Origin of the sequence: Yeosuana marina (genome assembly GCF_011762485.1) — a bacterium.
Taxonomy (GTDB): Bacteria; Bacteroidota; Bacteroidia; order Flavobacteriales; family Flavobacteriaceae; genus Yeosuana; species Yeosuana marina.
Genome location: NZ_JAAKGI010000001.1, coordinates 57,672 through 115,342, shown reverse-complemented (window position 1 = coordinate 115,342; position 57,671 = coordinate 57,672). Strand labels below are relative to the sequence as shown.

The window sequence follows — 57,671 nt, the reverse complement described above, 5'->3', positions numbered from 1 at the left end:
TATTTTTTGCGGAATCTGTGATTGCTCTTAATTGCTCGATTGTAATATAAATGAGATTATTATCATTAACAGTTTCAATAATTGTTGATGAATAATCATTTCCATCCGCATAAAATAAGGGTCTAACAAACTGATGTGATATCAGGTTAATAACATCTTTGTAATAAAACGACTTGTTCGAGGTTTTATGAATATGAAATAAGTGTTCAAATAAAGACGCTAGTGGAATGGACTTTAATGGAAACCCCATAGTTATATTTAAGGTCTCTATGTTTGATGGTAACGAATTTAAAATGGGAATCAGTAAATTTTCATCTCCTAAAACAACGGCAGTATTACTTAAAGAATTTTGTTTTGTTTTTAACTGGTTTAGAAGAACTCCAATATATTTTGCTTGACCAACATTTTTCGGGATTCCGTATACTGAGATGCTTTTGTCTTTCGTATAGTTTTCAGTCACCCAATTGAACGAATTAGTTTTAAAATAAGGCCAGTTTTTTTTGTGCAATCTTGTAAATAAGCCAGCATCGTGAACAGGATTATTTATAAACGTATTATCAATATCCCAATAAATATCTGCCAAACCACTTTCAAGTAATTCTTGAATAATGGTTTCTTCGCAGGTGTTTAGCGCATTAAAACCCAAAAATATATGCTGCTTGCTTTTATTGTGTTGAATATAATCCCTTATATTTTTAACAGCTTCTCGGTAAATTAGTCCTTGATAGCCTAATTTTTTAGAGAGTAATTGTTCTGTAAAATGGTTGTAGTAGTCAAAAAGTTTCTTCCAAAAGGATAAATAGTTTTTTACAAACTCGGTTTTATTAGGTTCTAAGGACCAATGTTTTAAATCTTGAATATCACTTAAATATTCAAAAATGTTTTTTTGAGGAATTAAATATCTATCTATTTCATTAAAATCCTGAAGAAGAATTTGAGCCCATTTTGAAAACACATCAAAAGACTCAATATCTCCTTTTTTTGTCAAATGGATATAACTGTTATAAAACTCAAATAAAAGATCTGTATTGGTTATTGTTTTGAGTTTTGAAATCTCCTCAACAAATTCTTCAATACTTAAAATATTAGGAGAAAAAATGGTCTCTTTAACAATTTGAGACAGTTGGTTTTTTAAGAAAACTCCAGCTCTCTTGCTTGGTAAAATAAAGGTAATAGAAGAAAGGTTTGCATGCTTGTTTTCCAAATCTTTTAAAACATCAAAAATAAAGGTAGCCATAGCATAAAAATAAAAAACGCTTCGGGATATCCGAAGCGTTTTAAACTTATTATTTATTAGCTTATAAAATTAATTATTTTGCTAAGTTAATTTCAACACGTCTGTTGTTAGCTCTACCTTTTCTAGTAGCATTTGTATCGATAGGTTTAGATTCACCATATCCAATTGCAGACAATCTAAATTCGTCAATACCGTTTTCAACTAGGTATTCTTTAACTGCATTAGCTCTAGCATCAGATAATCTTTGGTTTAATTTATCACTACCTACACTATCAGTATGTCCTTCAACAGTAAATTTAGATGTTGGATATTCTTTAAGAATTTTAATAATATCACCTAAAACAGCTGCAGATTGAGATTGAATACTAGATTTACCAGTATCAAATAAGATAGTTTTAGCGTATTCATTTAAAGTTTTTTGAACTTCTTCTGAAACTTCAGGACATCCTGAATTTGCTACAGTACCTTTAACAGATGGACATTTGTCATCTTTGTCTAATACACCGTCACCGTCAGTATCTGGCCATGGGCATCCTTGATTTGCAGCAGGACCAGCAACATCAACACATTTATCATCTGCATCAGTTACACCGTCACCATCAGCATCTGGACATCCACCTAAAGCTTTTAAACCAGCAACTGTAGGACAGTTATCATCTTTATCAGCAACACCGTCACCGTCAGAATCTGGACAACCATTCAATTCAGCTAAACCAGCTTCGTTTGGACAAGAATCTTTACTATCTTCAATACCATCTCCGTCTGTATCAGGACAACCATTGAAAGCTGCTAAACCTGCAACATCTGGACAAGCATCATCTTTGTCATAAATACCATCACCATCAGTATCAGTACCACCAAATTTAATTGAAATACCTGCAGTATGTTGGAAATGTGTATTTAAGTAATCTTCAAATGAATGTTTGTAAGCTGATTGAATTGTTAAACCAACATTGTCACTAAACCAAAAGTTAAAACCTAAGGTTCCGTTTAATGTACCAGCACCAACTTCATCAACCCAAGTGTAACCACCACCAATACCTAAGTAAGGCTCGATTACGTTAGATTTTAATATGTCTCCAAGACTATATTTAATAGTACCATCTACACCATAATAAGATAAATCATCAACAGAAGCATCTCCCCATTTGGTAATTTTATTTAAAGATCCAGCAACTCCAAAAGAGAAACCATCTCCCATGTATTTAGATACTGAGATTGTTGATAATGATGGTAAAATATTCCAGTGATCGCCTACATTAAAGTATTCACTGAAGATTGTCTCACTAAAAGGAGCACCATCTCCTGAAGGGAAAGCATCTACGGCATTTGCTCCAATAGTAATTTGCCAAGGATTGTTTTTGTCTTGTGCATTAGCGTTGCTATAACCAAGTACAAGCAACATAGCTAACAATAATCTGCTAAGATTTTTCATATTCAAAAGTTTTTAATTTTAAGTGTTAATTGTTCACAAAAGTAAGTTGTTAAATTTTATTAACAAAGACAAATATATAAAAAAATTGATTGATTCCTTTTAATCATCGATAGTTATGCACCTTTTTAGATAATATTTAATGTCTTTCCAATTTTGGAAAATGCAAGAATAGCCTTATCTAAATGAGCTTTTGTGTGTGCCGAAGATAATTGTACTCTTATTCTTGCTTTTTCTTTTGGAACTACAGGAAAAAAGAATCCAATAACATAAATTCCTTCTTTTAGGAGCATATTTGCCATATTTTGTGACAGTTTTGCATCGTATAGCATGACAGGAACGATAGCAGAATCACCATCAATAATATCAAAACCTGCTTCTTTCATTCTTTTTTTAAAATAATTGGTGTTCCATTCCAAGGTATCTCTCAGGCTAGTATCGTTACTTAGCATATCAAACACCTTAATTGAAGCTCCAACAATTGCAGGAGCCAGTGAGTTTGAGAATAAATAAGGTCTTGAACGTTGACGAAGAATATCAATAATTTCTTTTTTGCCTGTTGTATAACCACCCATAGCACCACCTAGAGCTTTCCCTAGAGTTCCTGTGATAATATCTACTCTATTTAAAACATCTTTTTCTTCAAGGGTTCCACGACCTGTTTTTCCTATAAAACCAGCTGCATGACATTCATCAACCATTACCATTGCGTCGTATTTATCGGCTAAGTCACATATGTTATCAAGTGGAGCCACAACTCCATCCATTGAAAAGACACCATCTGTGACAATAATTTTAAATCTCGCTCCGTTTTCATTGGCCGTAATAAGTTGTTGTTCTAAATCAACCATGTTGCTATTTTCATATCTGTATCTTGAGGCTTTACATAAACGAACACCATCAATAATAGAAGCATGATTTAGTGAGTCTGAAATAATCGCATCTTCAGCGCCAAGCAAAGGTTCAAAAACACCGCCATTAGCATCAAAAGCAGCCGCGTATAAGATTGTGTCTTCGGTTTGATAGAAATTCGCTATTTTTTGCTCTAATTCTTTATGAATATCTTGTGTTCCACAAATAAACCTCACTGAAGACATTCCGAAACCATGAGTGTCCATGGTATCTTTAGCAGCTTGAATAACGTCTGGATGCGATGATAACCCCAAATAATTATTGGCACAAAAATTTAAAACAGTTTCTCCTGTGCTTAAAGTAATTTCGGCACCTTGAGCCGATGTAATAATACGTTCTGTTTTATAAAGACCATTGTCTTTAATATCTTGAAGTTCTTGCTGTAAATGTTGTTGAATTTTATTGTACATAATGCTAAATATTTTTCACAAAGTTATAGTTCTTTTATTTGAATCGTGTTATTTATATACACTAGAATTTTTTTTGTAACACTTAAGTTCATGTCTTCTAACACATCTTGATACGATATGAGTTGTTGCCAATGGCTCTTGTCTTCTTGTCCTGTTTTATAGTCAATTATAATAGCTTCATTGTTAGAATTTAAAACAATCCGATCTGGTCTTAAAATGTGCCCTTGCTTGGTTATAATATCACGTTCGTTATATATGATATGTTTAGCATTAAAACAATCTTTAAGTTTAGGATGTTCCACAACGGCATAGAGTATATTTTTGAGTTTCGAAGATTGTTCTTTAGTAATGGTAGCAGATTGAATAAATTCGTTTAACACCAAATCGATATCATCTTTTGTTTCAATCTTAGAAAGAATGTTATGAATAAGATTTCCTTTTTCTATTGCTTCCTCTTGATTAGAATCCCATAAGTAACCTGAACTTGTTACAATTTTTATATGGTGATTTTCTTTTGCTGTTGAAATAAATTCTTGCTCTTGTGAGATGGTTTTTTTCTGCGAACTACTTTTTGATGTTTTTTCCGGTTTTCCAAAATGGTATGTTGCATCAGAATCATTCCAAAGTCCTAAATGGGTAAGATAACTAATAAATAATCCCGAAAATCGTTTGGTATTTACCTCGCCTTTTGAAGAGATATCTTTTTTTGAAATGATATATAATTGCTCAATAGCGCGGGTTAAGGTAACGTATAACAAATTAATGTTGTCTAGTTCTTGTTCAGATTGATGCGTGTTGTAAATACGTAAACCTTCTTCGCCATAGTGCTCAAAATCTTTAGTATAGTTTAAAAGTGTATGCGAAAAACCATTGAAGGTTTTCTTTTCTAAAGACACCCATTCTTTAGGTTCTATTTCTTGATAGATATCTAAATCAGCATAAGGAAAAATAACAACTGGAAATTCCAACCCTTTTGATTTATGAATGGTCATGATTTGAACTGCATTTTGACCCACAGGCGATACAATGCTTAAGCTGTCTTTTTTCTTATCAAAATAGCTTAAGAATCCCGAAATATCCGAACCCTTTTTCTGAGTAAAATCTAAAACAATATCTAAATAAAACTGAACATAAGCGTTTGAATTTTTAACCAGATTAAAGCTTCTTACAATGGTTTCTGCTAAGTCGTAAAGCGAAAGTTCTAACAACGAGTTGCTGTTAATAGTAACATCAAAAGCCTCGAAACTTTTAAATAATTGGTCTATTGATAAATTAATATGTTTGCTAAAAAAATTATGTGTATCGCCAATATTAAATAATGAGGTTAAGTAATTGAGAACACGTATTTTTATTTCGTTGTTTTTTGGTTGAATTAAAAGCGTAAGCACATCATTAATAAAGGCAACCTCTAGCGCATTGTAAATCAATAAGGTTTCAGATGAAATGATAGGAATCCCTTGTTGGCTTAAATAATTTGCAATAGCCACACCTTCTTTTTTCTTTCTAACCAACACGCAAATATCTTGGAGTTCAAAATGATGCTCAAGACAGCTATGTATAGTTTTTAAAACATGTTCGCAAAATAATTCGCCTCTATCGTCATCTTTTTCTATGTCTAAAAACGACATATGTACATACCCGTTATGTTCTATATGGCTGTTTTGATGAGATTTTTCATATAGTGATTCATAGTCTTTATGAGCAAACACGAAAGTGGATAAGTAATTGAAAAAGCTATTGTTAAAGTTTACAATTTCTTTAAAACTTCGGTAGTTTGTAGGGAGGTTTTCAATAGTTTGTTCAATTTGAAAAGGAGTTGTTGTCTTATTAAACAAATTAATAAACTGTTCTGCCTTTCCGCCACGCCAGCGGTAAATAGCCTGTTTCGCGTCACCAACTAACAGAGCGCTTCCATGTTCAGCTGCGAGGGAATTGTCTAACAACGGAACTAAGTTTTCCCATTGTAAAACAGATGTATCTTGAAATTCATCAATAAAATAATGATTGAATTTTTCGCCAATACGTTCATAAATAAAGGGTGTTGGTTGGTTTTTTATTTCGTTGCTTATAATTGTGTTAAATTCTGAAATAAGCATTTTATTTTGATCGTCTTTAAGTATTTGAAGCTCTTTATTTATGGCATTTAAAACTGATAATGGCGTGATATTTTTATAAAATGCTTTTAAAAATTTAAGATGATAAACAGCTTGTTTGGTTTCGTTAAAAGCTGAAATTAATTGAGGTTGAATCTCATCTATAACAGACGCTATATGTTCTGTAACGCGTTTGGGATACAATTGGTTACCTTCAACTAAGTCTATTTGCCATTTGGTTTCAAAATTTAAATCAAATTTATTATCAGTCAAATTTTTAAAATGCTTTGGCAAATAACTACTTGAAAAGTCTTTAAATTCCAAACTACAAGCTTCAATAAGGGTTAAAACACCTTTGGCTACATCAACTATGTTGTTTTCGGTTTGTTTTAGTTGTGTTTTTATCTGCGATTTAAGAACGTTAAAATCGTCAATGGTTTTGTCCTTCAGAGTCTCAATAAATGGAATATCATTTTCGTTGGTAAGAAGTTTGGCAATCTTATTAAAATCAAAAGACACATCCCAACTTTTATCGTCATCGGCTTTTTCAATGGCAAAATCAACTAAGACTTTGGTCAAGTTTGTATCAATTCCAGCTTTTGAAATAAGACTATCTACTGCTTCGTTTAAAATGGAGTCTTGATCTAATTCAACTTCAAAATTTAAAGATAGTTTTAAATCGTGAGCAAACGTTCGTATTAATTTATGTGTAAATCCATCAATGGTCGAAATATCAAACGCCGCATAATTATGAATAATAGTTTCTAAAAGGATTTTAGATTTTAAATGAAGCGTTATCGCATCCATTGGCAATTCTTCACATAAAGTAACAAACATGCTGCTCGGCTCATTTAAAATGGCTTCGTTTGAAAACTCTTTTAAGGTACTTATTATACGTTCTTTCATTTCGGCAACCGCTTTGTTGGTAAAGGTTATTGCCAAAATGTGCTTAAAAGGCATTCTTTTTTCAGATTTGAATAAAATTTTAAGGTATTCTTTTACAAGGGTATACGTTTTCCCGCTACCAGCAGAGGCATTGTATATTGTAAAAGACGGACTGTTAAGCATATATGTTTAATTTGCATACAAGATAAAAACTATCAATGAGTTGATAACAATTAATTATTTTTTAATTGACATCGTTAATGTGTAAATGCTTAAATTTGAATTAAATGAATTATTAATAAATTAAAACAAAATAATTATGGCTTTTGAATTACCGAAATTAGGATATGCATACGACGCTCTAGAACCTCATATTGATGCTCGTACCATGGAGATACATCACACTAAACATCATCAAGGATATACAAATAATTTAAATGCAGCAATAGCTGGAACAGATTTAGAGAATAAATCTATTGAAGATATTCTTGCTAATTTAGATATGACAAATGGTGCAGTAAGAAATAATGGAGGAGGTTTTTATAACCACTCTTTATTTTGGAGTGTGATGAATCCAGAAGGAAAAGGATATTTGTCTGGAGAATTAAAAGATGCTATTGAAGCAGCTTATGGTTCTAAAGACGCATTTATCGAAGCTTTTAGTAAAGCAGCTGCCACTAGATTTGGTTCTGGTTGGGCATGGTTATGTGTTCATAAAGGAGGAAAAGTAGAAATTTGCTCTACACCAAATCAAGACAACCCATTAATGCCAGGCGTAAGTTGCGGTGGAACACCAATTTTAGGATTAGATGTTTGGGAACACGCGTATTACTTAAACTATCAAAACCGTCGTCCAGATTATATTAATGCATTTTTTAATGTGATTAACTGGAATGAGGTTGAAAGACGTTATGCCGAAGCAAAATAACTGTTAAAAACAGTTTTTATATAATTAAGAAGCAAACTCTTAACGGGTTTGCTTTTTTTATGGCGTTACCCAAGGGTCGGGCTATATATTACAAGTCCACGCTCCTGCGTCGCTGTGGGCTTTTCATTACTATCCCTAACGCAAATTATAAGCGTAAAAGATGCTATTGTATAAAAGAAAATATTAAAAAGAGATTCCCATTTTCATGAGAATTTATAAAATGAAAAAGGTGAACGTTAGTTCACCTTTTTGCCCCAAATCTACCATGAACTTAACCTACTTATGTTATGGTGATTCAAATGTATGGAGGCATAAACAACTGAAAAAATATTTTAGTTCAACTACTAATATATTGGCTTAAACGAAATGGAGAGGAATCGAGCTACACGAATCTAATTTTATAACGAACGAAAAAGGGCATAAAAAAAGGCGAACAGTTGTTCACCTTTTTTTGCCCCAAATCTACCATGAACTTAACCTACTTATGTTATGGTGATACCAATTTATATGTATTTTAGATAAAACGTTTATTTTTTAGATTAAATGCACTTTTTTTAGATTAAATGTGTTTTTTTCAGATAAAAAGGATTTAATTTAAATATAAGCAATTAATAAGCGCGTTTTTTGTTGCCTTCGTAAAAGTTTATAAACGCACGATTTACAACCCTATTTCCACCCACTGTTGGATAATTTCCCGTAAAATACCAATCGCCCAAATGATTAGGACAAGCTTTATGTAAATTCTCAACGGGTTGAAAAATTATTTTAACTTCTGCCTTTACGTTCTCACCTGTGAGTAATTCTGAAATTTTATCTGAAATCTGCTCATCTGTAAATGGATCGTAAATTTCTTTGACAAAATTTTGAACTTCTTTGTCTTCTAATTCAGTTTGAATAACACATTTATCATATACCTCTTTTACAATATGATATTGATTTGTTTCTTTTAACAACTCTAAAGCTGCTCTAAAAGCAATTAAACTTTCAAGATTTGCCATATCGATACCATAACAATCAGGAAAACGTATTTGAGGAGCCGAAGAGACAATCACTATTTTTTTAGGGTGTAATCTGTCTAGCATCTTTATGATACTCATTTTTAAGGTAGTACCACGTACAATACTGTCATCGATTATAACCAGATTATCGGTTGGTTTTATAACGCCATAAGTCACATCATACACGTGGGCAACCAAATCGTCACGACTACTGTCTTCGGTAATAAAGGTTCTTAATTTAACATCTTTAATGGCTATTTTTTCAATACGAGGCATTTCAGACAAAATTTGAGTCACCTTTTCGGCAGAGATATTTCTGCTACCGTTTAAAATAGCATCGGTTTTTTTCTTATTTAAAAAGTCTTCAACCGTTTCTATCATTCCAAAGAAGGATGTTTCTGCTGTGTTCGGGATATATGAAAACACTGTGTTTTTTATATCGCTATCAATAGCATCTAAAACTTTAGGCATTAATAATCGACCTAACATTTTTCGCTCTTGATAAATATCGGCATCACTTCCTCTCGAAAAATAAATACGTTCAAAGGAACAGGCTTTTCTTTCTAACGGTTCTAATATTTTTTTAATGGCGGTTTTTCCAGATTTTTTAGTAATAATAGCGTGTCCTGGTTCTAACTCTTTAATGTCTTCAAAATTAACGTTAAATACAGTTTGTATGACGGGGCGCTCAGAAGCAACGACAACCACTTCATCATCTTGATAATAAAACGCCGGACGAATACCAGCGGGATCTCGTAGCACAAAAGAATCTCCATGACCAATTAGTCCTGCCATAGCATACCCACCATCCCAATTTTTTGCTGCATGTTTTAAAATTTTCGCCACCTTTAATCGCTCGGCGATTAGTGGAGACGCTTCTTTTTTATTGTATCCTTCTTTTTTAAGGTCTTTATAAATTTTACTCACAGCATCATCTAAAAAATGACCAATCTTTTCCATGATGGTAATAGTATCGGTGTATTCTTTTGGATGCTGACCCAAATCAATAAGGTTTTGAAATAATTCTTTAACATTGGTCATGTTAAAGTTACCGGCAAGAATGAGGTTTCTGTGTTGCCAGTTATTTTGTCTTAAAAATGGATGAACACTTTCTACACTGTTTTTACCAAACGTACCGTACCTAACATGGCCTAAAAGAAGTTCTCCTATGTATGGAATGTTCCTTTTTTGTAAAGCAACATTATCTACATATTCAGGATTTTCAGTTAACTCTTTATTGATGCGTTGATTAATTTGAGCAAAAATATCTTGAATAGGCTGTTGCGCTACAGAACGCACTCGACTAATATAGCGTTCACCTGGAGTTGTATCTAGTTTAATACTTGCAAAACCAGCACCATCTTGACCTCTATTGTGCTGTTTCTCCATCATGAGATACATTTTATTTACTCCATAAAAAGCACTGCCATATTTCTCTTTGTAGAACTCTAGTGGTTTTAAAAGTCTTATAACGGCTATCCCACATTCGTGTTTTAAAGCATCACTCATTTTACTAGTATGTTTTAGTTTTAATACAAATTAAAAACGCGCTCTGTTTAGAGCGCGTTAGTTTATAACAATTCTACTTTATAAATTTTTGACAATTGCTTTTTAAAGGTCATATTTAAGCTATTTATCTTCATAAGGTAAAACTACAAATTATCGTTTAAGACAATTTCAAATTGTGTTAGTTTTTTAAATTGTAATAGGCGTTTATGTACATCAGCACTTGTTAAGCCTTTCATACGCTCTGTTCCAAATTTCTCAACACAAAAAGAAGCTAATGTCGACCCATAAATAACAGCATTTTTCATGTTTTCAAAGGATGTGTCTCCTGTTTTTGCTATATAACCAGCAAACCCTCCTGCAAACGTATCGCCAGCACCTGTTGGGTCAAACACTTCTTCTAACGGTAAAGCTGGTGCATAAAACACATTGTCGTTATGAAATAATAAAGCACCATGCTCTCCTTTTTTAATAACCACAAATTTTGGTCCCATGGTATGAATTTTTCTTGCAGCTACCACAAGAGAATATTCTCCAGTTAATTGTCTTGCTTCTTCATCGTTAATAGTGATAACATCTACACGCTTAATAACTTGAAGTAAATCTTCTAGGGCACTATCCATCCAAAAGTTCATGGTGTCTAAAATAACTAATTTAGGTTTTGTAGTCATTTGGTCTAAGACACTTGATTGTACTAACGGATGCAAATTTCCTAGCATAACAACCTCTGCATCGCAATAATTTTCAGGAACTACAGGGTTAAAATCGGCTAATACATTAAGTTCTGTGGCTAAAGTATCACGGGTATTCATATCGTTATGATACTTTCCGCTCCAGAAAAAGGTGTTGCCATCTTTTACAATTTCAATACCTGAAATATCAATATTTTTACTCGATAATAGATCTAAATATTCTTGCGGAAAATCGCCGCCAACTATTGAAACTATTGATGAATCAATGTCAAATTGCGATGCCGATAAACCAATAAATGTAGCAGCACCACCAAGAATTTTATCGGTTTTTCCGAAAGGAGTTTCAATAGCATCAAACGCTACGGTACCTACAATAACTAATTTACTCATAAAGAGGGTTGATATTTTTTTGCAAATATAAGCCTTTTAACGGCTAATGCATAAACAAAATTTATTTTGAACCTATGCAATGTTTTTCTAGTTATAATTGGACAAAAGGCTATTATTTATTTCGTAATAAATCAGAAGGTACAATTAAAAAGAATGAAATAGTTATTGGTTTTTTTGAAGTTTTATAAAAATATTTTAAAAAATATTATTTTTTAAAGGGAATAGTTATCTTCGAAATCGAAAAATTATTTTTTAAAATTATGATGAAGCTTCCTAACTATGTTACTTTTTTCTTTTGTTTTATCTTGTATAATGCAAGCGCTCAGTATGATCCTTCAAAAATTTTTGTTACAGATTTTTATACGCATAGCGCAACAACGATTAGAAGTGCTAGTGGTAAACCAAGCTCTGGTTATTGGCAAAATAAAGCAGATTATAAAGTAAAAGCTTCGTTTGATGTGGAAACACGTCTTTTAAAAGGAGAAGTTGCTATAGATTATACCAACAATAGTCCAGATATATTACAAGCGTTATGGCTACAGTTAGATCAAAATATAGCAAACACAGATTCAAGATCAAACAAACTGCAAAATCCTGACAATGCTCCTGATAATTCAAAAGGTTACACCATTAGCAGATTACGTATTTTAAAAAATGAAAGATGGCAAGAGATTCCGTTTATTGTTGATGGAACACGGATGCAAATACGATTGAATGATTTTATAAACCCTAATGAAACCGTTAAGCTTTCTATAGATTATTCGTATAGACTACAAACAAAAAGTAGCGGCGGAAGATCTGGTTATATGAATATAGATGATGGTGCAATTTTCGAATTTTCTTATTGGTATCCAAGAATGTGTGTTTATGATGATTATAATGGTTGGAACACCTTGCCTTTTATTGGTGGTGGCGAAATGTACCTAGATTATGGAACTATAGATTATGAAGTAACAGTACCATCAAATCAAGTGGTTGTAGGTGCAGGAACCTTAATAAATGGAGACGATATTTTAAATAATAAAACGTTAAAGCGATTAAATGAAGCAAGTCAATCTGATAAAACTGTGTTTATAAGAAATGCAAACGAATTGAATACGCCTGTAACAAAGAAGACGACAGGAACAACAACGTGGCATTTTAAAATGGAAAACACGCGCGATGTTGCTTGGGCAATGTCTACAGCATATATCTGGGATGCCGCTAAAATTAATTTGCCAAAAGGCGGAGCTGCGTTAGCACAATCAGTTTACCCTGTAGCTTCTACAAAAGATAACAAGGCGTGGGCTAGATGTACAGAAATGTTAAAAGCTTCAGTGGAAGAGTTTTCAAGCAAATGGTTTGTATATCCTTATGATGTAGCTACATGTGTTGCTGGACCTGTTGGAGGGATGGAATATCCAGGATTAGCTTTTAACAGTTGGAAAGCCGAACCTTATGATATGTTTTTATTAGCATCACATGAAATAGGTCACACCTGGTTTCCCATGATTGTAGGATCTGATGAAAGACGTCACCCATTTATGGATGAAGGGTTTAATACCTTTATTGATATTTACGCGCATGATGATTTTAATAATGGGGAGTTTGCACCGAAAAGAGATGGTGAATATGCAGAAGGTGGTGGTAATCCAGCGGATGAAATTATAAAAGTGATTGAAGATTGTAAAGATGGTCCAACTTTAATGACACCTGCAGACGATATGGATTATAAACATGTACATCCGTTAGCATATTTTAAATCGGCTTTTGGTTTGGTACTTTTACGAGACGTTATTCTTGGTCCAGATAAATTTGATTATGCCTTTAGACAATACGTTCATAATTGGGCATTTAAACACCCAAAGCCAGAAGATTTTTTTAGAAGTATAGACAATGGTTCTGGAGAAGACTTAACTTGGTTTTGGCAAGGGTGGTACCATCACAATTGGCAATTAGATCAAGCTATAAGTAATGTTGTGTATGTTAAAGAAGATGAATCAAACGGAGCCAATATTACTGTAACCAATAACCAACAAATGGTGATGCCTATTTTGGTTAAGGTTGAAGAAAGTAATGGCAAAACACATGAATTTAAAGTACCTGTTGAAATATGGAAGTTTGGTAAAGAGGCTCAATTTCATGTTAATTCAACCTCTAAAATTAAAAGTATAATTATAGATGAAAAGCATCAATTACCAGATATTGATAGAAGTAATAATGAGTGGTATGCTAAAAAATAACTGGGCTTAAGCTTTATTTTCTACCAAAATCAGCAGGAATTTCTCCCCACGCTTTGGTTTCCCATTTAACAATAGTGGTTTTGTAAGAGTTAGTTTTAAGCCAGTTGATAGCACGGTCTACTAATTCAAACAGTTTTTCGTTTTTAGCGGTACGTTCTAGTTTAGTATTGCAAGTTCTCTTTTTTACCCAACTTATGGCTGTTCTAGAATCGGTATAAATAATTAAATTGCTGTTGTTTTTTTTAAGAAGCGCTAGTCCGTGTACAATGGCCAAAAATTCGCCAATATTATTAGTACCTTCTTCAAAAGGACCTTGGATAAATAGTTGTTTTTTGGTTTTGGTATCGACTCCACGGTATTCCATTTTACCAGGATTTCCGCTTGAGGCAGCATCAACAGAAATAGAATTATAATTGGGTTGTCCAATTTTTTTAAGTTGTTCTGCGGATAATTCACTTTTAAAAGTTTTGGTCTTCCCTATATAATCTTTGTAGTTTCCTTTTAGGGCTTCTTTGGCAGCATCAAAACTTTCAAAAGACTTGTATTGAGCTCCTTCAAAATTAGTTATTTGTGCTTTACAATCATTCCAAGAGTCAAAAACACCAGTATGATGCCCTTTCCAAACAGTATAATATTTCTTTTTCTTTTTACTCATTAGGAAATAAAAGAGATTCAACCACCTTAGGAAAATGTTCCATTTCTAATTCATGAATTTTAGCAGCTACATCTTCATCCGAATCTGAACTTAAAATCTCACATGTTGCTTGAAAAATAATAGCACCTTCATCATAATGTTCATTTACATAATGAATGGTAATCCCGGTTTCAGTTTCCTTGTTATCTATTACAGCCTGATGCACGTGCATGCCATACATACCTTTTCCTCCAAATTTAGGTAATAAAGCAGGGTGTACATTAATCACTTTATTAGGAAACTCTTTTAAAATAGATTCGGGAAATTTCCATAAGAATCCAGCAAGGACTATTAAGTCTGGATTATTGCTTTTTAACAGATCTAAAACGTGGCTTGTACTATAAAAAGCGGTTCGGTTAAATGATAGGCAACTTGTTTTAAGCGTGTTGCATCGGTTTATTACTTTGGCATGAGGATTGTTAGTGAGTACCTGAATAACAGATACATTATCTCTGTTTTGAAAAAAAGTTATTAAATTTTCAGCATTAGTGCCGCTTCCGGACGCAAAAATTACAATACGTTTCATCTGTTGGTTTATATTTTTAAATTGATATCAGATGTAATTCGCATATTAGAATTCAAAAAATGTTCAGCAAAATTAATCAAGCTCATTTCTTCAAAAGATTATAATGTTGGAATTATTCGAACAAAAAAAAGAATAATTATTAACAATTGGATGGTAAATTACGAATACTTAAAAGTATTTTGCTAAATTAGAAACACATTTTTAGATTAAAGTCGTGTTTTAAAAATAAAGTTTTTTATTTTTGCCAACTAATTAAAACCTTAAATTAAAAGATTATGTCAGACATTGCATCAAGAGTAAAAGCGATTATCGTAGACAAATTGGGAGTTGATGAGAACGAAGTTGTAACTGAAGCTAGCTTCACTAACGATTTAGGAGCAGACTCATTGGACACAGTAGAATTAATCATGGAATTTGAAAAAGAATTTGATATTCAAATACCAGACGATCAAGCTGAAAATATCGCAACAGTAGGTCAAGCTATATCATATATAGAGGCTGCAAAATAAAAGAACTTTTATGGAATTAAAGCGAGTTGTAGTTACAGGATTAGGCGCTTTAACCCCTATTGGGAACACCAAAGATGAATTTTGGGAAGGCTTAATTGGAGGTAAGAGTGGGGCTGCACCTATAACCTATTTTGATACCGAAAAGTTTAAAACAAAGTTCGCTTGCGAGTTAAAAAACTTTCAGGCTACCGATTTTCTTGATAGAAAAGAGGCACGCAAAATGGATAGATTTGCGCAATATGCAATGGTCGCTGCAGATGAAGCGATTGCTGATGCCAAATTAGATCTTAATGTAGTAAACAAATTGCGAGTTGGGGTAATTTGGGGAGCAGGAATAGGTGGATTGGAAACATTTCAAGACGAAGTTTTAAACTACGCTGCCGGTGATGGCTCTCCAAGATTTAACCCATTCTTTATCCCTAAAATGATTGCGGATATTGCTCCGGCAAATATTTCTATAAAACATGGTTTTATGGGCCCCAATTACACAACAGTTTCGGCATGTGCATCTTCGGCAAATGCTATGTTTGATGCCTTAAACTCGATACGTTTAGGTCATTGTGATGTAGTGGTTACTGGAGGAAGTGAAGCGGCTGTTACTATAGCAGGAATGGGTGGTTTTAATGCCATGCATGCTTTATCAACTAGAAATGAAAGTCCAGAAACGGCGTCTCGTCCTTTTGATGGAACCAGAGATGGTTTTGTTTTAGGAGAAGGAGCAGGAGCTTTGGTTTTAGAAGAATATGAACACGCAAAAGAACGAGGCGCAAAAATTTATGCCGAGTTTGTTGGCGGAGGTTTATCTTCAGACGCGTATCATATGACAGCTCCACATCCTGATGGGATTGGTGTTATGGCCGTCATGAGAAATTGTTTAGAAAATGCAGGGTTAAAACCTGAAGATGTAGATCATATAAATACACACGGGACTGCTACAAGTTTAGGTGATGTAGCCGAACTTAAAGCAATTTCAGAAGTTTTTGGTGATCATGCAAAAGATATCAATATAAATTCAACAAAATCAATGACTGGCCACTTATTAGGTGCTGCTGGTGCTGTAGAAGCTATTTCGGTAATTTTGGCAATGGAACATGGTATTGTTCCTCCAACAATAAATCATATTGTAGCCGATGAAAATATTGATCCTCAATTGAATTTAACATTAAACAAAGCCCAAAAGCGAGATGTTAAAATTGGTATGAGTAATACCTTTGGGTTTGGAGGTCATAATGCTTGTGTTGTTTTTAAAAGACTAGATTAATATCGGATTGAGACCTATAAGAAACATATTAAATTCCCGTTCTGAAAAAAACGGGAATTTTTTTATACAATTAAAAAAAGTCTTAGGTTTTAAGCCAAAAAACATTCACATATATAAAACAGCATTTACCCATCGTTCTATGAATATAAAGGATAGCGAGGGAAATGCTATCAATTACGAGCGTTTAGAGTTTTTAGGTGATGCTATGCTGGGAGCTGTTGTAGCATCGCATTTATATACAGAAGCTCCCGCAGGCGACGAAGGCTATCTAACAAAAATGCGTTCAAAAGTTGTAAGCAGAGAGCATTTAAATGAATTAGGTAAAGACCTTAATCTTATTGATCTCATTGAAAGTAAAATCGCGACTTCTCAATTTGGAGATAATATTCACGGAAATTTGTTTGAAGCCTTAGTTGGAGCTATTTTTTTAGATAAAGGTTTCAAATATTGCGAAAAGTTCATTTACAAACGTATTATTATTCCTTATGTTGACATTTCTCAGTTAGAAGGAAAGGTTATCAGTTACAAAAGTTTATTGATTGAATGGTGTCAAAAAGAAAAGAAAGCATTCAATTATAACGTCTATGATGATACTGGTAATGATGATGTTAGACACTTTTCTGTAAAATTATCAGTAGACAATAAAGTTGTTTCAAAAGCTAGAGCAACGTCAAAGAAAAAAGCAGAAGAAAAAGCATCAAAACGAGCGTTTTTTGTCTTTCAAAATAAAATGTCGAGATAACCATTAAGACGGCACTCAACTATAACGTTTTAGTTGGAATTTCTTGTTAAGTTCATATTAACATTAAAAAAACTTATCGCTTTAAATATTATAAATATTATATTTACACCGATTTATTTAAGTTATGGCTGTACACAAACTTATCCTTGATGATGTTTTTGAAGAATCGGTATGTACATTAATTGCTATTCATTGCACCATTGAAGATTATCGTTTAGCATATCTTTTAAATCAGAATTTGGGGATTAATCTTGTTAGAAATAAAAAAGACTTAGATTACGACAATGGAAAATCAACATATTCAATTTATAACTGGGAAGATAAAAAGCAACTTTTAACTTGGAATTTAGTTTCTAACATTTGTAAAACTAATGATGTTATGACTACAAGTTCTGGATTATTATTTGAAACAACTCATAGTATTACAAAAACATTCAATTTAATACCAGAGTTAAAAAGCGTAAATTATTTGTTAAAAATTGATGATGAATTACATATAACTAAAGAAAAGTATATTATCAATACCATAATAAGAATCCCACAAATTGCGACAGCCTACACAATTGACATAAGTCAATTGAAATCAAAAGAAAATTTAATTTTTAGCTAATGCCAACAAGAAAGAAAACCAAAATAGTGGCCACATTAGGTCCTGCAACTAGTACAAAAGAAGTTTTAAAAGCAATGCTTGATGAAGGTGTTGATGTATTTAGAATAAATTTCTCTCATGCTGATTATAGTGATGTAGCAGAGCGTATAAAAATGATTCGTGAACTTAATGCGGAATTTGGATACAATGCTGCCATTTTAGGTGATTTACAAGGTCCTAAATTACGTGTTGGAGTCATGAAAGAAGAAGTTGTAGTGCATCCAGGTGATGAAATAATCTTTGCCACAGGAGAACGTTTTGAAGGAACTAAGGAACGTGTTTATATGACCTACGATCGTTTTCCTCAAGATGCAAATGCTGGAGAGCGCATCCTTTTAGATGACGGAAAATTGATTTTTGAGGTTGTTTCAACAGATAGAAAGAGCGAAGTAAAAGCGAAAGTTATCCAAGGAGGGCCTTTAAAATCAAAGAAAGGTGTCAATTTACCAAATACGAATATTTCACAGCCAGCTCTAACAGAAAAAGATATTGAAGATGCTATTTTTGCCATTGGACAACGAGTAGATTGGATTGCACTATCATTTGTGCGACATGCGGAAGATTTAATGCAGCTTCGCGATTTAATTCAAAAACACGCGGATGAAAAAATTCCAATTATTGCTAAAATAGAGAAACCTGAAGCGGTAGAAAATATTGATAAAATTGTCGCTCATTGTGACGGTATTATGGTTGCTCGAGGTGATCTAGGGGTGGAGATTCCTGCCGAAGAAGTTCCATTAATACAAAAACAATTAGTGTTAAGAGCTAAAAAGGCAAGAATACCAGTAATTATAGCAACTCAAATGATGGAAACTATGATTACAAGTTTAACGCCTACAAGGGCTGAGGTTAATGATGTTGCAAACTCGGTAATGGATGGTGCCGATGCTGTCATGCTTTCAGGAGAGACATCTGTAGGGAAATATCCTGTTCAAGTTATCAAACAGATGGCTAATATTTTATTAAAAGTTGAAGACTCACCATTAATTCAAGTTCCACTAACGCATCCACATATTCGTACCAATAGATATATAACAAAATCTATTTGTTATCATGCGGCTAATATGGCTAATGAAATAGATGCAAAAGCAATTTCTACCTTAACAAATAGTGGGTATACAGCATTTCAAATTTCGGCTTGGAGACCATTGTCACATATATTGGTCTTTACCTCGAATAGACGTATTCTTACACAGTTAAGTTTACTTTGGGGTGTTAGAGCCTTTTATTATGATAAATTTGTGAGTACAGATGAGACTATTGAAGACGTAAATAATATTGCCTGTAAGATGGGTTATTTAGAGCAAGGCGATATGTTAATTAGTTTAGCCGCAATGCCAATTCAAAGTAAAGGAATGGTAAATACATTAAGAGTTACAGAAATTACATCGTGCCCTATTTAAGAGCAGTAATTATAAAAGATAAAAAGTGATTTATTGTTTAAAAATAGATCACTTTTTTGGTTAAAACTCAAACTTTAACTGGACACTTACATTTTTTTGTTCAGTTTCTTTATTGGTTTCGGTATTTAAATGGGACATAGAAATTCCTAATAAACGCACCGAATTACTAAGGGTTTCTTGATATAACAAATCTTTAGCGGTTTCTAAAATCAAAGCGGCATCACTTATAAAATAATGTAAGGTTTTGCTTCTTGTTTGCATCGTAAAATCACTGTACTTTATTTTTAAAGTTACCGTTTTTCCTGCCACTTTGCTTTTATTTAATCTTCGTGAAACTTCATTGGCAATGTTACTAAGTTTTTCTAACATAAAAACTTCACTCGATAAATTTTCATTAAATGTGCGTTCTGCGGCTAAGGATTTTCTAATTCTGTTTGGTTTTACTTCACTTGTATGAATTCCTCTAACGACGTAATAATAATACTTGCCAGATTTCCCAAAAAGCTCTTCTAAAAACTCAATGGATTTCGACTTTAAATCTAGTCCTGTAAATATTCCTAATTGATACATTTTTTCAGCCGTTACTTTACCAACACCATAAAATTTCCGAATATCAAGTTGTTCTAAAAAGGCTATAACATCTTCAGGATTTACCGTTTTCTGTCCATTAGGCTTGTTGTAATCACTGGCAACTTTAGCTATAAATTTATTGATTGAAATACCTGCCGAAGCGGTTAATCCAACCTCATTAAAAATACGTTCTCTTATCTCTTTAGCAATCAACGAGGCGCTTGGATTTCCTTTTTTGTTTTCTGTGACATCTAAATAGGCTTCGTCTAAAGACAGTGGCTCTACCAAATCGGTATAATCAAAAAAGATACGTCTTATTTTTTTTGAAATTTCATGGTATCTATCAAAACGCGGTTTTACAAAAATAAGTTCGGGACAGTTACGTTTAGCTAGTAACCCGCTCATTGCACTTTTAACTCCAAATTTCCTGGCTTCATAACTGGCAGTACTTACAACACCTCGTTTTTCGCTTCCGCCAACGGCAATAGGTTTTCCTTTTAGTTCAGGATGATCCATTTGCTCTACAGAGGCATAAAATGCATCCATATCAACATGAATAATTTTTCTGTTACAAGGAAACTCATACATCTTGTAAAAATATAATATCTTTATCAAAGAGAATTAAAAGCGATGTCCAAAACAGCAATTATTATTGGAGCAACAGGTCTTACAGGAGGTCTATTATTAGAATGTCTTCTTGAAGACAATAGGTATAAAACTATAAAATTATTTAGTAGAAGTTCTTGCGGAATAAAGCATTCTAAAATAGAAGAACATCTTGTTGATATTTTTGAACTAGAAAAGCATGAAGATGTTTTTGATGCTAACGACGTTTTTTGTTGTATTGGCACTACCAAAGCCAAAACTCCTAACGAAGAGGCCTATTTAAAGATTGATTATGGTATACCGGTAGCTATATCAAAGCTTTGTGTTAAAAATAATATTGATACGCTGGTTGTAATTTCTGCACTAGGAGCCAACAAAAACAGTACGGTGTTTTATAATAGAACAAAAGGCAGAATGGAAGAAGATGTCTTGAAAGCAAACATTAAAAACATTTATATGTTGCAGCCTTCATTAATTAGTGGAAATAGGGCAGAAAACAGATTTGGTGAAAAAATAGCAAAGATTTTTATGACAGTTTTAAATCCTTTGCTCATTGGAAGTTTTAAAAAATATCGATCTATTCATCCCAGAACTATTGTAAATACAATGATTTGGTTGGCTAATAACACTTATGAGTCAGGAAGGATTCCTTCTAATCGCATTCAAAATATTTCTGATAGGGTATGATAGAGATAGAACGCAAGTTTTTGGTAACTTCTCTTCACTTTAAACAAGAAGCATTCAAAAAGGCTAGAATTATTCAAGGGTTTTTAAATACCCATAAGGAACGAACAGTACGAGTTAGAATAAAAGCAGATAACGGTTTTATAACTGTAAAAGGACAATCTATGGAAGACGGATTATCACGTTTTGAATGGGAAAAGGAAATTCCTAAAGATGAAGCAGAAGCTCTTTTAAAACTTTGTGAACCTGGAGTTATTGATAAAATTCGCTATGAAATAAAAGTTGGAAAGCATACCTTTGAGGTTGATGAATTTTATGGTGATAACGAAGGTTTAATTATTGCAGAAGTAGAACTTGAAAGCGAGAACGAAACGTTTTTAAAACCAAATTGGCTTGGTGAAGAAGTTACAGGAAATATTAAATATTACAATTCGCAGTTAAGTGAGCATCCCTATAATACATGGTAAAATTTAGCGTCATATTTTTTAAATATATTTATGGGAGTTAGCAAAAAGGATCCCTTTAAAACAGGACTTAAACTGATACAATTTTTATTGCAATTTTTAGATGTTACAACTATTTTAGTGTTATTAGCATCCCATTTTGTTATAAAAGAACGCACGTTTTGGTCGTCCATATTTTTTTATGCGTTCCCTTTACCTGTTATTATTTTTATTATTTTAATGATGTCTATTGTTTTAACAAAAAGGTGGCGACGATATAACTTTATAGTGGCTTCAATATTACTGTTAATTTGGTTAGGTAAAAGCTTTAAAGTACACATTCCTGATACTGTTAAAGAATCAGATATAGAAGTTGTTTTTTGGAATGAATCTAGAAAGAATGACTTTCAAAAGGCTTTTAATAAAAATGGAGGTATTCCAGATGTTATGTTGCTTGTTGAATCTCCTAAAAATAATCTTGAGGAGTTTAAACAAAAATATCCAAATTACTATTGTTACAAATCAGACAGAGAACTTTTTATTTTCTCTAAAACACCTTTAGATATTAAAAGTGAGAGTGTCTCAAAATATGGTACAACAGTCATAGATTTTAAAACAGCAGGAATCGATTTTTATGCTGTTGATGTTCAGGGAAGTCCAGATGTACCTAGAGAATGGGAATTAAACTTTGTCAATAAATCTATAACAAGAACAGATAACACTATTGTTTTAGGAGATTTTAATACGCCTTATGAATCCATCTATTTAAAGCAACTTAAAAAAGATTTTAATCAAGCGTTTAACAAAAAAGGGAATGGTTTTAGAGAAACGTGGTTTTATAATATTCCGTTATTGTCGTTAGATCATATTTGGGTGTCTAAGGATTTAAAGGTTTTGAAAACCGAAAAGTTTTTCACTACGGAATCTGACCATAGTATGCTAAAAACCTTTATAAGAAGATGAGTTTATAACTCCAATTCCATCCACATAGGTCTATGGTCTGATATATAATATTTTAAATATTTTTTGAAATTTGGAACACTAGATTGCCAAAGATTTTCGAAAATAGCACTGTCAAAATCAAATACACCGTGGCTAGTAATTTTAGATTTTAATGCGGGTAAAAAAGCAATTTGATCGTATTGTTTATCATTATTAATATTGGAGTAAACCTGCGTAGAATGTTCAGGAAGTTTTAAACCACGCTTCATTAACGCTTCATAAGTTTCGTCTCCAACTTCAACTTTTGGGATATTAAAATCTCCCATGGTTATTATGTTTTTTGAAAAAGAGTATTTTGAGTTTTTACTTAATTCGGCATAACGTGAAATGGCATAAGCTTCAAGTGAGCGTCTTTCAATATCTGCTTTCTTTTCACTTCCAAAGAAAGAATGAACGGTTATAAAAATGAGCTTATTATTATTCCATTCAAAAGAGCACAAATAGGGATTTCTATCAAAGCCATTAAATTTTGTGTTTACGCCTTTAATTTTTATATATCTATGGTCTTTAGGAGGAATAGAAATTTCTGCAATTAAATTTAAAAGTTGCACTTTTTCGTTGTTATAAATAAAGGCAGAGCGTTCGTTATTTCCGCTTTTATCAGAAAAAATTAAATCGTAGTAAGTTGGGAGTTCTAGCTCAATATTGTTTAAGCCTTCAAGGTTTTGATTTGTTTCTTGTATGGCAATAATATCAAACCAACTTATAATTTCTGCAATTAGCTTATAATGTTCATTCCAACGTTTCTGTAAGCCAAGGTTAGCAATATTCCAAGTAGCAATTAATAGTTTGTCATTAGATTTTTTTGGAATTTTCCGCTTAGCTTTATGTGTTAACAGATTTTCAATTTCTTGATTGAGATCAAAATCATAAACAAAATTTGGTTTTGGAAAAGCAGGCATGATATAACAATTTGATTTTTATAAAGTTATGAATTTATTCTGAAATTTCGATCCGTCGTTTGGCTTCATTGCCAAATTCATCTACAACGGTAATGAGGTGCTTGCCTTGCTTTGGAATAATGGCTAACTCATGAATATCTTTGGTACTTCCAACATAGGTTTCATCTACATACCAAAATACCGTGGTTTCAGGTTTTGAGTGGGCTATTTTCAGTACCAAATCGTTAGTTTTTCCATTAAAATCTTTTGGTAAAAAAATAGTATTATTTTCCTTTGGATAAATAAATTGCATAGTCATAGCGGATTCTCCTAAACAATCACTTCTAAATTTTGGTAAGGGTCTGTAAAACGGGTTTTTAGTTTTATAATAATAAGCCATTAGAGGTGGCAGGACAAACCAAGATGTGTTTTTTATGTTATTGATGTCTTCGCAAGATGAATTAACTTGATAGGTTTCCGTTTTATCCAGATGAACAATGATATGATATGGACAAGGTTTTGTTTTAAGTCCGCTTATTTGAATAAATTCGGTTTCAACATCTTTACAATTTGGAGAGGCTCTATACCCGCTTTTTTTACAAATAGAGACTTCTTGCATCTCATCAAAGGGTTTGGCAAACCACTCACTATTTGGTAACAAATCAAATACATCAAATAAAATGGGAGCAGCTGCTTGCACACCAACCAAACCTGGTCGTCCTTCACCATCGGCATTACCTACCCAAACACCAACTACATAATCTTTTGTGGAGCCAATGGCCCAGGCATCACGGAACCCAAAACTAGTCCCTGTTTTCCAAGCTATTTGTTTAGAACCATCATAAAACTCCCAGCTTTCATCACCTTCAGGACGGTTTACTTCCTTTAAACTTTCGTAGGTTAAATAAACAGAAGCAGCATCAAATAATGTTTTATCGTGTGTTTTTTTTCCGAAATCAATGTTTTCCGAAGCTAAAAAAGTGGGTTCACAAAACTCATTGCTGTAATACTCACTTGAAGTTTCAGAAAAATGATTTAAGGTTGAAGACAACGCTGCGTAGCTTTTGCATAAATCCCAAAGGTTACTTTCGGCACCACCCAAAATAAGCGACAATCCGTAATGATTGGCGTTGTATTTTAAATCTTTTAGGTAGAGCATTTTTAAGTAATGATAAAATCGATCTAGCCCAAATTCCTGAAGTATTCTAACAGCAGGCACATTTAAAGAACGCGATAAAGCTTTGCTTGCTGGTACAGCACCGTCATAAGTTTTGTTATAATTTTCGGGATTGTAACTTCCAAATTGAGTGGGAACATCTGCTACTAATGTATTGGGGAGCAAATCACCAGCATCTAGCATAGCTGCAAACAAAAAGGGCTTTAAAATACTTCCTGTACTCCTGGGTTTATCTATAATATCCACATCTTTTTGATGGGTTTTATCAGTTGGTGAATTGCCAACATAGGCTAAAACTTGCCGTGTTTTTACATCTAAAATTAAAACGCCTGCATTGTAAATTTCATTCTGACTTAATTGATTGTAATGGGTTTTTACAATTTGATTAACACGTTTTTGCAAGTGCATATCAATAGTGGTTTGAATACTTTTACCGTTATAGGATTGTGATACTTTTTGCAATAAATGAGGAGCTATTTGAGGTAACGGATAGGGTCTTTGTGGTAAACTTTCGGCTATTGATAAAGAATAGGTTAACGAATCTATCACCTTATTTTTCAATAATTTTTTAAGAAGTGTATTTCTTTTTTTTAATAAACGCTCATGATTTTTTCCTGGATAAATAAGACTGGGAGCATTGGGTAAAACGGCTAAAGTAGCACTTTCTGCCCAAGATAATTCGTTAGGATTTCTATTAAAATAGCGCCATGATGCAGCATCTAGTCCCACAACGTTTCCGCCAAAAGGTGCGTTACTAGAATAGTATGCTAGAATTTGATCTTTGCTTTCACGAAGTTCTAATCGCGTTGCTAAAATAATTTCTATAAATTTTTCAAAATAGGTGCGTTTTTGATTTTTTCTAGATAACCGAATGACTTGCTGCGTTAAGGTGCTTCCGCCCCGTTTTATGCTACCAGATGTTAGATTGTCTCGTAATGCTTTAAAAATAGACACAGGATTAAACCCTGGATGCTTATAAAAATACTCATCTTCAAACTGAATGATACAGGTTCTGAATTTCTCTGGAATACTATCGTTTTGTGGGAATCGCCATTGTCCATCGTCAGCTATTTGCGCCCCCAACAATTTATTTTTTGAACTTGTAATAACAGTAGCTGTTGGGTCTTTAAATAGTTGTTTTGGCAAACAAAAATAATAGGCAATTAAAAGTACAACTATAATTGCTGACTTTATTTTATGACGTTTTATATAAGCTATTATTCGTTTCAAGTTTTAAATGAAGTGTCATTGCGAGGCACGAAGCAATCTGTTCAATTTAAAATGATTGCTTCAGTCATGCTTCCTTCGCAATGACAGTTATTTGTTAAATTCATACTCGCGTTCAACTTTACATATTCGTACGTTATACCAACTATACCAATCTTGTCTGCCTTTTTGTTGCGCAACAAGATGGTCTGTGTGTTGTTTCCAGTTTTTAATGGCTTCTAAACTTTCCCAATAACTTACCGTAATTCCAACATCATTTCTGGCGCTATCCAATCCTATAAATCCTGGTTGTTGTTTGGCAAGTTCTTCCATAACGTTTGCCATGTCTGAATACCCTTTAATGTTTTCATTTTGGGTTGAGGTGAAAATAACAGCGTAATAGGGCTTAAATTTTTTCATATATCAAGGATATTAATACAATCGTCATTACAAAAGAAACGAAGTAATCTCTCTATTTTAAATTCAATTAAAAGGATTACTTCAGTTATTCTTTCTTCATAATGGCGATATATTTTATTTTTCAACCGTTACCCATTGTCCTTTTGTTCGCACTAAATACTCGTTATCATACATAGCCTCCGCTTGAATTCCAAGTAAATAATAGGTTCCTAAGTAAGATGCATTTAGCATAACACTAAACGTTTTGGTGCCATGATTTCCTTTTTCTGGTAAGTCAAAATAGAAATTTACACGATCGTCTCTAATGTCGGTATAACGTGCTTGACTCACTGTTGTATCACCAAAATCGGTAAATCGGGTATTGACAATTTCCCAACCAGATGGGAATATTTCGGTTAATGCTACGTCATTGATGCGTTCATTTTTTAAATTACTAACGCTTACCATTGCCACAAAATCTTGACCTTGTTGTAACTTAGATACATCTATTTTATTTCCCTTTAAATCTTTGTATTGCACAGAAACGCTTAAACCGCGTTGTTCTGCTAATTCTTGTCCTAATGGCAGCTTTCCTGAATTTAAAACACGCACATAAACGACATTACTTATATCGTTTTTTACCGAGATAGTATTAGCGCCTTCAATAACTTTGATATCACGTTGCGCAATAGCATTTTTGGTGTTGATGGTTTCAGATTTTCCGTTAACACTATAGGTTACTTTTAGTGCTTTTCCTCCGTTTGCATTTACCATTTTTGCCATAGCCAATAAACTATAGGCGGTGGTTTGTGTGCTCATCCATCGGTAACTTGACAAATCTTTGGCAATATATTCAGCAAGTTCTCGCATGTTAGAGTTTTTAGTGAGCACCATAGTTTCTAAGGCCATAGCACGATTTCTATCTACCGAACCATAGGTGTAATAATTGTAATCATGAGGTTTGAAGTTGATGTTGGCTGATTTAGAAATGTTATCACTAGCTTCTTTTTGTCCAACCAACGCATACGCAGCAGCCAAACGCCATTTGGCTTCATTTGAGATTTCCGAAAACTCTCGTAAACGGTTCATACTAGCTAAATCTGGACTTCCTGCTAATGCCAACGTGTATAAACGATATGCTTGTGCGAGATCTGAATTGTAACTTCTATAACTTGGTCTCCAATCTCTAGCAGCTTGTTTTTGGTATTGAATCCAGTTGCTTTTAAAAGTTAATGGTAACACATAGCCTTTTTTCTCGGCTTCTATCATAAAATGACCTGCATAACTAGTACCCCAATCATTCGTGGCGTTTTCTCCCATCCAATAACTCAAGCCTCCATTAGGTTGTTGAAAGTGACCTAAGCGAATAATCCCATTTTTGATATTGTTTTCAATATCTTTTTTCTTGTCGGCTGTTAAATCGAAAATATCATTTAAGAATAACTGCGGAAATACGCTCGAGGTGGTTTGCTCGATACAACCATGAGGATACTGGATTAAGTACTGTAATCTGCGAGAAAAATCCATTGGAGGCAATGTTGAAAACTCAATGGTTGCCGAATTTGTTCCAGGTATACCAAAGGTTGAAAAGTCAAGAGTTTCACTGGCATTTGCGGTTACAGTTTTATCAATTGCTTTTGATGTGATTGGGTTTGGATTAACAACATCGATGTCTACCTTATAAGTTGACTTTTCGCCATTTCCTGAGGCAATAACTTCAACAGTATTTATACCTTTTGCTTTGCTAACATCCAATTCAAAATATGTCATTTGTTCATTTGGTTGTGCAAATGTTAAAGCTTTGGTTTGGTCTCCAACAACTGAAATCCCATGACTTAATTTTAAACTAATGTTTACGTTTTTCACTTGAGGTTCCATGGCAAACACCGTTACCGGTAAGGTTACTTTTTCACCTGGACTTAATTTCCGCGGAAGCGAAGCCAATACCATTAACGGTTTTTTAACTTGAACAGATTTGTCGGTGCTTCCGTAGGCTTCATTCTTATTATTTCCAGCCACAACCATAGTGCGAACGGCACCAATATAGTTTGGCATTTTAATGGTATGTTTAGCTGTTTTTCCTGCTTCTAACGTGAAAGGGCCTAAATAGGTAACTACGGGTTTAAACCGATTGGCTTTTTTGTTTTTTCCAGCTAAGGCACTACCGTCACCACCAATTGCAAATACTTGATCAATACTTCCACTGTACGCGCCAATAACATCATCAAATACATCCCAAGTTTTTACACCTAAGGCTTCTCGTTTATAAAATTCGTCCCAAGCATTCGGAGTTTTAAATCGGGTTAAATCCAATAAGCCTTCTTCAACCATCGCTATAGTATAGGTCATGGGTTTTTTATTTTTTTCAGAAACAGATACTTCAAAGGTTTGCTCGGGGCGTAATACATCGGGCATTTTTAATACGGGTTCTAATTTGGTGTTGGGATCTTCAACCATCATAGGAATAATGCCGTATAAACGAATAGGTAAATCATTGGCTGTAATGGCGTGAGGCTGTAATAGTGAAATATTAATGAACACATTAGGCGCCATATCTGATGTGACAGGAATCTTGACTGTAGTTTCGCCTTGTTGAGTTTTTACCCATTTGTAATCCAATACTTCGGAGCCGTTTTCAATGCTCACTAGTGCACGACCTTCACTACCCGATTGAAAGGTAATAGTTGCAGTTTCGCCCACATTATACTGTTCTTTATCGGCTGAAAACACTAACATTTTAGCAGCTTCTTTATCTCCCGGTGGCGTATACCAATTTTTGTAGAAATAGGCAGTTCTACCAGTTGCGTGACCACTTACAGGGTCTGAAATTCTGATGAGGTAGCGTCCGCGTTCCTTATCAGGGATGTTTAAATTAAAATGCCCTTTTCCGTTTTCATCGGTATTTACTTTGGTATCGAAATACGGTCTGTGATAGGTGCTTGACACATAACTGGACAGATTATCGTAAGATGAACTCCACCACCAACGCCACTCAATTTTATAGATTTTCACTTCTAGATTGCTGCGTTTAACGGGTTTCCCTTTAGCATCAACCACAACCACATCAAAGGTTTGATTTTCGTCTGTGTAAAATGAGCCGTAGGCATTTCCTTTAGGAGAATGCAACCCAACAAACGATTTGTAAGGTGCATATTGTTTTGTAAACGCATCCATAGAGAAGTCGCCTCCATTTTCAAAAGCACGCACTAAAAACTGAACATTTAACATGCCAGGCGCATTTTTACCGACCTCTAGTTTGTTGTTTATTTTAGCAGTACCGTTTTCATCTACTTTTCCTTCAAAGACATTAACCTCTTCCGTATTAAATTGACGCGTAGGGTCGTTAAAGGTATAGTCCTTATAATTTTTAAAACCTGTATAAGACGGACTTATTTTTGCTTTAATTTCTGCTTTTAGGTTTTTACCAGGAGCGCCATGAAGCCAAGTAACATCGAGTGTTCCTTTAAGCGGTTCGTTACTTGTAAGAACTTCATTTTCAAAATCCACTTTAATTTTAAGACGATTTGGTTTAACCGTTTCAATTTTTAAGCCTTTGTAAAACGTAGCGCCTCCAACCGATACTTTGGCGTTATAATTTCCTGTGTTGTCTTCGGAAGATGTTGGTACAGTGAATTTATAGAAATTATTAAGATTATCAGCTGTAATATTTTTATAAACCAATTTGCCATTTGGGTCTGTAATTTCGAGTTTAACAGGATGCCCTTTTGGTAACGGATTGGTTTCATCATTTAAAATAAAGGTAAGATGCAACGTGTCTCCAGGTCGCCAAACACCACGCTCACCATACAGATAACCTTTAAGTCCGCGTTGTAATTTATTTCCAGACACATCAAATTTACTTAATGATAAGGAGTTGCCATCTGCAAGTTTTAAGTAAGTCGTATTTTTGCCTTTTGTAACAATAGCAAAAGCTGCATTTTTATTTAAATCGAATAAGGTTAAACCGTCTTCATCGGTTATTTTGCTAGCCAATTCTTGTTGCTGAAAATTGTAAAGTTTTATAGTAGCATTAGCTTCTGGGTTCGTGGTTAAAATATTGGTAACCGCAAAGTAATACGAATTATTGGCGCCTTGTTTTGCAATAACACCAAGGTTTGATGCTAACAAGTTTTGAGATACAATTTTTGATTCGTTGTAATACGCCTCATGGCATGGGTTATTTTCTTCACGCCAATTATAATTGTAGTCTTTGTAGCGGTAGGTGAGGTTATCCCAATATTGTTCTTCTCGTAATTCTTCATCTTCGGTAATGGGTTCGTTATAATCGCTGTCATAATAATCGTCTTCGTGGTAATCATTATAGCCATCATCTTCAGAATTACTAACGGAAGCATTTGCAGTACAATCGTATAAAGAATAACTTTTACTGAAACTCAATTCTACACGATAAATAGCGCCAGGATCTGCTTGAAAAAATTTAGACAAATCAATACTGTAGGCTTTCCATTTTCCCGTGTTTTCTGCTTCGGTTTGAAGTTGAATGGTTTGTTTGGCTATGCGTCTACCTACTTTTCTAATGTTATAAGCATTGTTGCTATTTAAGTTATCATCTTGTAAAAACTGAAGAATGTTATCTTGAAAAATTTTAATAATTCTAACATCAACTGCACTAAGGTTAACCGCTTCAAAATTAAATTTTAATTCTTGTGAATTTGGTAAAATGGTTCCGTTGCTAATAAGGCGAACGCTAGGTTTTAAGTCTTCAAAAGCTATGGTTTCCGAAAACGGTTTTTTAAGTTTAAACCCGTAGGTGTTGTTGATGCCTTGAAAAACATCTACCTGAATATTGCCAACCAATTTGCTATCTGGATATACTTTTAAAACATTGCCATCAACAATATACTTGGGGTTTTTTACCTTTTGAATGCTTACTAAACCATCAAAATTTTGTTGTTTTTTTAGAGGGTCTGAAAAGTTAATTGATACATACTGTTCGGGTGATTGTACCACATCCACATCCACAATAGTAAAGTTGTTAATTCCTGGAATAAGCACTGTGTTTTCTCCTTTATTTTCCGCTTTTATAGGAGAGCCATTCCATGTTAGCAGAATATTGCTATCGTCTGTTTTTCGGTTAATGCTATCAATTTTAAATTCGAAAACTTTAGCATTTTCAGAAGCTTCATTGAACACAATGGGCAGGTCTTTTCCACTTTGAGTTGCCTTAACTAATTGTTTTGCTTTTTTTAAAGATATGACATCGGCAGAGCGCATCATAGCATTTAAATATTGCCATTCTTTACTGTAAGATTGTAAATTGTTGGTTGTAATGGAGAAACTTGGTGTAATGGTTTTAAACTGAAACGTGTAGGTTTCAAAGTCGTTAGGAATGTCTTTATAAATGTCATCTAATTTGACGCTTACTGTATATTCAGTAGAAGGATCTAAATGTTCATCAGGCATAAAAGCAAGTGTGTGCTTGTTTACAACAGTTAATGTTCCTTCAACGTAAGGCGATATGGAAACAATATCATTGGTGATTTTTTGTCCCATTTCCCATCCTTCAACTTCTTTAGCAAGATTAATTTGAATAGGATCTGCTACTGAAACTAACCCGGCAGATGTATAACTGATATAATCTCGAAATTTAAAAATATTGTTTGTTTCAACGGGGTTTTTTTTACAGGATATCGCAAATGTGATTAACAGAACTAATGCGAAATTTTTTTTTAATAATGACATAGTTTGATGGATTTGATAGATAATAAACTTCAAAAACAGAAATGTAGGCGATTCCTTGTTAAAATAAGTACGTTCAATTTTAAAGTTTTAGTCGTTGTGTATTTGTTAAATAGTTCTTAAAAATTAATCTTCTTTATATATTCCTATATATAATTCTCCTTTATCATTCATGGTTGCACGATACATACCAGCGGTATTAAATTCCGTAACCATATTACCGTTTTTATCAACGGCAATAATGCCACCATCTCCACCAAGTTCTGGAAGCTTTTTTTGAATGACTTCTTTTGCGGCTTCTTGTAGTGTTAATCTTTTGTATTCCATTAAGGCTGAAATATCATGCGCAACAACGGCTCTTATAAAAAACTCTCCCCAACCGGTACTGGAAACCGCACACGTTTGATTATTTGCGTAGGTTCCTGCTCCAATAATAGGCGAGTCGCCAATGCGCCCCCAGCGTTTGTTAGTCATTCCACCTGTTGAAGTACCTGCAGCTAAATTACCATTTTTATCAAGGGCTACACAACCAACAGTACCAAATTTAGAGTCTTTAATATTGGGATCATAAAAGGCGTTTTTATCATCTATTTCTGAAGAAGCCTGTTCGTTATTTTTAATTTTTTGAAGAGATTGAAATCTGTTTTCAGTATAAAAATAACTAGGATCAACAAGTTCTAAACCTTGCTCTTTTGCAAATTCTTCTGCACCCTTACCAGAAAGCATAACATGAGGAGACTCATCCATTACTGCTCTTGCTAAATTAATAGGATTTCTAACCGTTGAAGTGCCGGCAGAAGCGCCAGCATTTAATGTTTTACCATCCATAATAGAAGCGTCATGCTCGTTAGTGCCAGCATTGGTAAAAACGGCTCCTTTTCCAGCATTAAATAATGGCGAATCTTCTAAAACATTAATGGTTTTTTGAACAGCATCTACACTGTTTCCGCCGTTTTTTAAAATGTTATAACCCACTTTAATGGCTTCTTCTATTTTTAGCTTATACGCCTCCTCTTTTTCTGTTGTCATATTCTTTTTTAAAATAGTTCCGGCTCCACCATGAATGACAATAGCGAAATTATTAACCTTTTTTAAATTAGAATTAGAATCAATCGATTTTTTTTCATTGTTACATCCAATTAAAATGGACGATAACAAGATTAGAAAGAGCAGTTTTTTCATGTTTAAAAGAGAAATTAGAGTTGTGATAAAGTTACATTATTTAAAAATGAAGTCTGCTTTTAGAACAACTTTTTATTAGTATCTTTACGCTAAAATTATATAATTCGTAAAATTAATCTTAATATGGAAGCAATTACTGCAGATTTCGAAATAAAAGAAGCCTTAAATCAATTAGGAGTTAAAGAGATAAATGAAGGAACATCTACAGGTTCTGAAAATTTTTCAAATGGAGAGATTCTTGAAAGTTATTCGCCTGTTGATGGTCAACTAATTGCTAAAGTAAAAACAACTTCAAAAGCTGATTATGAGCAATTAATGGAAACCTCTACAAAGGCTTTTAAAACTTGGAGAACAATGCCTGCGCCTCAACGAGGAGAAATTGTGAGACAGTTTAGTGATAAATTGCGTGAAAAGAAAGAAGCTTTAGGTAAACTAGTGTCTTATGAAATGGGTAAAAGTTACCAAGAAGGATTGGGTGAAGTTCAGGAAATGATAGATATCTGTGATTTTGCTGTTGGACTATCTCGACAATTACATGGTTTAACCATGCATAGTGAGCGCCCAGGACATCGTATGTACGAGCAATATCACCCATTAGGTGTTGTTGGTATTATTTCAGCCTTTAATTTTCCAGTAGCTGTTTGGTCTTGGAACACTGCTTTAGCATGGATTTGTGGCGATGTTTGTGTTTGGAAACCTAGTGAAAAGGCACCATTGTGTGGTATCGCTTGTCAGAACATTGCAGCCGAAGTTTTTGCAAAAAACAACTTACCAGAAGGTATTTCGTGCTTAATTAATGGTGATTATAAAGTAGGAGAATTTATGACTAAGGACTCCAGGATTCCATTAATTTCTGCCACAGGTTCTATCCGAATGGGTAAAATTGTGGCGCAAGAAGTTGCTAAACGTTTAGGGAAATCCTTATTAGAATTAGGCGGAAACAATGCTATTATTGTAACGCCAGATGCGGATATAAAAATGACTGTTATTGGTGCTGTTTTTGGTGCTGTGGGAACGGCCGGTCAACGCTGTACAAGTACACGACGCTTAATTATTCATGAGTCTATTTACGATAAAGTAAAAACTGCTGTTGCTGATGCGTATAAACAATTACGAATTGGAAATCCATTAGACGAAAACAACCATGTAGGACCTTTAATTGATAAAGACGCGGTTAAAATGTACCAAAATGCTTTAGAAAAAGTGGTTGAAGAAGGAGGGAAAATTTTAGTTGAAGGCGGTGTACTTTCAGGAGAAGGTTATGAAAGTGGATGTTATGTGAAACCTGCAATTGCCGAAGCTAAACCTGATTTTAAAATTGTTCAGCATGAAACTTTTGCTCCTGTATTATACTTGTTAAAATATTCAGGTAATGTTGAAAATGCTATCGAAATTCAAAATGGTGTAGTTCAAGGATTAAGCTCAGCCATTATGACAAATAACTTACGGGAAGCAGAACACTTTTTATCGGTTCAAGGATCTGATTGTGGTATTGCGAATGTGAATATTGGAACCTCTGGTGCTGAAATTGGAGGTGCTTTTGGTGGTGAAAAAGAAACTGGTGGCGGACGAGAGTCTGGTAGTGATGCTTGGAAAGTGTATATGCGCCGTCAAACAAATACCATAAATTATACAACTGAGTTGCCTTTAGCACAAGGAATTAAATTCGATTTGTAAATTTAGTATAGCATAAAAAAACCTTGTTTCAATGCCGAAACTTTATCGGGAGAAACAAGGTTAAATGTAATTGATTAATAGCAGTGCAAAAATGCATATTTTATTGTTTTATAATCCTACGAAAATGTTAAGTTAATGTTAAATAATATAGTATTAGCTATATTTAACTTTTCTTAAAATTCTAATAGATTCTTTATAAAAATCATATACTTCTGTACTATGATTTTTTAAATAGGTTTTGGCTTCATTTAGTTTATCTATCGCTTCATGAAATAAATTTAGATAACAAATTAAATAGGTGGCGGGTAAGTTTCTTAAATCAAGTTCTTCATGTTTCGAAAGTAATAATCCTTTCTTAAGTTTTTCTAAGAGCGCATTATTACTGTTGTACATATGATGTAAAACCTTTTTATCAAATTGTGGTGGTTGAAAAAGAAGTTTGGTTTCTATGTTATAATTAGCATTATCTTCAAAGCAAATTAGGGTTTCTTCAAGTTGATAATACTTGTTATTATTTTGAAATCCTAAATTGACATATTCAATAATTTTAAAATAGTTTTCATCATAGCTGATAGATACTTCATCTAAGGTTGAAAAAAATAAGCGTACTTGTTCATTCACAAGTTCAATATCTACTCTAGAGAAAAAGGTTTCATCTTTTACTATTTTTTTCTGTCCTGCCCAACACAACACAAAATACTCTTTAAAAACCTTGTATTGAGGATGATAGTCTTGCCGCTTATTCATAAAATCAAAAACACCATTTAAGGTGTGTTCAATATTATTTTGAGCATGATTTTCTATAGCCTCAACAATTTTTGAATTAATATCTTTTACTTCAATATCAAAAACTTTTGGCATGCTCATGCTCCCTTCTCTAAAAAACACCGAACCCCCGTAGTATTTCCAGATATTTTTTCTTAGAGAGGTTATTTTACCGGTAGCTCTAATGGTTACTAATCCAACAACTTTATCATCGGGCAAATGTGGAAAAGGGATATTCTCGTACTGCACAATTGGCGGATTGGTTAAATAGGCGTTAATGAGGTTTTGTATTTTACTATCATCAAAAAAGTCAACACCAACAATAGTATTGTCTTCATCTTCTACCCCTATTACGATATACGAGTTGTTTTTTGGGTTGCTGTTTGAGAGCGCACAAATATGTTTTAAAAATTTCGCCTTCCCTTCTTTATGACTAATATCTATCTTACGTTTTTTGTCATAAAAACTGTTCTCATCATTATGAGCTAAAAGGTGTTTTATGAGGAGACGTTTGTTAATCATGGTACTTATTCCTGCGAAGGCAGGAATCTTAATTTATGTTTATTACAATTCCTTTTTAACCGTTGTACTATTGGCCTGCGCCGTTGGGAATACCAATAAATCTGCAATATTTACATGGTAAGGACGTGAAATGACAAAATATATAATGTCTGCGATGTCTTCTGCTTGCAATGCTTTAAATCCATCATAAACAGTATCTGCAATTTTATCTCCTTTAAACCTGACTTTAGAAAATTCGGTTTCAACGAGTCCAGGGTTTACAGCACCTACTTTTATTCCATACGGATTTAAATCAATACGCATGCCCTCGGTTATAGCTAAAACAGCATGCTTACTTCCGCAATACACATTTCCCTTAGGATAGACTTCTTTACCTGCCGATGAGCCAATATTGATGATGTGACCAGATTTTCGCTCGGTCATTTGAGGAATAATAGCTCTGCTTACATACAACAAACCTTTAACATTAATATCCATCATGGCATCCCAATCTTCAATACTCCCAGTTTGTATAGGATCTAACCCATGTGCGTTTCCTGCGTTATTAATAAGAATATCAATATGTTTAAAATTGTCTGGAAGAGAATGTATGGCATTTTTAACTCCGGCATTATCTCGTACATCAAAGCTTAGAGTATAGACCTCGGTTAAAGTTTCTAACTCTTTTTTTATGGCTTGAAGGCGTTCTTGACGTCTGCCACATAAAATTAATCGGATGCCGTTCTTGGCAAATTCGTAAGCTGTTGCTTTACCAATTCCGCTTGTTGCTCCAGTAATCAGGGCTGTTTTTATCATTTTTTAAGTATTTTTTAGTGGTCTAAATATTATATGCATACCAAATTTATAAATCATTCTGCTAAACACCTATACATTAACATTTATATTATGTACAGTTAAGGAATCTATGTTAATAGTTACAGGAACTATCTCTTTCTTTTTTTAAGATTTCAAGGAGCAATTTGCGTTTTGTATAGTTTTTTTTGTAATTCATATATAAAAATACTCAAAGCTCGCTTAATATTGTATACTTGTTCAATAACACTAATTAAGTACTGATTATGAACATGTTACATATATGTAGAACATCTGTTTTTTTGAGTTTTTTAACGATTTTTTTAAGTTGTAGTACTGATAGTCTTAATTCTAACATTCAAGATATTCAGTTAGATAAAACAACAGTCTCTGTAGATTTAGTTGGTAATAAAGCAAATTTTGATGCGGTTAATATAGAAGTATTAGATGTTCAAGTGAAAGTTATAGATGACGAAACCATACCAGATTGTTGGTTGAGTTTAAATGCCAACAGTAAGGGTGTTTATAATTTACTAGACTTAACGGAAAATTCAACAGCGCAATTAGTTTCAGGTTTAAAAATTCCAGCAGGAGAAATTTACGAAATCAAATTGGTTTTAGGAAGCAATAATACGATAGTTATTAATGGAGAAACACTTCCGCTGGTTATGAATAGCGAACATGCTAAAGGATTGGTTGTTAGAACAATTAAAACATTAGAGCCTGGTATGGACTATTCTTTTTCATTAAATTTCGATGTGAAGCAATCTATTTTAGAAACTTATATTGACAATAGAGTTATTTTACGACCAGTTTTAAATACAAGTATTGAAGCAAAAAGTAACAATTTGTAACACAGATATTAAAAAATATGTTAAAAGGTGCGATACTATTAAGTGTTGCGCTTTTTTTTTAACCAATTATTAACTCACTAGTTTTCATATTTTAACCAATCATTAACAGCATTCTATTTAAAATTTTAACAATTTGCACTGCTCAAATAAGGGTAGTATATTCGGTTTTTAAAAAAATTAAAAAATGATGGAAGAAACAGGTACAATTGATATTAAGACTATTAACGAAAAGATAGAAAAGGAAAGTGCTTTTATTGATTTATTAATGCTTGAAATGAACAAAGTTATTGTGGGTCAAAAGCATATGGTAGAGCGCTTGTTAATAGGTTTATTGGGTCAAGGACATATATTATTAGAAGGAGTTCCGGGACTTGCAAAAACGCTAGCAATTAACACTTTAGCTAAGGCAATTGATGGATCGTTTAGCAGAATTCAGTTTACACCAGATTTATTACCTGCAGATGTTACAGGAACCTTAATCTATAATATGAAGGTAAATGATTTCTCTATTAAAAAGGGGCCTATTTTTGCAAATTTCGTGTTGGCAGATGAGATTAACAGAGCGCCTGCTAAAGTACAATCAGCCTTACTTGAGGCTATGCAGGAAAAACAAGTTACTATTGGAGACGAAACCTTTACGCTTGATAAGCCTTTCTTAGTTATGGCAACTCAAAACCCTGTGGAGCAAGAAGGAACCTACCCATTACCAGAAGCGCAGGTGGATAGATTTATGCTAAAAACAGTTATTGACTACCCAAAACTTGAAGAAGAACAACTTATTGTTCGTGCTAACTTAAAGGGAAGTTATGAAAATGTAAATGCAGTAGTTTCAATTGACACGATACTGAAGGCACAAAAAGCTATTCGTGAGGTTTACATGGATGAGAAAATTGAAAAGTATATTCTTGATATTGTATTTGCTACACGATATCCAGAAAAATATAAACTACCTGATTTAAAACCGCTTATTTCATTTGGGGCATCTCCTCGTGGAAGCATTAATTTAGCAACTGCTGCCAAATGTTATGCTTTTATTAAAAGAAGAGGGTATGTTATTCCTGAAGATGTTAGAGCTGTCGTTTATGATGTGTTAAGACATAGAATAGGCTTAACTTATGAAGCTGAGGCTGAAAATATAACTTCTGTTGACATCATCAACAAAATAGTAAACGAGATAGAAGTACCTTAATCTAGTTCACAGTATTCAGTAAACGTAAGCAAGTTTTTCTTGCTTATTAAAACTGATATAATTTACTGCTAACTAAGACTGTAAACTGTTTACTAAAGAAATGGACACTAAAGAATTACTAAAAAAAGTAAGAAAAATTGAGATTAAGACACGACGCTTGTCTGATCATATTTTTGGAGGTGAATATCACTCTACCTTTAAAGGTCGTGGTATGACATTTAGCGAAGTGCGTCAGTATCAATTTGGTGATGATGTAAGAAACATTGATTGGAACGTTACGGCACGCTACAACGAGCCTTTTATAAAGGTTTTTGAAGAAGAGCGTGAATTAACAATGATGTTGATGGTAGACATTTCTGGATCTGAATTCTTTGGAACAGAAGAGCAATTTAAAAATGAAGTTGTTACAGAAATCGCTGCAACCTTAGCATTTTCTGCTACTCAAAATAATGATAAAATAGGGTTGATTTTGTTTTCTGATACTATTGAACTTTATATTCCTCCTAAAAAGGGACGGTCGCACGTACTTAGAATCATCCGTGAATTGATTGAATTTAAACCACAAAGCAAAAAAACAGATTTTGCTGAAGCATTAAAGTTTCTATCAAGTGTCATGAAGAAAAAAGCGATTGTTTTTGTGTTATCCGATTTTATGACTGATGATTATTTGCACACTATGAAAATCGCAGCCAAAAGACACGATATGACTGGAATACGAGTATATGATAAGCGAGAAGAAGAGATGCCAAATTTAGGTGTGGTACAAATGCAAGACGGTGAAACTGGCGAGTTGATGCTGGTTAATACATCATCAAAAAAAGTAAGACTTGATTATGGTAAATACTACCAAAATAAAGTCAATTATTACAAAGAAAGCTTTTCTAAATCTGGGGCAGGAACTATTCATTGCAGAGTCGATGAAAGCTATGTGAAAAAATTACTAGGATATTTTAAAGCACGAGCTTAAACAATTTAATATTTAGAATGAAGAATTATAAATTCAACATAAAAGAATCAAGAACGAAGAACTTGCACTCAAATCGTTTTGGGTTCAGGTTATTTCTGTCTTTGTTCTTGGTTCTAACATCTTGGTTCTCGTCGGCTCAAGTTAGCGCATCTATAGATTCAACATCTATAAAAATTGGCGAACAAATAACCTATAAAATTCAAGTAAAAACAGATACAACAAGTTTGGTTGTCTTTCCTGAAGGACAAACGTTTACGCCGTTGGAAATGATTGAATCTTATAAAACAGATACTTTAAAACAAAATGACGCCTATAACCTTGTAAAAAGATATGGATTAACACAATTTGACTCGGGAGCCTATACTATTCCTAGGCAAAAAATTATTGTAGGTAACAAAACTTTTTTTACAGATTCTTTAAAAGTTGAAGTTAGGAATATTTTAGTCGATTCTACAAAACAAGGACTTTACGATATTAAACCAATTATTGAGGTTAAGAAACCAGCCAGTCAATGGTGGAAAAATGTCTTATATGTTTTATTAGCGTTGGCCATTGTTTCAGGCTTGTTATATTGGTTTTTATGGCGAAAAAAACCGCTTACCGAAGAAGAGAAAATAGCCTTACTTCCGCCATATGACAGAGCTAAATTAGCGTTAAAACAACTTGAAGAAAGTACTTATTTAAAGCAATCTGAGTATAAAGAATACTATTCAGAGCTAACCCTTATCATAAGAAAGTATTTAGACGAAAAAGTGTACGACCATTCTATGGAAAGCACTACAGATGAGCTGATAAATAGATTGAGATTATTAAAGGAAGGTAATCAAATAGATTTAAGTAAAGACACGATTAAAAATATTGAAGGTATTTTAAAACGTGCCGATTTAGTAAAATTTGCAAAATATTCAGTAGATACAGATTTAGCTGAAATAGACAGGCAAACTATTGATTTAGAAATAGATCATGTTAAAGAGGTGCTGCCTGAACCAACAGAAGAAGAAAAACTTTTGGATGAGCAATATAAAGAAGAGTTAGAAAGAAAGAAAAAACGAAAAAAAGTAATTATAACGGTTGTAGTTGGTATTTGCTTTCTGTTTACAATATTAGCAGGCTTTTCTATAAAATATGGTTTTAATTATGTTAAAGATACCATTTTAGGTCATTCTAGTTTAGAACTCCTTGAAAGTGATTGGGTAACTAGTGATTATGGAGTACCTCCAATTACTATTTCAACACCAAAAGTGTTAAAACGAATGTCTCCAGAATTATCCAAAGAAGTTGCTAAGCAAGCTCAAGTAACGATGTTTGGTTATGGAAGTTTAATTGGGGAATTTAATATTGTTGTTGCTACATCAAAAGTTAATACTCAAGGAGACAATAAATTAGATTTAAAGAAGGTTGTTGAAGGCAATCTTAAAACTTTAGAAAGTAAAGGTGTTCAAAATATAGTTGTTAAAAATGAGCCGTTTGAAACACCAAACGGTGCAGAAGGATTGAAAACTTATGGACAAGCTGATTTTCCAACTGGAAAACCTGATACGTTGCATAAAGGCAATTATGTCATTTTAGCATTTAATTCAAATAATGTTATTCAAGAAGTGATGATAACATGGAAAGATCAAGATGTTTATGCAGAAAAAATGGTTGATCGCATATTAAATTCAGTAGAACTTATAAAACCTAAAGAATAATGTTTGAAGGTATAAACTTTGTAAACAAAGAATTATTCTGGTTGTTATTATTGCTTCCAATAGCAATAGTGTGGTATATATTTAAATACAAAAAGCAAACAGCAGAACTTAAAATATCAAGTATAAAAGGGTTTAAAACGACTAATTCTTGGTTGCCAAAAGTAAGGCATTTGTTGTTTGTACTAAGGCTTCTTGCCTTGGTATTATTAATTACGGCGATAGCAAGACCACAATCTGTTGATGTTTCAACAAAAACAAAAACAACACGAGGTATAGATATTGTTATGGCTATTGATGTATCTGCAAGTATGCTGGCAAAAGATTTATCGCCTAATAGACTAGAAGCTCTTAAAAAAGTGGCTGCAGAATTTATTAAAGGCCGACCAAATGACAGAATTGGATTGGTTGAATATGCTGGTGAAAGCTATACAAGAACACCAATAACAAGTGATAAGGCTGTTATATTAAGATCGTTACATGATATTAAGTACAACACTATTATAGAAGGTGGTACTGCTATTGGCACAGGATTGGCCACCGCAGTAAATAGGTTAAAGGACAGTAAAGCAAAGAGTAAAGTTATTATTTTATTGACTGATGGTGTTAATAATTCGGGATTTATAGATCCAAAAATAGCTAGTGAATTAGCTGTTGAATACGGTATAAAAGTGTACACTATTGGTATAGGAACAAATGGAACAGCACTGTCTCCTATTGCTATAGATCAACGAACAGGAGAGTTTCAATATGGGCGTGTGCAGGTAGAAATTGATGAAGCGTTGCTTAAAGAGATTGCTGATGTTACTGGAGGAAAATATTTTAGAGCAACAGACAACAAAAAGCTAGAAGAGATTTATGGTGAAATCAATAAACTTGAAAAAACAGATATCGATGAGTTCAAGTATTACAATTACCAAGAAAAGTTTCGCCCTTTAGCACTTTTAGCAGGCCTATTATTGCTTATTGAATTTTTATTACGAACCACAATATTTAGGAGTTTTGTTTAAAAAATGGCATAAATAAAATAAAAGTAAACAGTTATAAAAAGAATTCGTGGCAAAAAGCAAATAAACAAATCCATGAAAAACAAATAAACAATACATGTATCAATTAGAAGAAAAAATATGGTTTTGGGTTTTAGGTGTTATTCCTATAATAATTCTATGCTTTCTAATTTTACAAGTTTGGAAACATAAAGCACAAAAAAAGTTTGCCAATAAGCAATTGCTTAAAAGGTTAAGCCCAAACAATTCCCTGTTTAAATCTATACTAAAAGTAATTGTTTTAAGTTTAGCGTTTGCTTGTATTGCTATAGCTTTAGTAAATCCAAAAATAGGAACTAAGTTAGAAACAGTAAAACGCGAAGGGGTCGATATTGTATTTGCGATTGATGTATCTAAAAGTATGTTGGCTGAAGATATTGCTCCAAACAGATTGGAAAAAGCTAAACAATTAGTAACTCAAATTATAAACAATTTAGCAAGTGACCGCGTTGGTATTATTGCTTACGCCGGAAAAGCATTTCCACAATTACCAATAACAACAGATTATGCTGCGGCAAAAATGTTCTTACAGGGCATGAACACAGATATGTTATCATCACAAGGAACCGCTATCGATGAAGCCATAAATTTAGCAAAAACATATTATGACGATGCCGAACAAACCAACCGGGTACTAATCATTATTTCTGATGGGGAAGATCATGGCGAGGAAGCTGCAGAGGTAGCTAAACAAGCAAGCGAAGAGGGTATCCGTATTTTTACTATTGGTGTGGGAGATGCAAAAGGAGGTCCTATTCCAGAAAAACGAAATGGTGTTGTGGTAAGTTATAAAAAAGACAGTAAAGGAGAAACGGTTATTACGCGTTTAAATGAGCAAATTCTCAAAGATATTGCTGCTAATGCCAATGGTATGTATATAAACGGAAGAAACACCAACGAGGTTGTAGAAAAGATTAAAGACGTTTTAAACAAAATGGATAAAACAGAATTTGAAGCTAAAAAATATGCTGATTTTAAAGATCAGTTTCAATGGTTTTTGGGCTTTGCCATATTCTTTTTATTTATAGATATTTTCTTGTTAGAACGTAAAACAGAATGGCTTAAAAAATTAAATTTATTTAATGAGAATTTATAAAACCTTTAACGCATAGTAGGACATGAGTTTAATACCTTTAAATTCATTTTTGTTTAGAATATGAAGGTTATAAGGGTTTAAATCAAAAAAAAGAGAGCAAAAAAAATGAAATACGGATTAATAATCATAACATTTTTATTTTTTACTTTTTCATTTGCGCAGGAAAAAGAAAAGCAGGATTTAAAAGCCTTAAAAAAGGCGAATGAATATGTGTACCAAGGCAATGAATCAGTTAATAACGATGATTTTGTTTCTGCAGAAATGGATTATAGAAAGGCTATTTCAGAACATCCATCAAGCGTAGTTGGTGCCTATAATTTAGCAAATTCATATTATAAAAAAGGTGATTTTGAAGAAGCCTTGTATCGCCAGCAACAAGTTGTAGAAAACGCAACGTCCAAAGATGAAAAACACAAAGCATTTCATAATATTGGCAATATTTTAATGAAAGGCAAAAAATGTAAAGAAGCTGTTGAAGCTTACAAAAATGCCTTAAGAAATGATCCAACCGATGAAGAAACACGTTATAATTTAGGGTTAGCAAAAGAATGTGCAGAACAACAAAAAGATAAGCAAGACCAAAATAAAGATAACAAAGACAACAAGGATAATAAGGATAATAAGGATAACAAGGACCAGAATAAAGACAATAAGGATAATAAAGATAATAAGGATAACAAAGACCAAAATAAAGATAAAAAGGACGATAAAAAAGATAAAGGCGATCAAGACAAAAAGGATGGAGACGATAAAAAAGACGATCAAGGAAAGCCTAAAGATGATAAGCAAGACCAAGGAAAAGGAGATAAAGAGAAAAAAGAAAACCAACAACCAAAACCCCAACCAGGACAATTATCTCAACAACAAATTAAAAGTTTATTGGAGGCCATGAATAATCAAGAACAAAAAGTTCAGGAAAAAATGAATGCCGAAAAACAAAAAGGAGTTCAAATAAAAACAGAAAAAGATTGGTAATAATTAATGGTTGGTACGATATCTATTAATTTAAATGATGAAACAATATAAACACATATTAATAACTTTTATAGCGCTCTTCTTGTCTTGTGCAACTTATGCTCAGGTAAAATTTGAAGCAAAGGTAAGTAAGAATAAATTGGGTATTAATGAGCGGTTACGTGTTGATTTTGAAATGAACAAAGATGGCGACCATTTTAATCCGCCAGATTTTAACAATTTTACGGTAGTTGGTGGTCCTAACCAATCTGTTAGTAATTCTTGGATTAATGGAGTTAGGTCATTCACTAAAACCTATAGTTATTTCTTATCTCCTAAAAGGCAAGGAAATTTTACTATCGATCAAGCAACTATTAATATTGATGGTGAAACCTATAAAACGATACCTGTAAAAGTTGAAGTAACCTCGGCAGTACAAGTTCCCAAAGACCCTAATGACCCCAATTATATAGCATCTGAAAACATACATTTAGTTGCAGAAATTTCAAAAACGAACCCCTATTTAAATGAAGCTATAACAGTTGTTTATAAGCTATATGTGGCACCAAACACAGGGGTTGATAATTGGCAAGAAATTGATAGTCCAAGATATAATGATTTTTGGAGTCAGAATATCGATATGCAGGGGCAGAAAGTGCAAACAGGCACATATAACGGAGAAGAATATCGTTATTTAGTTCTGAGAAAAACAGTCTTATACCCTCAAAAATCAGGAAAATTAGAGATTGAACCTTTAAGTTTAGATATCATCGTTCAAGTACCTACAAATAGGCGTGATATTTTTGGAAGACGCTTAACCACACAGGCACATAGAACCGTTTCTGCAGGCAAAAAAACAATTAATGTAAAGCCTCTTCCTGAAGCTGGAAAACCTGCTGATTTTTCAGGTGCGGTTGGGGATTTTACTTTTAATGTTTCCATGTCTAAAACAGAACTGAAAGCGTCAGAATCATTTCAAGCAAAAGTTGAAGTTAAGGGCAAAGGAAATTTAAAACTTATCAAGCTTCCTAAAATATCATTACCAAGTTCTTTGGAAGTTTATGAGCCTGAACATAATGAAGATATTACAACAAACTTAGACGGCATGCAAGGAACTATTTCAGATACCTATACGGTAGTTCCTCAAAATAAAGGAAAGTATCCAACGCCAAGTATTTCATTTTCATATTTTGATTTAAAAACCGAAACGTATAAGCGGTTATCATCTAATGAGTTTGTTATAGATGTGTTAGATGGTCCACTAAATAATTCAAGTAGCAATGCTGTTACGTCAAACAATGTAAAACAACCTGTTGTACTGAGTAAAGATCAATTTGCTTTTATAAAAACTAAAACAAATTTCACTTCAATAAAGCCAACTTACTTTTTTAAAACGAAGTTGTTTTGGGGTTCGTTATTGCTACCGTTTTTAATGATTCCTCTAGCTATAGTTATAAGGAAGAAAAAAGTAGAACGTGATGCCGATGTTTTTGGAAATAGAATACGAACAGCCGATAAATTGGCAAGAAAATATTTAAGTAATGCAAAAAAAGCACTTGGTAAAAAAGAAGCGTTTTACATTGCCATGGAGAAGGCCTTACATAATTATTTAAAAGCCAAGTTACATATAGAGACTAGTGATTTAAGTAAAGACAAAATTAAAACGTTACTCTCTGAAAGAGGCGTTGAAGCTGATACTATAAATGATTTTAGTAGTATTATGGAAAACTGTGACTTAGCTCGTTATACGCCAATTACAGCTGTAACCATGAAAGAGGATTACGATAAAGCTGCTAAAACTATTTCTTTAATTGATAAACAAGCAAGTTAATATGAGAAATATTGTATACATCATCATAGTTTTGTTTAGCACTAGCTTTTATGCTCAAAATCAATCATTGTTTGAACAAGGCAACAAGCTTTATAATCAAGGAAAATATGCGGAAGCTATTGATAAGTATAAAGCAATTCTTGCCACCAAAAAGCATTCAGAAGCACTCTATTTTAATTTAGCGAATGCACATTACAAATTAAATAATATTGCACCGAGTATTTATTATTACGAAAAAGCATTGCAGTTGGCGCCAGATGACAAAGACATTAAAAATAACTTAGCATTTGCTAAAAACATGACAATTGACGCCATTGATACTGTTCCTGATGCAGGTTTTTCTAAGCTTGTAAAAAACATCACTAATATTATGAGTTTTGATAATTGGGCAAAAGTTGCTGTGGCATCTGTAATTTTATTTGTGTTATTATTTTTGGTATATTATTTCACGTATTCTACGTTTAAAAAACGCTTAGCATTTGTTACCAGTAACCTATTTTTATTTTCAGCTGCAATTTCAGTAATTATAGCATTTCATAAATATAATGTTTATAAAAATGATAATGAAGCTATTGTTTTTGCACAAGAATCAACTGTAAAGAATGAGCCTAACAAAAGAAGTGATGAAGTATTTAGACTTCACGAAGGTACTAAAGTTAAAATTCTAGATACCATAAGCAATTGGAAAAAAATAAAATTAGCTGATGGTAAAATAGGATGGATTGAGAACGAAGATATCAAAGAACTTTAATTTTTTTCAAGTATCTTTATCTAAAATAAATTTAGTTGTATGGATTTAGGTAAAGTATTTGAAAACAATAAAAAATGGATTAAAGATAAGCTCTCTAATAATCCTAAGTATTTTGAAGAATTAGGCAAAGGCCAAAATCCAGAACTTTTATTTATTGGATGCTCAGACAGTAGAGTTACCTCAGAAGAACTTATGGGACTCGGTCCTGGAGATGTATTTGTGCATCGTAATATTGCAAACATGGTGATAAGCATTGATCTAAATGTGATGTCGGTTGTAAATTACGCCGTCAATAACCTTAAAGTAAATCATATAATTGTTTGCGGACATTATGAATGTGGTGGGGTAAAAGCCGCTATGCAATCGGCAGATTTAGGTATTTTAAACCCTTGGTTGCGTAATATTCGTGACGTGTACAGAATTCATAAAAATGAATTAAATCATATTGAAAACGAAGAGGAAAAATACGACCGTCTTGTTGAGCTTAATGTTAAAGAGCAATGTGTTAACTTGATTAAAACAGCAGCTGTTCAAAAAGCATATAGAGATAGAGGGTTACAAGTTCACGGTTGGGTGTTTGATGTGCATACAGGAAAACTCATCGATTTAAAAATAGATTTTGAAAGATATTTAAAAGATATTATGGAGATTTATCATCTAGATTAACTTCTCAACAAAGTCTATATATTACTTGAAGTATCTTCTTCTTCAATAATATCATCTCCTATCGGTTTTCCATTTACAATAACATTAGGAAATATGGTAGGAATTAAAGATTTTACAGGATTGTAAAGTACAGAACTTTCTTGATCAGCTTCTTTAACAAATAAAATGTTAGCATGTAATTTTTCCAACACAATTAAAATTACACTAAGTATCAAGGCGACTTTCAAACCGCCAAAAAGAGCGCCAAGTAGCTTATTTAATAGGCCTAGCATTGCAAAATCGGCTATTTTTGTTAAGGCTTTTCCTGCTAAAGAGATAACCAATACAATAATGATAAACGTAATGGCAAAAGCTGCGATATTAACAGTGTTTTCATTGCAATCTACACGGTCTTTTAAAAACGAGGCCGCAAAATTACTAAAATGAAATGCTCCATAGACGCCTGCAATTAAAGCAATCAAAGAAGCAACTTCAACAAAAAAGCCACGCGAAAAACCGCGTACCAATCCTAAAATTAACAGAACCAACAGAGCAATATCTAAAACACTCATAATAATTAGATTTATAACAAATATAAAACTTTGATACCAAACTACTTTGTAACTTTACAACTTTTAAATTTTACAATTTAGTAAGCTAAAAATGGCAAGAGACGAACAATTAAAACAACGATGGGAATTGGTAACAGAAAAATTATCCAATCAATTTGCAGATGGAGATACTCTAGATCTAGATGCTATTATATATTTAATAGGTGTTCAAGAACTAGGTCAATTAGACCGAACGTTTAAAAAGGAGCAAAAACTGGATTTAATGCATATTGCCATTTGTAAGTTACTAAGGCCTTATGGGTATTATGAACTTGATTTTGTTGATGATGAAGGGTGGCCACATTATAAAGCTAAAGAATCACTGCCATTTTTAAAAGCAGGAGAGCAAAGTGTGTTAATGAAAGAAGCTATTGTAAACTATTTTATAGAAACCGAATATATTGATTAGTTTTTGGGCGTTTCTTTTTAAAATATAAAGACGTGCTTTCGCAAGTCGCTTCCCAATTTTAATTGGGAGAGCTTCAACAATTGCTCAATCACTAACGCAATTCTCACAAAAATCATTAAATTTGCCACCTTTTAGATGCTGAAATTAAATCAGCGCAAGACGTATATCATGACAGATAAAATAAAAGAACTTATTGCAGAAGCAGAGGCATTTAAAGCACAATCCAAAGAAGAGATAGAGGCTTTTAGAATAAAATTTTTAGGGCAAAAAGGACTCTTAAAACACTATTTTGCTGAATTTAAAAATGTGGCCAACGACCAAAGGAAAGAGTTTGGTCAAGTGATTAATACCCTAAAAAAAACAGCCGAAGATAAAGTTATTGCTTTAAAAGAAGAGCTTGAAAGTAAAGAAGAAGTAAAAGGTGTTTATGGCGATTTATCAAGACCAGGAGAACCAATTGAAATTGGAGCACGTCATCCTATTTCAATAGTTAAAAATCAAATAATTGATATTTTTTCTCGTATTGGTTTTAATGTGAGTGAAGGTCCAGAAATTGAAGATGATTGGCACAATTTTACAGCGTTAAACTTACCAGAATATCATCCTGCACGCGATATGCAAGACACGTTTTTTATTCAAACGAATCCAGATATTTTATTGCGTACCCATACGAGTTCAGTTCAAGTGCGGTATATGGAAAATAATAAGCCGCCAATTAGGACTATATCACCAGGAAGAGTGTTCAGAAATGAAGCTATTTCCGCACGGTCGCATTGTTTCTTTCATCAGGTAGAAGGTTTGTATATTGATAAAGATGTTAGTTTTGCCGACCTTAAACAAACACTTCAGTATTTTACAAAAGAAATGTTTGGGAAATCAAAAATTAGGCTAAGACCATCGTATTTTCCATTTACAGAACCAAGTGCTGAGGTAGACGTGTATTGGGGATTGGAAACAGAAACCGATTATAAAATGACGAAAGGAACTGGTTGGTTAGAAATAATGGGATGCGGAATGGTTGATCCTAACGTGTTGGAAAACTGTGGAATAGACTCAAAAGAATATACAGGTTTTGCATTTGGAATGGGAATTGACAGAATAGCATTGCTTCTTCACCAAATTAGTGATATTCGGTTACTAAGTGAAAATGATGTACGTTTCTTAGAGCAATTTAAAGGAGCGCTATAAATACTACTTGTTTATAAATTTTAGCCGATAGTAAGTATCGGCTTTTTTTATTTAACAATTATTTAACTTCGTTTGGTTCGGTAAAAAACGAACCTTAATTATATTTGCACTTATTTTTTTTGGTTATGAATGAGGAGTTGCGCAAACAAAAACATGCTTTAGTTGAAAAACTAGGGGTTTTAATAGAAACAAAGGATCAACTAGCTCCAGTTGAAGCCCGTATTTTATCATATATTATACTAACAGGAAAAGCAGGAACTACTTTTGAAGATTTAGTTACTAAACTTTGTGCTAGCAAAAGTACTATTTCTACGCATTTAAATCATTTACAGGATTTAAAGAAAATCATCTACTTTACAAAAGCAGGAGATCGAAAAAAGTATTTTATAATTAACCAAGATATGATTACTCAGGGGATTGATGAAATGATTGACTCTTGGGCTAATCAAAAGCAATTACATATTGAAATTAAGCAGTATAAAGAACAAGCAAACACAATTATTCCCGATGAAACATCAAAATTTGATTTAGAGTTTCACGACAATTATATTCAATTTTTAAACGAAGCAACAAAATCTATTTTAGAATTACGAACAAAAATTACAGATAAATAAATTAGCCATACAATGAAAAAGATCAACTTAAAACCAATATTAACAATATGCTTAGCGGTACTTTTATCAAGTTGCGGAAATAAGCAAGAGAACCAACAAGCTCCTCAAAGACCACCTGCAACCTTTCCAGTTGCACAAATAAAGCCCAAAACAATAACAGGTTATCAAGAATACCCAACAAACATTGAAGGCATCATAAACAGTAATGTTAGAGCGAAAGTTTCAGGATATATTCAAAAAGTATTTGTTGATGAAGGTCAGAAAGTTAAAAAAGGACAAACACTTTTTAAATTAGAAACACAATCATTAAGTCAAGATGCAGATGCGGCCAAAGCGCGTATTAACGTAGCGCAAGTAGAAGTAAACAAATTAATTCCTTTGGTTGAAAAAAATATTATTAGTCCTGTACAATTAGAAACTGCAAAAGCAAATTTGGTACAAGCAAAAGCAAATTACAGTAGTATAGTGGCTAATATTGATTATGCAACGGTAAAAAGTCCTGTAGACGGATATGTGGGTTCTATTAATTTTAGACAAGGCTCACTAATAAGTCCAAACGATGCAACCCCTTTAACCACGGTTAGTGATATTAAACAAGTGTATGCTTTTTTTAGTATGAATGAAGCAAATTATTTAGATTTTTTGCAAAGTGCTAAAGGAGAAAACTTAAAAGAAAAGATTGCTAATTTTCCTGAGGTTAGTTTAATACTCGCCAATGGAAATACCTATGCTGAAAAAGGAAAAATTCAAACAAGTTCTGGTCAAATAAATCAAAACACAGGAACAGTAAGTTTTAGAGCAGTTTTCAATAATCCAAATCAGTTATTAACTAATGGGAATAGCGGAAAAATTAAAGTTCCTACTATCTATAAAGATGCGATAGTGATTCCTCAAGAAGCTACTTATGAGGAGCAAGGACATGTTCTGGTTTTTAAAATAGGAGAAAATAATATGGTAACAACCTCTTTGATTAAAATTAAAGCTTCTATTGATAATTTATATGTTGTAGAATCGGGTGTAAAAGAAGGAGATAAAATTGTAACTACCGGTGTAGGAAAGTTAAAAAGTGATATGCCAATTACACCTCAAGAAGTTCCTTTTGATAGCATAATCAAACCGATTAAAAAATTATTTAAAAACTAGAAACTTATAAATTATGTTAAAGACATTTATTGAAAGACCTGTACTCTCTACAGTTATTTCTATCATTATAGTTATGCTTGGATTTATAAGTATTTCAAGTTTACCTGTAGAACAATATCCCGATATAGCCCCGCCAACCATTAAGGTAACAGCTTCCTACCCAGGAGCTAATGCAGAAACGGTTTTAGAGAGTGTTGTTATACCCATAGAAGAGCAAATTAATGGTGTGGAAGGAATGACATATATTACCTCTACCGCATCTAACAATGGTACCGCAGATATTACCGTATATTTTGATCAAAATATAAATGCCGATGTGGCTGCTGTGAATGTTCAAAATAGAGTAGCACGCGCCAATCCACTATTACCGCAAGAGGTAAAACAAACAGGAGTTACCACACAAAAGCAGGAGACAAGTGCTTTAATGTTCTTGTCTATGTATTCTAAGAATAAAGATTATGATGCGACGTTTATTCAAAATTATTTAAAAATAAATGTTATTCCAGCATTACAACGTATTAATGGTATTGGTGATGTTGGTGTATTTTCTCAACAAGATTATGCCATGCGAATTTGGCTAAAGCCAGAAAAATTGGCTGCGTATAACTTAATCCCTTCAGATATAACAGCTGTTTTAAAAGAACAAAATTTAGAAGCTGCGGCAGGGTCATTAGGAGAAAATAACGGCGAAGCTTTTTCGTATGTTTTAAAATATAGTGGTCGTTTTAAAGAAGAAAAACAATATGCCAATATTATTGTAAAAGCACTTGGTAATGGAGAATTTTTGCGTTTAAATGATGTAGCGGATATTGAATTGGATGCACAATCATATTCTTCAAGCGCTGTAAGTTTAGGACATCCAGCAGTATTTATGGGTATTTTTCAAACAAAAGGATCAAATGCCCAAGACATTATTGAAAACATTAAAAAAACATTAGAAAATGTTAAAAAGGATTTACCTAAAGGTCTAGATATTTTTATTCCGTATGACACTAGTTTATTTTTATCGGCCTCTATTGATAAAGTTGTAACTACCTTATTAGAGGCTTTCTTATTGGTGTTTATTGTGGTATTTATCTTTTTGCAAGATTTGCGTTCCACATTAATTCCGGCTATAGCTGTTCCTGTATCCATTATTGGTACATTTTTCTTCTTGAATTTGTTCGGGTACTCTATCAATTTACTAACATTGTTTGCTTTAGTTTTAGCTATTGGAATTGTGGTTGATGATGCTATCGTTGTAGTTGAAGCCGTGCATGCTAAAATAGATCAAGGGGAGAAAAGTGCTAAAAAAGCAACCTTAACGGCTATGCATGAAATTGCAGGAGCCATAGTCTCAATTACGTTGGTAATGGCAGCAGTATTTATACCTGTAACGTTTGTAGAAGGTCCTACAGGAGTGTTTTACAAGCAATTTGGTGTAACATTAATTATAGCAATTCTTATTTCGGCAGTAAATGCTTTAACATTAAGTCCAGCCTTATGTGCGTTGTTTTTAAAGCCACATGATGAAGATGAACACAAAAACAAAGGTTTTGCTAAACGTTTTTATGTGTTATTCAACCGTGGATTTGATGCCACTGTTCAAAAATACAGCAACTCACTTCATTTTCTTTACAAGAAAAAATGGATTCCTATTGTCTTATTGCTACTAGTTGTTGTTGGTATTTTTTGGGCATCTAAAACAATGCCAACAGGTTTTGTGCCTAATGAAGACAGAGGGATTATTTTTACAAATATAGAATTACCGGCAGGAGCGTCTTTAGATAGAACTAGTAAGGTAACGGAAGAATTGTACAGTAAAATACATAATTTACCTGGAGTTGAAGATGCGTCTTTCATTAAAGGGCGAAGTTTAATAAGTGGATCAGGAAGTAATTACGCTATAGGATTTGTAAAACTTAAAGACTGGAAAGATCGTGAAGACCCATCATTATCTACCGAGGCTATAACTGGTAAATTGTTTGGTTTATCATCATCTATTCCCGAAGCTAATATTATTTTCTTTGCCCCACCAAGTATTAGAGGTTTTGGTAACTCGGCAGGTTTCGAAGTTAATTTATTAGATCGTTTTGGAGGTAAGTTTACAGATCTTGATAAAGCCAATCAAAATTTTATTGGGGCTTTAATGAAACATCCAGAAATTAAATATGCTCAATCGTCTTTCAATACCAAATATCCACAGTATGAAATGCAAGTGAATGTGCCTTTAGCAAAAGAAAAAGGAGTTCCAATCAATAGCATATTTTCTACGTTACAAGGGTATATAGGAGGTGTGTATGCATCAGATTTTTCACGATTTGGAAAACAATTCCGGGTGTATATTCAATCCTTACCAGAAGACAGGGCTGATGTTGATGCTTTGAATAGCATGTATGTTAGAACTGATACAGGCGAGATGACTCCAATAACTCAGTTTGTAACTCTTAAAAGGGTTTATGGCCCGCAATCGGTAACACGTTTTAATTTATTTAATTCTACAAGTTTAACTGGAGCTACAAATCCGGGTTATAGTACAGGAGATGCTATTAGAGTTATTGAGGAAGAAGCCGCAAAATTACCAAGTAATTATACAGTTGCCTATTCTGGTTTAACACGCGAAGAGGTAAAAGCAGGTAATCAAACAACCTTTATTTTCATACTAAGTATTTTGTTCGTTTACTTTTTATTGTGTGCTCAATACGAAAGTTACATTTTGCCTTTGGCTGTTGTGCTTTCCCTTCCTTTCGGTGTTTTTGGAGCCTATATCAGTTCGAAAATGATGGGACTTGAAAACAATATTTATTTTCAAATTGCCTTAATCATGCTTATTGGATTGTTAGCTAAGAATGCTATTCTTATTGTGGAGTTTGCTCGACAAAGAAGGCTTAATGGAGAAAGTATACTGGATGCAGCCATCGATGGAGCTAAAGCTAGGTTGCGACCAATTTTAATGACCTCCTTCGCCTTTATTTTAGGGTTGATGCCTTTGGTGTTAGCTAAAGGCGTTGGTGCGGAAGGAAACAGATCTATTGGCACTGGTGCCGCAGGAGGCATGCTTATTGGGACTCTTTTAGGAATATTTGTTATTCCTATTCTATTTATTTTATTTCAATGGTTACAAGAAAAAATTTCAAGTAAACCAGTAATTCAAACTATTGAAGATTAACATTATGACATCTATTATAAAACATAAATTTTCTGGTAAATTAATTCTTTTAGTGGCTGTATCGTTAACATTACAAAGCTGTTTTGTTGCTAAAAATTACGAGCGACCCAAGTTAGAAGACACCCAAAATTTGTATAGAACAGATAATTTGCCAAGTGATAGTGTATCAATGGCAAATGTATCTTGGAAATCGTTATTTTCAGATCCATACTTAGATCAGTATATTGAGGAAGGGCTCAAAAATAACATTGATATTCGTATAGCTATTCAGCAAATAGTAACCGCAGAAGCCTATTTAAAACAAGGTAAAGCAGGTTTTTTGCCAACCTTGAACTTAAAAGGAACAGCATCACATCAAGAGTTGTCTGAAAACAGCCAATTTGGTTCCATTTTTAATGGATCGATAGAGCAATTTGAACTATCATCTAATTTGTCGTGGGAAGCGGATATTTGGGGTAAAATACGAAGCAACAAACGTGCTTATAATGCTAGTTATCTTCAAAGTGTTGCAGCACATCAAGCTGTAAAAACAAAATTAGTCTCAAGTATTGCCACAACGTATTATCAATTGGTAGCCTTAGATGCCCAATTAGAAATAACTAAGCAAACTATTAAAAACCGTGAAAATAGCGTTGAAACTATAAAGTCTTTAAAAGATGCTGGACAAGTTACACAAGTAGCGGTTGATCAAAATATTGCGCAGTATAATAATGCAAAAGCATTACAAGTAGATCTTGAAACAGCTATTTTTAAAACCGAAAATGCTTTGAGTATTTTATTGGGAAAACCAGCTCAGAACATTGAAAGAAGTTCTTTAGATTCTCAACATATTGATACGGACATAAAACTGGGTGTTCCAGCGTTGTTATTGAGCAATAGACCAGATGTTAAATCTGCCGAATATGGCTTAATTCAGTCATTTGAACTAACCAATGTAGCTAGGAGTAATTTTTATCCATCCCTAACATTAACGGCAACAGGCGGTCTTCAAAGTTTAGAATTAAATAAATTACTGAATACAAATTCGTTGTTTACTAATTTGGTTGGAGGTTTAACCCAGCCTATTTTTAATCAACGAAAAATAAAGACACAATTTGAGGTGGCTAAAGCACAGCAAGAACAATCTTTGTTAAAATTTAAAAAAGCACTATTGGTTGCAGGCAATGAAGTATCAAATGCATTATATGGTTACAATGCCGAAACTCAAAAGTTTGAATACAGACAAAAAGAAGTTCAGGCTTTGCGCAATGCCGAGTCCAATTCAGAAGAATTATTAAAGAATGGGTATGCCAATTATTTAGATTTATTAACGGCAAGACAAAGTGCTTTAAGTGCTGAATTGAATGTAATTGATAGCAAATTACAACAACTTTTAACCGTTGTTAATCTATATGAAGCTTTAGGTGGCGGTTGGAATTAGGAATAATATGAGGCTTATTTGCTTTTCATCATCTTTAAGGTGAATAAGCCTAGTATTAATATAATTACAATAATGAGTCCCCAAAGCCAAAGTTTATTTTCAAAAAGGGGTTCTTTAATAGGAACAGGTGGCTTTTCAATAAGTTGTTCGTCTCCTAAGTTTAAAGCTGATAATGTATCAGGAATTTTTGAAGTAAAACGTTCTATATCATAATTTGGTTTAAAGGCAGAAGGATTTCCGTAAGTTAAATAATAGGTTGCGGGCTCTGTAAATCTTACAGCTAATTCATAAACACATCCTTTTACCGTAACAGAATCTATGGGTAACGGTTCGTTATCTTGATTATTTATGCTTATTTTAATTTTTTTAAGAATGGTACTTTTAAATGTATAACTGTTAGTCTCAACGGAGTTAAGCGTTCCTTGTAACAAGCTTCTATAGTTATATTTCCATCCTTTTTCGGTTTGAATACTATCAGACACATATTGCAAAATAAAAGGACGATAATAGTCAAAATCTCCATGCACATGAATGTTTATAGAACTAACTGGTACTGTATTAGAAAGAGTCATGTTTAGTTCGGTGCTTTTGTTACGTAGGTTTTGACTGGTTGTAATATTCTTAACGGGATAATTTTTATAAACACCGCTAACAACCGTATTTAAGGAGGCCTTTACATCTTTTAATTCGGGCTCCTCATCACTTTTCACAAGCAATCTAAAGAATTTATATTTAGAATTTGGAAACGTTATATCGGTATATTGATAAAATGTTTCGGCATTTTTTATGGACAGAATTCTGTAGTCATCAACAATAGTAAACCAATCTTGCTGATTTTGACTTCCTTCTAATGTAACATGCCAATCAAAATTAAATTGCTTAAATTCTAAGTGTAGTTTGTTTATAGGTTCTTGCGTTGGAACTTCTAATGTAAAATAATACCCTTTTTTAGTTTTAGATGTATTAAGACGTTTAAAATTTACCGAAGTATTCGTTATTTTATCACTTTTAAGGCGCAATAT

General features: G+C 33.2%; 45 protein-coding genes (2 of these 45 cut by a window edge). 27 read left to right on the top strand and 18 right to left on the bottom strand.

Translation table 11 applies throughout. The features are described 5' to 3' along the window. The 4 genes from G5V56_RS00430 to G5V56_RS00415 all read right to left on the bottom strand — a co-directional run. Positions 1 to 1,237: the 5' portion of a PD-(D/E)XK nuclease family protein gene (locus tag G5V56_RS00430; protein ID WP_166959606.1), read on the bottom strand. 1,526 nt of this gene lie to the left of the window's left edge; only the first 1,237 of its 2,763 coding nucleotides appear in the window; its start codon is at positions 1,235 to 1,237; its stop codon lies beyond the left edge, outside the window. Positions 1,238 to 1,310: 73 nt separating this feature from the next. Beyond that, entirely contained in the window at positions 1,311 to 2,672 is a 1,362-nt protein-coding gene (locus tag G5V56_RS00425) for an OmpA family protein (RefSeq protein WP_166959603.1), read from the bottom strand. 125 nt (positions 2,673 to 2,797) lie between these two features. Next, complete coding sequence (kbl, locus tag G5V56_RS00420) at positions 2,798 to 3,991, bottom strand: glycine C-acetyltransferase (RefSeq protein WP_166959600.1); 1,194 nt, start codon at positions 3,989 to 3,991, stop codon at positions 2,798 to 2,800. Between the two features lie 23 nt (positions 3,992 to 4,014). After that, positions 4,015 to 7,152, bottom strand: a complete 3,138-nt coding sequence (locus G5V56_RS00415) for a UvrD-helicase domain-containing protein (RefSeq protein WP_166959597.1) — start codon at positions 7,150 to 7,152, stop codon at positions 4,015 to 4,017. Positions 7,153 to 7,288: 136 nt separating this feature from the next. On the opposite strand from G5V56_RS00415, the gene G5V56_RS00410 reads away from it, so the two are divergent. Next, positions 7,289 to 7,897 carry a superoxide dismutase gene (locus G5V56_RS00410; protein ID WP_166959594.1) on the top strand — a complete coding sequence of 203 codons (609 nt, stop codon included), beginning with the start codon at positions 7,289 to 7,291 and terminating at the stop codon, positions 7,895 to 7,897. 608 nt (positions 7,898 to 8,505) lie between these two features. On the opposite strand, the gene G5V56_RS00405 is transcribed toward G5V56_RS00410, so the two are convergent. Continuing rightward, the gene (locus G5V56_RS00405; protein WP_166959591.1) at positions 8,506 to 10,404 is read right to left on the bottom strand and encodes an amidophosphoribosyltransferase; all 1,899 of its coding nucleotides are present in this window, start codon (positions 10,402 to 10,404) and stop codon (positions 8,506 to 8,508) included. A 143-nt stretch (positions 10,405 to 10,547) separates the two neighbouring features. Further along, positions 10,548 to 11,483 (bottom strand): PfkB family carbohydrate kinase, encoded by a 936-nt coding sequence (locus G5V56_RS00400; protein WP_166959588.1) that lies wholly within the window; start codon positions 11,481 to 11,483, stop codon positions 10,548 to 10,550. A 260-nt stretch (positions 11,484 to 11,743) separates the two neighbouring features. On the opposite strand from G5V56_RS00400, the gene G5V56_RS00395 reads away from it, so the two are divergent. Further along, positions 11,744 to 13,705, top strand: coding sequence for a M1 family metallopeptidase (locus G5V56_RS00395; RefSeq protein ID WP_240911186.1), 1,962 nt, complete (start codon positions 11,744 to 11,746; stop codon positions 13,703 to 13,705). Between the two features lie 13 nt (positions 13,706 to 13,718). On the opposite strand, the gene G5V56_RS00390 is transcribed toward G5V56_RS00395, so the two are convergent. Together G5V56_RS00390 and purN are read right to left on the bottom strand one after the other, a co-directional pair. Further along, a complete protein-coding gene (locus tag G5V56_RS00390; RefSeq protein ID WP_166959585.1) occupies positions 13,719 to 14,360 on the bottom strand; it encodes a ribonuclease H1 domain-containing protein in 642 nt (213 codons plus the stop codon). Further along, positions 14,353 to 14,925, bottom strand: coding sequence for a phosphoribosylglycinamide formyltransferase (gene purN / locus G5V56_RS00385; protein WP_166959582.1), 573 nt, complete (start codon positions 14,923 to 14,925; stop codon positions 14,353 to 14,355). Before purN ends, G5V56_RS00390 begins: the two co-directional genes overlap by 8 nt. 275 nt (positions 14,926 to 15,200) lie before the next feature. Here purN and G5V56_RS00380 point away from each other — a divergent pair, with 275 nt between their 5' ends. From G5V56_RS00380 to pyk, 5 genes are all read left to right on the top strand, one after another. Next, the gene (locus G5V56_RS00380; protein ID WP_007647141.1) at positions 15,201 to 15,434 is read left to right on the top strand and encodes an acyl carrier protein; all 234 of its coding nucleotides are present in this window, start codon (positions 15,201 to 15,203) and stop codon (positions 15,432 to 15,434) included. 10 nt (positions 15,435 to 15,444) lie between these two features. After that, complete coding sequence (gene fabF, locus G5V56_RS00375) at positions 15,445 to 16,695, top strand: beta-ketoacyl-ACP synthase II (RefSeq protein WP_166959579.1); 1,251 nt, start codon at positions 15,445 to 15,447, stop codon at positions 16,693 to 16,695. 7 nt (positions 16,696 to 16,702) lie between these two features. Next, on the top strand, positions 16,703 to 17,437 hold the full coding sequence (gene rnc, locus G5V56_RS00370; protein WP_166959576.1) for a ribonuclease III: 735 nt from the start codon (positions 16,703 to 16,705) through the stop codon (positions 17,435 to 17,437). Between the two features lie 124 nt (positions 17,438 to 17,561). Further along, the gene (locus G5V56_RS00365) at positions 17,562 to 18,047 is read left to right on the top strand and encodes an IPExxxVDY family protein (RefSeq protein ID WP_166959573.1); all 486 of its coding nucleotides are present in this window, start codon (positions 17,562 to 17,564) and stop codon (positions 18,045 to 18,047) included. Further along, positions 18,047 to 19,489, top strand: a complete 1,443-nt coding sequence (gene pyk / locus G5V56_RS00360) for a pyruvate kinase (RefSeq protein WP_166959570.1) — start codon at positions 18,047 to 18,049, stop codon at positions 19,487 to 19,489. Before G5V56_RS00365 ends, pyk begins: the two co-directional genes overlap by 1 nt. A 60-nt stretch (positions 19,490 to 19,549) precedes the next feature. Here the strand turns inward: pyk and dinB are convergent, their stop codons facing one another. Further along, a complete protein-coding gene (dinB, locus tag G5V56_RS00355; RefSeq protein WP_166959567.1) occupies positions 19,550 to 20,647 on the bottom strand; it encodes a DNA polymerase IV in 1,098 nt (365 codons plus the stop codon). Between the two features lie 42 nt (positions 20,648 to 20,689). Between dinB and G5V56_RS00350 the strand changes: the two genes are divergently transcribed. From G5V56_RS00350 to G5V56_RS00340, 3 genes are read left to right on the top strand one after another with little or no spacing between them, the layout of a single operon-like run. Beyond that, positions 20,690 to 21,352 (top strand): Rossmann-fold NAD(P)-binding domain-containing protein, encoded by a 663-nt coding sequence (locus G5V56_RS00350; RefSeq protein WP_166959551.1) that lies wholly within the window; start codon positions 20,690 to 20,692, stop codon positions 21,350 to 21,352. After that, entirely contained in the window at positions 21,349 to 21,816 is a 468-nt protein-coding gene (locus G5V56_RS00345) for a CYTH domain-containing protein (RefSeq protein WP_166959548.1), read from the top strand. Before G5V56_RS00350 ends, G5V56_RS00345 begins: the two co-directional genes overlap by 4 nt. 30 nt (positions 21,817 to 21,846) lie before the next feature. Next, positions 21,847 to 22,755, top strand: coding sequence for an endonuclease/exonuclease/phosphatase family protein (locus G5V56_RS00340; protein ID WP_166959545.1), 909 nt, complete (start codon positions 21,847 to 21,849; stop codon positions 22,753 to 22,755). Between the two features lie 2 nt (positions 22,756 to 22,757). Here the strand turns inward: G5V56_RS00340 and G5V56_RS00335 are convergent, their stop codons facing one another. The 5 genes from G5V56_RS00335 to G5V56_RS00315 all read right to left on the bottom strand — a co-directional run bounded on the left by G5V56_RS00335 (position 22,758) and on the right by G5V56_RS00315 (position 33,339). Further along, entirely contained in the window at positions 22,758 to 23,696 is a 939-nt protein-coding gene (locus G5V56_RS00335) for an endonuclease/exonuclease/phosphatase family protein (RefSeq protein WP_166959542.1), read from the bottom strand. Between the two features lie 34 nt (positions 23,697 to 23,730). Continuing rightward, the gene (gene pbpC / locus G5V56_RS00330) at positions 23,731 to 26,082 is read right to left on the bottom strand and encodes a penicillin-binding protein 1C (RefSeq protein ID WP_166959539.1); all 2,352 of its coding nucleotides are present in this window, start codon (positions 26,080 to 26,082) and stop codon (positions 23,731 to 23,733) included. An 87-nt stretch (positions 26,083 to 26,169) separates the two neighbouring features. Continuing rightward, the gene (locus tag G5V56_RS00325; protein ID WP_166959536.1) at positions 26,170 to 26,478 is read right to left on the bottom strand and encodes an antibiotic biosynthesis monooxygenase family protein; all 309 of its coding nucleotides are present in this window, start codon (positions 26,476 to 26,478) and stop codon (positions 26,170 to 26,172) included. Positions 26,479 to 26,592: 114 nt separating this feature from the next. Further along, entirely contained in the window at positions 26,593 to 32,160 is a 5,568-nt protein-coding gene (locus G5V56_RS00320; RefSeq protein WP_166959533.1) for an alpha-2-macroglobulin family protein, read from the bottom strand. Positions 32,161 to 32,283: 123 nt separating this feature from the next. Further along, positions 32,284 to 33,339: an isoaspartyl peptidase/L-asparaginase family protein gene (locus G5V56_RS00315; protein WP_166959530.1), complete on the bottom strand. Its 1,056-nt coding sequence runs from the start codon at positions 33,337 to 33,339 to the stop codon at positions 32,284 to 32,286. A gap of 123 nt (positions 33,340 to 33,462) precedes the next feature. On the opposite strand from G5V56_RS00315, the gene amaB reads away from it, so the two are divergent. Further along, on the top strand, positions 33,463 to 35,016 hold the full coding sequence (gene amaB / locus G5V56_RS00310) for an L-piperidine-6-carboxylate dehydrogenase (RefSeq protein WP_166959527.1): 1,554 nt from the start codon (positions 33,463 to 33,465) through the stop codon (positions 35,014 to 35,016). Between the two features lie 153 nt (positions 35,017 to 35,169). Here amaB and G5V56_RS00305 read toward each other — a convergent pair whose 3' ends face one another. Continuing rightward, positions 35,170 to 36,303 carry an ATP-binding protein gene (locus tag G5V56_RS00305; protein WP_166959524.1) on the bottom strand — a complete coding sequence of 378 codons (1,134 nt, stop codon included), beginning with the start codon at positions 36,301 to 36,303 and terminating at the stop codon, positions 35,170 to 35,172. Positions 36,304 to 36,345: 42 nt separating this feature from the next. Next, a complete protein-coding gene (locus tag G5V56_RS00300) occupies positions 36,346 to 37,098 on the bottom strand; it encodes an SDR family NAD(P)-dependent oxidoreductase (RefSeq protein ID WP_166959521.1) in 753 nt (250 codons plus the stop codon). A gap of 263 nt (positions 37,099 to 37,361) precedes the next feature. Here G5V56_RS00300 and G5V56_RS00295 point away from each other — a divergent pair, with 263 nt between their 5' ends. From G5V56_RS00295 to G5V56_RS00250, 10 genes are all read left to right on the top strand, one after another. Continuing rightward, on the top strand, positions 37,362 to 37,949 hold the full coding sequence (locus tag G5V56_RS00295) for a DUF4382 domain-containing protein (RefSeq protein ID WP_166959519.1): 588 nt from the start codon (positions 37,362 to 37,364) through the stop codon (positions 37,947 to 37,949). A gap of 187 nt (positions 37,950 to 38,136) precedes the next feature. Next, positions 38,137 to 39,138 carry an AAA family ATPase gene (locus G5V56_RS00290; RefSeq protein WP_166961072.1) on the top strand — a complete coding sequence of 334 codons (1,002 nt, stop codon included), beginning with the start codon at positions 38,137 to 38,139 and terminating at the stop codon, positions 39,136 to 39,138. 100 nt (positions 39,139 to 39,238) lie between these two features. Further along, positions 39,239 to 40,105: a DUF58 domain-containing protein gene (locus G5V56_RS00285; RefSeq protein WP_166959517.1), complete on the top strand. Its 867-nt coding sequence runs from the start codon at positions 39,239 to 39,241 to the stop codon at positions 40,103 to 40,105. A 17-nt stretch (positions 40,106 to 40,122) separates the two neighbouring features. Continuing rightward, complete coding sequence (locus G5V56_RS00280) at positions 40,123 to 41,796, top strand: BatD family protein (RefSeq protein ID WP_240911185.1); 1,674 nt, start codon at positions 40,123 to 40,125, stop codon at positions 41,794 to 41,796. After that, a complete protein-coding gene (locus G5V56_RS00275; protein WP_166959514.1) occupies positions 41,796 to 42,803 on the top strand; it encodes a vWA domain-containing protein in 1,008 nt (335 codons plus the stop codon). Before G5V56_RS00280 ends, G5V56_RS00275 begins: the two co-directional genes overlap by 1 nt. Positions 42,804 to 42,897: 94 nt before the next feature. After that, complete coding sequence (locus tag G5V56_RS00270) at positions 42,898 to 43,935, top strand: vWA domain-containing protein (protein WP_166959510.1); 1,038 nt, start codon at positions 42,898 to 42,900, stop codon at positions 43,933 to 43,935. 105 nt (positions 43,936 to 44,040) lie between these two features. Continuing rightward, positions 44,041 to 44,910: a tetratricopeptide repeat protein gene (locus tag G5V56_RS00265; protein WP_166959507.1), complete on the top strand. Its 870-nt coding sequence runs from the start codon at positions 44,041 to 44,043 to the stop codon at positions 44,908 to 44,910. 37 nt (positions 44,911 to 44,947) lie between these two features. Next, on the top strand, positions 44,948 to 46,720 hold the full coding sequence (locus G5V56_RS00260) for a BatD family protein (protein ID WP_166959504.1): 1,773 nt from the start codon (positions 44,948 to 44,950) through the stop codon (positions 46,718 to 46,720). Between the two features lies 1 nt (position 46,721). Next, on the top strand, positions 46,722 to 47,471 hold the full coding sequence (locus G5V56_RS00255) for an SH3 domain-containing protein (RefSeq protein ID WP_166959501.1): 750 nt from the start codon (positions 46,722 to 46,724) through the stop codon (positions 47,469 to 47,471). A gap of 39 nt (positions 47,472 to 47,510) precedes the next feature. Beyond that, positions 47,511 to 48,137, top strand: a complete 627-nt coding sequence (locus tag G5V56_RS00250; protein ID WP_166959498.1) for a carbonic anhydrase — start codon at positions 47,511 to 47,513, stop codon at positions 48,135 to 48,137. A gap of 14 nt (positions 48,138 to 48,151) precedes the next feature. On the opposite strand, the gene G5V56_RS00245 is transcribed toward G5V56_RS00250, so the two are convergent. Further along, a complete protein-coding gene (locus tag G5V56_RS00245; RefSeq protein WP_166959495.1) occupies positions 48,152 to 48,688 on the bottom strand; it encodes a CvpA family protein in 537 nt (178 codons plus the stop codon). A gap of 91 nt (positions 48,689 to 48,779) precedes the next feature. Between G5V56_RS00245 and G5V56_RS00240 the strand changes: the two genes are divergently transcribed. The 6 genes from G5V56_RS00240 to G5V56_RS00215 all read left to right on the top strand — a co-directional run bounded on the left by G5V56_RS00240 (position 48,780) and on the right by G5V56_RS00215 (position 56,649). Continuing rightward, entirely contained in the window at positions 48,780 to 49,136 is a 357-nt protein-coding gene (locus G5V56_RS00240) for a hypothetical protein (RefSeq protein ID WP_166959492.1), read from the top strand. 168 nt (positions 49,137 to 49,304) lie between these two features. Continuing rightward, positions 49,305 to 50,324, top strand: a complete 1,020-nt coding sequence (gene pheS / locus G5V56_RS00235; RefSeq protein ID WP_166959489.1) for a phenylalanine--tRNA ligase subunit alpha — start codon at positions 49,305 to 49,307, stop codon at positions 50,322 to 50,324. A 125-nt stretch (positions 50,325 to 50,449) separates the two neighbouring features. After that, on the top strand, positions 50,450 to 50,938 hold the full coding sequence (locus G5V56_RS00230) for a GbsR/MarR family transcriptional regulator (RefSeq protein WP_166959486.1): 489 nt from the start codon (positions 50,450 to 50,452) through the stop codon (positions 50,936 to 50,938). Between the two features lie 12 nt (positions 50,939 to 50,950). Continuing rightward, positions 50,951 to 52,081 carry an efflux RND transporter periplasmic adaptor subunit gene (locus G5V56_RS00225; protein ID WP_166959483.1) on the top strand — a complete coding sequence of 377 codons (1,131 nt, stop codon included), beginning with the start codon at positions 50,951 to 50,953 and terminating at the stop codon, positions 52,079 to 52,081. Positions 52,082 to 52,094: 13 nt separating this feature from the next. Beyond that, positions 52,095 to 55,229: an efflux RND transporter permease subunit gene (locus G5V56_RS00220; protein ID WP_166959479.1), complete on the top strand. Its 3,135-nt coding sequence runs from the start codon at positions 52,095 to 52,097 to the stop codon at positions 55,227 to 55,229. Positions 55,230 to 55,233: 4 nt separating this feature from the next. Next, entirely contained in the window at positions 55,234 to 56,649 is a 1,416-nt protein-coding gene (locus G5V56_RS00215; protein ID WP_166959477.1) for an efflux transporter outer membrane subunit, read from the top strand. 14 nt (positions 56,650 to 56,663) lie between these two features. Here the strand turns inward: G5V56_RS00215 and G5V56_RS00210 are convergent, their stop codons facing one another. Beyond that, positions 56,664 to 57,671: the 3' portion of a DUF3999 family protein gene (locus G5V56_RS00210; protein WP_166959474.1), read on the bottom strand. Its footprint extends 225 nt past the window's final position; 1,008 of the gene's 1,233 nt are visible here — the last part of the coding sequence; the start codon falls outside the window, past its right edge — the gene reads right to left on this strand; the stop codon is at positions 56,664 to 56,666.

Excerpts from the sequence above, each read along its gene's own strand:
- G5V56_RS00245 (WP_166959495.1), bottom strand. The coding sequence starts at position 48,688 with ATGAGTGTTTTAGATATTGCTCTGTTGGTTCTGTTAATTTTAGGATTG.
- G5V56_RS00270 (WP_166959510.1), top strand. The coding sequence starts at position 42,898 with ATGTATCAATTAGAAGAAAAAATATGGTTTTGGGTTTTAGGTGTTATT.
- G5V56_RS00260 (WP_166959504.1), top strand. The coding sequence starts at position 44,948 with ATGAAACAATATAAACACATATTAATAACTTTTATAGCGCTCTTCTTG.
- amaB (WP_166959527.1), top strand. The coding sequence starts at position 33,463 with ATGGAAGCAATTACTGCAGATTTCGAAATAAAAGAAGCCTTAAATCAA.
- G5V56_RS00365 (WP_166959573.1), top strand. The coding sequence starts at position 17,562 with ATGGCTGTACACAAACTTATCCTTGATGATGTTTTTGAAGAATCGGTA.
- G5V56_RS00340 (WP_166959545.1), top strand. The coding sequence starts at position 21,847 with ATGGGAGTTAGCAAAAAGGATCCCTTTAAAACAGGACTTAAACTGATA.
- G5V56_RS00295 (WP_166959519.1), top strand. The coding sequence starts at position 37,362 with ATGAACATGTTACATATATGTAGAACATCTGTTTTTTTGAGTTTTTTA.
- purN (WP_166959582.1), bottom strand. The coding sequence starts at position 14,925 with ATGAAACGTATTGTAATTTTTGCGTCCGGAAGCGGCACTAATGCTGAA.
- G5V56_RS00315 (WP_166959530.1), bottom strand. The coding sequence starts at position 33,339 with ATGAAAAAACTGCTCTTTCTAATCTTGTTATCGTCCATTTTAATTGGA.
- G5V56_RS00230 (WP_166959486.1), top strand. The coding sequence starts at position 50,450 with ATGAATGAGGAGTTGCGCAAACAAAAACATGCTTTAGTTGAAAAACTA.
- pyk (WP_166959570.1), top strand. The coding sequence starts at position 18,047 with ATGCCAACAAGAAAGAAAACCAAAATAGTGGCCACATTAGGTCCTGCA.
- G5V56_RS00285 (WP_166959517.1), top strand. The coding sequence starts at position 39,239 with ATGGACACTAAAGAATTACTAAAAAAAGTAAGAAAAATTGAGATTAAG.
- G5V56_RS00275 (WP_166959514.1), top strand. The coding sequence starts at position 41,796 with ATGTTTGAAGGTATAAACTTTGTAAACAAAGAATTATTCTGGTTGTTA.
- kbl (WP_166959600.1), bottom strand. The coding sequence starts at position 3,991 with ATGTACAATAAAATTCAACAACATTTACAGCAAGAACTTCAAGATATT.
- G5V56_RS00400 (WP_166959588.1), bottom strand. The coding sequence starts at position 11,483 with ATGAGTAAATTAGTTATTGTAGGTACCGTAGCGTTTGATGCTATTGAA.
- G5V56_RS00320 (WP_166959533.1), bottom strand. The coding sequence starts at position 32,160 with ATGTCATTATTAAAAAAAAATTTCGCATTAGTTCTGTTAATCACATTT.
- pheS (WP_166959489.1), top strand. The coding sequence starts at position 49,305 with ATGACAGATAAAATAAAAGAACTTATTGCAGAAGCAGAGGCATTTAAA.
- G5V56_RS00325 (WP_166959536.1), bottom strand. The coding sequence starts at position 26,478 with ATGAAAAAATTTAAGCCCTATTACGCTGTTATTTTCACCTCAACCCAA.
- G5V56_RS00405 (WP_166959591.1), bottom strand. The coding sequence starts at position 10,404 with ATGAGTGATGCTTTAAAACACGAATGTGGGATAGCCGTTATAAGACTT.
- fabF (WP_166959579.1), top strand. The coding sequence starts at position 15,445 with ATGGAATTAAAGCGAGTTGTAGTTACAGGATTAGGCGCTTTAACCCCT.
- G5V56_RS00250 (WP_166959498.1), top strand. The coding sequence starts at position 47,511 with ATGGATTTAGGTAAAGTATTTGAAAACAATAAAAAATGGATTAAAGAT.
- G5V56_RS00300 (WP_166959521.1), bottom strand. The coding sequence starts at position 37,098 with ATGATAAAAACAGCCCTGATTACTGGAGCAACAAGCGGAATTGGTAAA.
- G5V56_RS00225 (WP_166959483.1), top strand. The coding sequence starts at position 50,951 with ATGAAAAAGATCAACTTAAAACCAATATTAACAATATGCTTAGCGGTA.
- G5V56_RS00220 (WP_166959479.1), top strand. The coding sequence starts at position 52,095 with ATGTTAAAGACATTTATTGAAAGACCTGTACTCTCTACAGTTATTTCT.
- G5V56_RS00215 (WP_166959477.1), top strand. The coding sequence starts at position 55,234 with ATGACATCTATTATAAAACATAAATTTTCTGGTAAATTAATTCTTTTA.
- G5V56_RS00290 (WP_166961072.1), top strand. The coding sequence starts at position 38,137 with ATGGAAGAAACAGGTACAATTGATATTAAGACTATTAACGAAAAGATA.
- G5V56_RS00305 (WP_166959524.1), bottom strand. The coding sequence starts at position 36,303 with ATGATTAACAAACGTCTCCTCATAAAACACCTTTTAGCTCATAATGAT.
- G5V56_RS00415 (WP_166959597.1), bottom strand. The coding sequence starts at position 7,152 with ATGCTTAACAGTCCGTCTTTTACAATATACAATGCCTCTGCTGGTAGC.
- dinB (WP_166959567.1), bottom strand. The coding sequence starts at position 20,647 with ATGTATGAGTTTCCTTGTAACAGAAAAATTATTCATGTTGATATGGAT.
- G5V56_RS00280 (WP_240911185.1), top strand. The coding sequence starts at position 40,123 with ATGAAGAATTATAAATTCAACATAAAAGAATCAAGAACGAAGAACTTG.
- G5V56_RS00390 (WP_166959585.1), bottom strand. The coding sequence starts at position 14,360 with ATGAGTAAAAAGAAAAAGAAATATTATACTGTTTGGAAAGGGCATCAT.
- G5V56_RS00425 (WP_166959603.1), bottom strand. The coding sequence starts at position 2,672 with ATGAAAAATCTTAGCAGATTATTGTTAGCTATGTTGCTTGTACTTGGT.
- G5V56_RS00335 (WP_166959542.1), bottom strand. The coding sequence starts at position 23,696 with ATGCCTGCTTTTCCAAAACCAAATTTTGTTTATGATTTTGATCTCAAT.
- G5V56_RS00380 (WP_007647141.1), top strand. The coding sequence starts at position 15,201 with ATGTCAGACATTGCATCAAGAGTAAAAGCGATTATCGTAGACAAATTG.
- G5V56_RS00410 (WP_166959594.1), top strand. The coding sequence starts at position 7,289 with ATGGCTTTTGAATTACCGAAATTAGGATATGCATACGACGCTCTAGAA.
- G5V56_RS00255 (WP_166959501.1), top strand. The coding sequence starts at position 46,722 with ATGAGAAATATTGTATACATCATCATAGTTTTGTTTAGCACTAGCTTT.
- G5V56_RS00350 (WP_166959551.1), top strand. The coding sequence starts at position 20,690 with ATGTCCAAAACAGCAATTATTATTGGAGCAACAGGTCTTACAGGAGGT.
- G5V56_RS00240 (WP_166959492.1), top strand. The coding sequence starts at position 48,780 with ATGGCAAGAGACGAACAATTAAAACAACGATGGGAATTGGTAACAGAA.
- G5V56_RS00345 (WP_166959548.1), top strand. The coding sequence starts at position 21,349 with ATGATAGAGATAGAACGCAAGTTTTTGGTAACTTCTCTTCACTTTAAA.
- G5V56_RS00395 (WP_240911186.1), top strand. The coding sequence starts at position 11,744 with ATGATGAAGCTTCCTAACTATGTTACTTTTTTCTTTTGTTTTATCTTG.
- G5V56_RS00265 (WP_166959507.1), top strand. The coding sequence starts at position 44,041 with ATGAAATACGGATTAATAATCATAACATTTTTATTTTTTACTTTTTCA.